The sequence below is a fragment of the Candidatus Competibacteraceae bacterium genome, assembly GCA_016699715.1.
GTDB lineage: Bacteria > Pseudomonadota > Gammaproteobacteria > Competibacterales > Competibacteraceae > Competibacter.
Genome location: CP065007.1, coordinates 115,011 through 172,681, shown reverse-complemented (window position 1 = coordinate 172,681; position 57,671 = coordinate 115,011). Strand labels below are relative to the sequence as shown.

Here is a 57,671-nt window from a genome sequence, read left to right as displayed (position 1 = left end):
ACGGCTTGGGGGGTTCATAGACACCTCGCACTTCGGAAAGCAGTTCCAACCGCTCCTGATCCAGATAGGCGCGTACGCCGACAGCGCGCAATTCGCCACCCGGCGTCACCGCCCGCGCCGGCGCGGCGGTTTCGGCGTAACGGCTGTCGGGCCGCACCAGCACGTCGCGGGTGGTCATGGTGACCGGTGGCTGGCCGCTCTCGGCGGTACGGATCATCACCACCTCGCCCTCCAGCCGAATCTGTTCCTGGTTGGGAGCGATCCAGCCTTGTTCGGAGCGCAGCCGCCATTCGCGGGTCTGGCCATCTGGCTGATACCAGTCCATTCGCGGTTGTTCGACCTGAGTACCGAGCTGACCCGGCAGTTGCTGCAATAGAGGCGCTTCGAGCAGGTATTCCCGCAGACCGGCAACCGTCATCCGCACGGCCCGAAACCGCTCGATCACCAACACCGGCTCCTGGCTTTCGACCGCAACCGGCTCGCGCAGCGAGGACTCCACCCAGCGCAACAAGCTGTAGCTCAAACCAGCCAACAATGTTAGACCGGCCAGGTACAGGCTGCCGCGTACCGTGAAACCACCGTGCGCCGCGCCGCCTCTTCCCACCAGGTCATCGCTCCCTACAGATAGCGGTCACGCAGGGCCGCCAGTTGGCCGCGCGCTTCCAGCAGCAGCTCGCAGACATCGCGCGCCGCGCCGCGCCCGCCGCGGCTGGGTGTCTGCCAGTGGGCGTGCTGTTTGACGAACGGGTCGGCGTCCTGCACCGCGATGGCCAAACCGACCCGGGTCATCACCGGCAGATCAATCAGATCGTCACCCACGTAGGCCACCTGTTCCGCGTCCACACCCAGTCGCGCCCGCAGGCTATTGAAAACCGCCAGCTTATCCTGCACGCCCAAATAGGCATGGCGGATGCCCAGATCGGCCATGCGCCGCTCCACCGAGGCGGCGTGGCGACCGGAAATGATGGCTACCTCCACGCCAGCTTCGAGCAACATCTTGATACCGTGGCCGTCACGGATATGGAAGGCCTTGTATTCGTTGCCGTCGTTACCCAGATAAAGATGGCCGTCGGTCAACACGCCGTCCACGTCGAAGATGACCAACTGAATCTGGGTGGCCTTACTCAGGATATCGCGCATGATCGATCTTCCGCCGGATGGAGATTACAACACACCGGCGCGCAACAGATCGTGCATGTTGAGGATGCCGGCCAGCTTCCCGGTGGAGTTTACCACCGGCAGGGCGTTGATCTTGTACTGTTGCATCATCCGCAGCGCCTCGGCGGCCAGGGTGCCGGGCGCGATGGTCTTGCAGTCGCGGATCATTACTTCGGCGACCCGGGCGGTATGCACGTCCACCTGCCGGTCCAGCGCCCGGCGCAGGTCGCCGTCAGTGAACACCCCCAGCACTCGCTCCTCGCCATCCACCACCACGGTCGTACCCAGACCTTGGCGACTCATTTCCAGCAGGGCGTCTTTTAGCAGATCGTCGGGCGCGCTGCGCGGCATCTGCGCGCCGGTATGCATCACGTCGTCGGTGAGCAGCAGCAGGCGGCGACCCAGCCGGCCACCGGGGTGGGAGCGGGCGAAATCCTCGGCGGTGAAGCCGCGCGCTTCCAGCAGTGCTACCGCCAGGGCGTCGCCCATGGCCAGCGTCGCGGTGGTGCTGGAAGTCGGCGCCAGCCCGAGCGGACAGGCTTCCTGGGAAACGCTGACATCGATGTGCACATCCGCATTGTTGGCCAGTGTCGAAGCGGGATTGCCGGTCAGGGCGATCAGCGGCACGCCCAACCGCTTGAGCAGCGGCAGGAGGGTCAGGATTTCGTCGGTTTCACCGGAATTGGACAGCGCCAGCACCACATCCTGAGCGGTGATCATGCCCATGTCGCCGTGGCTGGCTTCGGCCGGGTGAACAAAAAACGCCGGACTGCCGGTACTGGCCAGTGTCGCCGCGATTTTGCCGCCGATGTGCCCGGATTTACCGATGCCGAGTACCACGATGCGGCCCTGGCAGTGCAGCATGAGATCGCAGGCACCGACAAAGTTGCCATCAATGCGGCTTTTGAGTTGTTCCACCGCTTGGGCTTCAATCGTCAAAACCTGGCTGCCCAGTTGTCTTAATCTATCGGGGTGCATGGTAATTCTAAAAGGCTCCTTTCATCTTCGCGCCGATCAGGTTTGCTCGCGCTTTTTCCTTGGTGTAACCCCGTGCATTAGCACCGGGTATTTCCGGGCAACAAGCAATGAGCCATTTTTCATCGCTGTCGATAATCACCATTAATTGCATTAGCCCATAAAAAGCCTCGGCTTCAGTCGATTATCAAACCCAAAGAAGCCTGGTGGACTCGACACTTGCCTTTACACGAAAAAAGGGCGGCCATCGCCGCCCTTGGCATTTCCGACAGCGGCACCGCCCGAAGCGGTGCCGCCCGTTCTCAGCCTCTTGTCGCTGGCTTGAACTCCTCTTCCAGCAATTTGGCGTGCGCCGCCGCCAACCGGGCAATCGGCACCCGAGGCGACGAGCAAGACACGTAGGTCAGATTAGCATAGTGGCAAAAGCGCATCGAAGCCGGATGACCGCCCTGCTCGCCGCAAATGCCGACCTTGAGACCATCGCGGGTCTTCCGGCCATTTTCGACCGCAAACTGCATGAGCTGGCCGACGCCCGCCGTATCCAATGCCTCAAACGGATTATCCTTGAGAATCCCGGCGGAGTTGTAGAACGGCAGGAATTTGTTCTCGGCATCCTCGCGCGAGAACGAGAAGGTGGCCTGGGTCAAGTCATTGGTGCCGAACGAGAAGAACTCGGCCACATCGGCGATTTCGCCGGCGCGCAGACAGGCCCGTACCACTTCCATCATGGTGCCGAACTCGAAATCCACCTTGACCGCGTACTTGGCCTCGACCTGGGGCAACACCTCGTCGACCAACGCCTTCACCCGCTTCAGCTCTTCCACGGTGCAAACCTGCGGCACCATGATTTCGGGATGAACGTTGACCTTCTCCTGAATACATTCCGCCGCCGCTTCCAGAATGGCGCGGATCTGCATCTTGTAGATCTCGGGATAGGTCAGACCCAGGCGGACGCCGCGATGACCGAGCATCGGGTTGATTTCGTGCAGGGCGCGCGCCTTCTGCAGGATTTCTTCCTTCTTGGCCAGCACGTCGGCCACCAGGTGGCTGTCGTTGAGAATACCGAGTTGCTCGACGGCTTTCGGGTTGACCTGGCCGAGAATCTGGCTGATCGCCTCCAGACCCTGCGCGGTTTGGCGCAGATGACGCAGATGCTCAATGTCGTCGATCAGGGTCTGCTCGGAGGGCAGGAACTCGTGAATCGGCGGGTCCAACAGGCGCACGGTGACCGAACGCGGCGCCATCACCCGGAAAATTTCCTTGAAGTCACTGCGCTGCATCGGCAGCAATTTGGCCAGGGCGGCTTCGCGATCCTCGGTGGTCTCGGCCAGGATCATCTCCAGGACGAGCGGCAACCGCTCCTTGGCATTAAACATGCGCTCGGTACGGCACAGGCCGATACCCATGGCGCCGTAGTTGGAGGCACGCTGAGCAGCTTCCGGGGTGTCCGCGTTCGCCATCACCTTGAGGGTGGCAATTTCGTCAGCCCAGCCCAGCAAGGTGCGCAGTTCCGGAGTGAACTCCGGTTCGACGGTGGGAACGGCGCCCAGATAAACCGCGCCGGTACCGCCGTCAATGGTGACCACATCGCCTTCATGCAGAACCTTGTCGCCGATGATGGCCTGGCGCTGATGCACGTTGACCAGAATATCTTCCGCGCCGACCACGCAGGGCTTGCCCATGCCGCGCGCCACGACCGCCGCGTGGGAAGTCTTGCCGCCGCGGCTGGTCAGAATACCCACGGCGGCGAAGAAGCCATGGATGTCCTCCGGCTTGGTTTCCTCGCGCACCAGAATGATTTTCTCGTTGGCGCCGCGCCCGCGTTTTACCGCGGTATCGGCGTCGAACACGATCTTGCCCGACGAGGCGCCGGGAGACGCGCCCATCCCGACCGCCGCCGGCGCCACTTTTTGCTTGGGATCGAGCTGCGGGAACATCATCTGTTCGAGCGACTCAGGGTCAATCCGCAGCAACGCCTTTTCGCGGGTAATCAAACCCTCATTGGCCATTTCCACCGAGCTGCGCACCATACCCTGGGCGTTCATCTTGCCATTACGGGTTTGCAGGCAATACAGCACACCCTTCTCGATGGTGTACTCGTAGTCCTGCACCTCGTGGTAGTGGCCTTCCAGCTTATTGCGCAGCTCGACCAGTTGCCGGTACAGATCCGGCATCTCGTCCTTCATCTCCGCCACGGGCTTGGGCGTGCGGATGCCGGCCACCACGTCCTCGCCCTGGGCGTTGACCAGGTATTCGCCGTACATGACATTTTCGCCGGTGCCGGGATCGCGGGTGAAACCCACGCCCGTCGAGCAATCGTTGCCCATGTTGCCAAAGACCATGGTCACGACATTGACCGCGGTGCCGCTAGCCTGCTCCGGAGTGATCTTGAACTCGCGGCGGTAATCGACGGCGCGCTGACCCATCCACGAACCGAACACGGCCTTGACCGCCAGTTCCAACTGCTCATAGGGGTCTTGCGGGAACGGCCGCCCAGTCTGCTCCTTGACGACTTGCAGGAATAACTGGCCGATGTCGCGCAGGTCTTCGGCGCTCAGGGCCACATCCACCTTCACCCCGGCGCGGCGCTTGATCGCCTCGAAGTGTTCGTCGAAGTAATGATCGTCCACGCCCAGCGCGATCTTGCCGAACAACTGGATGAAGCGACGATAGGCGTCATGGGCGAAACGCGCGTTGCCGGTCAGTTTGATCAACCCGGCCAGAGTGGTTTCATTCAGGCCCAGGTTCAGAATAGTATCCATCATGCCCGGCATGGACATGGAGGAACCGGAGCGCACCGAGACCAGCAGCGGGTTGCCGGCACCGCCAAACTGCTTGCCGGTTTCCTGCTCCAGCCAAGCCATGTGCTCGCGCATATTGTCCACCAACCCCTCGGGCAGACGGTTGTTGGCGATGTAATCCAGACAGGCTTCGGTGGAAATCACGAAGCCCGGTGGCACCCGCAGGCCGATCTGGGTCATCTCGCAGAGGTTGGCACCCTTGCCGCCCAGCAGCATCTTATTCTTGCCATCGCCTTCGGTGTATTTGTAAATGTACTTCTTCGCCATGATCCTACCTTCACAAGTGGTTGGGAGAGTGTCGGACTTATCCGACTTCGCAACAGCATAGACCATCCCGCGCCGTCCTGAACGGTCCACCGGACTGGTTTCCGTCGTCGGGATTGCGCGTGCGGAAAAATGGTGTAGCTAGTATAAGGAATACGCTGGCCGGTCGATCAACCGACCTGTATCGCTCTCAAAGATAGCCATATACCTCGGAAATTGCCAAGAACATCTGGGGCGGCGACGGCCCGGAGCCGATAGCGGTCATTTGACTTGCCAGCGGCTTGGCCGGAAGATAGTGACCTTTTTATCTAGTTGCCACAACCGTTATTTCCAAGCTTAACAAAAGGATGCTTGCAATCATCGCCCGCTCAGACACCGCGACGACCCGCAACGACCCCCTGGTGACCGTGCACCGCCTGTCGTTTAGCCGCGGCGAGCACCGCATCTTTCGAGAAGTGGATCTGGTCATCCCGCGCGGCAAGGTCACCGCCATCATGGGGCCGAGCGGTACCGGCAAAACCACGCTACTGCGGTTGATCGGTGGCCAGATCCGTCCCGATGCCGGCCGCATTGAGGTTGATGGCATCTGCGTCCATGAACTCGGCCGCAAGGATCTGTACCAACTGCGCAAGCGCATGGGCGTGTTGTTCCAAAGCGGCGCGCTGTTCACCGACCTGAGCGTGTTCGACAACGTCGCCTTCCCGCTGCGCGAGCACACTCGCCTGCCGGAGCCCCTGATCCGAACCCTGGTGCTGATGAAACTGGAAGCGGTCGGTCTGCGCGGCGCCCGCGCGTTGATGCCGGCGCAACTGTCGGGCGGCATGGCCCGCCGGGTGGCGCTGGCCCGCGCCATCGCGCTCGACCCGACGATGATCCTGTACGACGAGCCGTTCGCCGGTCAGGACCCGATCTCGATGAGCGTACTGGTGAAATTGATCCGCACCCTCAACGACGCGCTTGATCTGACCAGCATCATCGTCTCGCACGATGTCAAGGAAACCGCCGCCATCGCCGATTATCTTTATCTGATCTCCGACGGTCAGGTGGTGGAACATGGCACGCCACAGGACCTGAGCCACTCCGCTTCGCCTTGGGTGGATCAATTCATGCATGCCCTGCCCGACGGTCCGATGTCCTTTCATTATCCGGCGCCGCCCTACGAAACCGATTTGCTGGCGGACCCTCCGACATGATGGCGTTGCTGGCGGAATTGGGACGCTTCGTACTGGACAGATTGGCTCGGCTGGGCCGGGCCAATCTGTTCCTGCTGCAACTGCTGCGCGCGCTGTCGTTTCTGTTCGGCCGCCCCGGATTGCTGGTCAAGCAACTGCACGCGGTCGGGGTGCGGTCGCTGCCCATTATCCTGGTCTCGGGCCTGTTCGTCGGCATGGTGCTGGCCCTGCAAGGGTATGCCAACCTGGTGGATTTCGGCGCGACCTCCTCGCTGGGCACGGTGGTGGCGCTGTCCTTGATCCGGGAGCTGGGGCCGGTGCTGACCGCGCTGCTGTACGCCGGCCGGGCCGGTTCGGCGCTGACCGCCGAGATCGGGCTGATGCGGGCGACCGAGCAACTGGCCAGCATGCAAATGATGGCGGTCGATCCCTTTCCCCGGGTGCTGGCCCCGCGGTTCCTGGCCGGCTGCATCGCGGTACCCCTGCTGACCGGCATTTTTACCGCAACGGGCATCCTGGGCGGCTACCTGGTCGCGGTGGTGCAACTGGGTGTGGACGGCGGTTCGTTCTGGGCGCAGATGCAGGCGAAAGTGCAATTGTTCGCCGATGTCGGCAACGGCGTCATCATCAAGAGCGCCGTGTTCGGGCTGGTGGCCAACTGGATCGCTTTGTTCGAAGGCTATCAGGCGGAACCGACCTCGGAAGGCGTCAGCCTCGCCACCACCCGCACCGTGGTGGACACCTCGCTGGCGGTGCTGGGACTGGATTTCCTGCTGACCGCCCTGATGTTCGGAGTGTGGTAATCATGAAGCAAAAGAATCTGGAGCTGGCGGTCGGCCTGTTCGTCGCGCTGGGGCTGGCGGCGTTTTTCATACTGGCGCTCAAGGTCAGTGACCTCACCAGCCTGGGAGACGACAAAGGCTATCGCGTCACGGCCCACTTTGAAAATATCGGCGGGCTCAAGGCTCGCGCCCCAGTCACGCTGGGCGGCGTGCGCATCGGCCGGGTGATCGGCATCAGTCTGGACCCGCAAAGCTACGAAGCCGTGGTCACGATGTCCATCGATCCCAAATACAACCAACTGCCGACCGACTCCAGCGCCAGTATTCTGACCTCGGGATTACTGGGCGAACAATACGTCGGGCTGGAACCTGGTGGCATGGACGACACTCTCAAGGACGGCGGAACCATCAAGCTGACCCAGTCGGCGCTGGTGTTGGAAAAGCTGATCGGCCGGGTGTTTACCAATATGGCGTCGGGCGACTCCACGCCGCCCAAAACGCCCTGACGGCGCCGCCCCCGATCCAGGCGCTCCGGCACGGATATGCGCTGAATTTCCCGTAACGACGCGGTCAGCCGCATCTCCGCGAACGCTGCCCCCTAATTTTCAGATGAGGAGTAAGTGAATCCGATGAAACGAGTGATCGCTCTCGGCCTGTTGCTGCTGACGTTGGGTGGTGGCGCCATCGAGGCCGCCGTTAGACCCCCGCAGGACGTGATCCAGGACACCTCGGGGCGGATGATCCATGCCTTGCGCCAGAACCGCGCGATGCTCGACCGGGACCCAGGACGGATTTACGGGCTGGTCGATCAAATCGTGTTGCCCAATTTCGATTTCGAACTGATGTCGCGCTGGGTGTTGGGCCGGTCCTGGCAGCAGGCGACTCCCGACCAGCGCCGTCGCTTCACCGAGGAATTCCGCACCCTGCTGGTCCGCACCTACGCCAAGGCTTTGCTGGAGTATTCCAACGAAGAGATCCGGGTGCTGCCGCAACCGGCCGTGGGGAACGGCAGCGAGGTGACGGTCAAAACCGAAGTCCGGCTGAAAACCGGCCGACCGATCCAGATCAACTACAACATGCATCTCAACAACGATGGCTGGAAAGTCTACGACGTTACGGTGGACGGAGTCAGTCTGGTCACCAATTACCGCAGCACCTTCGCCAGCCAGATCCGCGCCAGCGGCATGGACTCGGTCATCGCCGATCTCCAGCAGCGCAACAACGCCCAGGGGCCACGCTGATGGCCTCGGCGCGGGTCAGCCGTGACGGCGACATCCTGCGCGTCCAGGGCGAGCTGAATTTCGACTCCGTCGCGGATCTGTGGGAAACCAGCGAAGCGCTGTTCGTAAGCGACGCCCCGCTCCTCCGCATCGATCTCAGCGGGGTCAGCCGCTCCAACAGCGCGGGAGTGGCTCTGCTGGTGCAATGGCTACACCAAATGCGCCGCCGCCAGCGGGAACTGCTCTTCGTCGGCATCCCAACGCAGATGCGCGCCATCATCCGAGTCGCCGATCTGGAAACGGTGCTACCCGCCGCCTGACGGCGAACTTCCCCGCGCTCCGCTCCTCACGTTCCGACACCACCGCTTCCCCAAACACCCTTTTCATCCAGCCAGGATTGACCACGATGCAAGCGCAAGACCTCGAACGTCTGATCGAAGAACAACTGCCGGACGCACGGGCCAAGGTCCGCGGCGATGACGGTGTCCATTTCGAGGCGGTGGTCGTCAGCGCGGCCTTCGCCGGCAAGTCGCTGTTACAGCAGCACCGGCTGGTGTACGCGGCGCTGGGAGGGCGAATGGAGCGCGAGGAGATCCACGCCCTGTCCCTCAAGACCTACACGCCGGACACTTGGCAAAAACTGCAACCCTAACCCCGGCGGACCCTGCCTTCATGAGCAAACTCATCATCAATGGCGGCGTGCCGCTGTACGGCGAATTGCGCGCCTCCGGCGCCAAGAATGCGGTGCTGCCGATTCTGGCCGCCACCCTGCTGGCCGACGAGCCGGTCACTATTCGCAACGTCCCGCACTTGCAGGACGTTACCACCACCATGGAACTGCTGGGCCGCATGGGCGTGGACCTGGTGGTCGACGAGCGGATGAACATCCAGGTGGACCCACGCACGATTCAGAGCTTCCAGGCCCCTTACGAATTGGTGCGTACCATGCGCGCCTCGATCCTGGTGCTGGGACCGCTGCTGGCCCGCTTCGGTCAGGCTGATGTGTCGCTGCCGGGCGGCTGCGCCATCGGTTCGCGACCGGTCAATCTGCACATCAAGGGATTGGAGGCGATGGGCGCCGACATCAAGGTCGAGAACGGCTACATCCGCGCCCGTTCCGGCCGCTTGCAGGGTGCGCACATCGTACTAGACCTGGTCACGGTGACCGGCACCGAAAACCTGCTGATGGCCGCCACTCTGGCTCGGGGCACCACGGTGATCGAGAACGCCGCACGGGAACCCGAAGTGGTGGATCTGGCCGACTGCCTGAAAGCGATGGGCGCGCGGATCGACGGGGCCGGCACCGATACCCTGGTGATCGAAGGGGTCGAGCGCCTCGGTGGCGCCCACTACCAGGTGCTGCCGGACCGGATCGAAACCGGTACCTACCTGCTGGCGGGGGCGATCACCGGTGGCCGCGTCAAAGTGAAGGACACCCGTCCGGAAATCCTGGAAGCGGTATTGCTCAAACTGGAAGAGGCCGGCGCCCAGGTCAACACCGGCCCGGACTGGATCGAAGTCGATATGAAGGGTAATCGACCTAAGGCCGTACGCATTCGCACGGCGCCCTACCCGGCTTTTCCGACCGACATGCAGGCCCAGTTCGTCGCCCTCAATGCTGTTGCCGAGGGCACCGGCATGATCACCGAGACCGTGTTCGAGAACCGCTTTATGCACGTCAACGAACTGCAACGGATGGGCGCTCAAATCGAGTTGGAGGGCAACACCGCCGTCAGCATCGGGGTGCCGCGACTGACCGGCGCGCCGGTGATGGCCACCGACCTGCGCGCCTCGGCCAGCCTGATCCTGGCGGCGCTGGTCGCCGACGGCGATACCATCCTCGACCGCATTTACCACATCGACCGCGGCTACGACTGCATCGAGGAAAAGCTGTCGCATCTGGGCGCGCGCATCCGCCGGACGCCGGGCTGAACGCCGATGCCCACGACGCTGACCATTGCCCTGTCCAAGGGCCGCATCTTCAAGGAAACCCTGCCGCTGCTGGCGGCGGCGGCCATCGTGCCGACCGACGATCCGGAAACCAGCCGCAAGCTGATTCTCGACACCAACCAGCCCGACGTGAAGCTGGTGATCATCCGCGCCACCGACGTGCCGACCTACGTGCAGTATGGCGCCGCCGATCTGGGCGTGGCTGGCAAGGATGTGCTACTGGAACACGGCGGCGAGGGGCTATACGAACCGCTGGACCTGAAAATCGCCCGCTGCCGGTTGATGGTGGCCGGTGATCCCGACCACCAGCCGCGCTTGAACCGCCCACGCATCGCCACCAAGTATGTGAATACGACCCGGCGCTGGTTTGCCGACCAAGGTCGGCAGGTGGAGGTCATCAAGCTGTACGGCTCAATGGAACTGGCGCCGCTGGTCGGGCTAGCCGATTACATCGTCGATGTGGTGGATACCGGTAAGACCTTGCAAGCGAACGGTCTGGCGCCGCTGGAGCACATCGCCGATATCAGTTCGCGCCTGATCATCAACAAGGCGGCCATGAAGATGAAACACGCCCGGATCAAGGCGATCATGGCCCGCATGGCCGCCACCGTTGGCATTTGAACAATACCCCCTCTCCCGCTGGCGGGCGGGGGGAGCATCCATACCGGAATGCCGCTCATGCCGAATATCCAACGCCTGAACACCGCCGATGCCGATTTCTGGCCACGCCTGGAAGCTCTGACCGCCTGGGAAGGAGTCGCCGATGAAGCCGTGACCACCGTGGTGCGCGAGATCCTCGCGCGGGTGCGCACGGAGGGCGATGCCGCCCTGCTGGATTACACCCAGCGCTTCGACCGGCTGGATGCCGCGCGCGCCGCCGATCTGGAAATTCCCGCCGAGCGACTGCGGCAGGCGCTGACCGCCCTCCCCGTCGAGCGGCGCACGGCGCTGGAAACCGCCGCCGGCCGCATCCGCGCCTACGCCGAACGGCAGAAACTGGAATCCTGGACCTTTACCGAAGCCGACGGCAGCGTGCTCGGCCAACAGGTGACGCCGCTGGACCGGGTCGGGCTGTATGTGCCCGGCGGCAAGGCCGCCTATCCGTCTTCGGTGCTGATGAATGCTATTCCCGCCAAGGTGGCCGGAGTGCCGGAAGTGGTGATGGTGGCACCGGCACCGGGCGGCGAAGTCAACGATCTGGTGCTGGCCGCCGCCGCCGTGGCGGAAGTAGATCGAGTGTTCACGCTCGGTGGGGCGCAGGCGATCGCCGCGCTGGCCTACGGCACCGCCACTGTACCGCGAGTGGACAAGATCGTCGGGCCGGGCAACATCTACGTCGCCGCCGCCAAACGGCAGGTGTTCGGCGCGGTGGGCATCGACATGATCGCCGGACCGTCGGAAATTCTGGTGGTCTGCGATGGCCTGACCGACCCCGACTGGATCGCCATGGACCTGTTCTCGCAGGCCGAACACGATGAGGACGCCCAGCCGATTCTGATCAGTCCGGAAGGGGCATTTCTGGAGCAGGTCACCGCCAGCATCGAGCGCCTGCTGCCGGAGATGGAGCGGCGGGAGATCATCGAGGCTTCGCTCAACCGGCGGGCGGCGCTGATTCAGGTGCGCGACCTGGCCGAAGCGGCGCGCGTAATCAACTTCATCGCTCCAGAGCATTTGGAACTGTCGGTGGAAAAACCGGAGGGACTGCTGCCGCTGATCCGCCACGCCGGCGCGATCTTCATGGGCCGCCATACCGCCGAGGCGCTGGGAGACTACTGCGCCGGCCCCAATCACGTACTGCCGACCTCGCGCACCGCGCGTTTTTCCTCGCCGCTGGGGGTGTACGACTTCCAGAAGCGCAGCAGCATCATTCATTGCTCGCCGGCCGGAGCGGCGGCGCTGGGCCGCACTGCCGCGGTATTGGCGCGCGGCGAGGGCCTGACGGCTCACGCACGGTCGGCGGAGCTGCGGCTGAAAGCGGCACGCTAATCCACGAACACCTTCAGCTGCTTTCCGCGTCCCGCCCCGTCAGCCGGCTGAATATTTCCCGCACCAGTTCGGGGCCGGGTTGCGGGGGCGTTTCATCCGGACGGGCGTCCGCCTGTTCCAAGGCCAGGATGAGGGCTACCCAGCGGGGTGTGGAGGGGCTTTTCTCGGCATCCAGCGCTCTCAGCGTCCTGGCGACCCGGACGGCGAGCTGCACCGGTTTGATCGAGTCCACGGTCGGCCGGGCACAGTTTTCGGCCGGGCTCACGACCAGATACTCGCGACAGGCCAGGGGGCGCTCCTCATAAATCGAGCACGACTCGTCCTCCAGGAACGGACAGGCGATTCCTTGCTGGAAATAGGCCAGTCCAATCGGATCGACTTCATCGTCGCCAACACGGTTCGGCTCGCGCAGCTTCTCCAGCAGCCCGGCTTCTTGCAACCGTTGTCTTGCCGCCTCGAAACGGGCCAGGATGGTGGATTTCCGGGGTTCCGGCATCTGCTCCACCACCGCCCCAAGCCGCCGCGCCTCGATCGCCGAGATCGGCACCAGTTGCCGGCAGCAGGCGCCGCAACCCTTCCGGCACGACACCGTCAACCCCTCCATCCGCGCGTTCTCCACCGAGAAATCGACGAATTGATCGGTTAAATAGCGCAGGAAAGGCAGCAAATGGCTCAAGCGCGTCGGCCCGGCCGGCACCGGCATTTCCAGCCGGATCTTTCTTCCGGCGATGGTCAATTCGGCGGCGGCGTTCAAAAGCTCACCGGAATCTTCAGGATAAGTGGCCATTATCGCTCCCGAAAGCCTGAAATAACCCACATTGGCTGGTCAGACTGCTTCCACTAAAGCCATCCAGGCAGCCGACCCGGACCTGGCGTTCGACAAAACCCAAGCGAAACTACGACGCGGCATTGGCTTCCAGATCCAACAGGCTATGCAAGCGCCGTTTTGAGCGTTCCTGCCGAGCGGCTTCCTGGTCGAGTTCGCGCAAGGTGGATTCGACGAAGGCCAAATGAACGTGGGCCGCCTGCCGAGCGGCTTCCGGGTCGCGTTCCAGCACGGCATTCAGGATGGCCTGATGTTGGGCATGGACCAACGCATAACTGCTCTCACGGGTATAGAGCCGCTCCAGCGAACGACAGATATTACTGAGCAGCAAATCGAACAGACCGCGCATCACATGGATCAACGCCACGTTGTGGGATGCGTCGGCGATGGCGAGATGGAATCCCGCATCCACCACGGCATCGTGTTCGGGCTCGCGCTGGCCCCGTTGTATCTCCTCCAACTCGGCGAAGCGACACCGCAGGATTTCCCGGTCGGCATCGGTGGCGCGAAGCGCGGCAAAATACGCCGCGACTTCCTCCAGAGCATGGCGTAGCTCAAGCACGTCGAACATCGCCTTGGGATGATTTTTCAGTAGTGCGATCAAGGGATCGGTCAAAGCAGGCGCGATGACATCAACCACAAAATTTCCCCCGCCCCGCCGGCTTTGCAACAGCCCTCGGGACTTCAGCGTCGTGATCGCCTCCCGCAGGGAAGGACGGGATACGCTCAATTCCTGAGCCAGTTCCCGCTCTGGTGGCAACCGTTCGCCGGGTTTGAGAACGCCTTCCAGGATCAACTGCTCGATCTGGCTGACGATGGCATCCGAGACTTTCGGAGGGTTAATCGTTTCGAATTGCATGATCTTGCCCAAACGTTGAACTCAATAATCATCGCTATTGTGCCACACGGCGCTCGTTTTCCTGGCGCCCAAACATCACGACAACCGCATTGTTTGTGGCATTAATCCTAGTTTATCAAAATTTTGGTCAGACCACATGACCAAATACTTGCAATCCAAAAAACAAGCTGCTATAAATTTGGTCAGACCACCTTACCAGAAATGCCAGCCCCAGATTGGCCCGGTACGGTGGATAAAATGAGAAGCCACCACACCGCTGGTCAGGACCGGGCAGCGGCACTTAGGCGGCACCAACCACCAAAGTCGAAGAAGGTATAACCATGCCCACCCGCCCCGAGAAGGTGTATTACTTCGGCACCTGTCTGATCGATCTGTGTTATCCCCAAGCCGGCATGGCCGGCATCGAACTCCTTCGGCGAGAAGGTATCCAGGTCATTTATCCCCAGCAACAATCCTGCTGCGGTCAACCGGCTTACAACTCCGGCTTCCCCGAGGAAGCAAAAAAAGTTGCCAGACAGCAGCTTAAAGCCTTCCCCAAGGACTATCCGATCATCGTTCCGTCCGGCTCCTGCGGCGGGATGCTGAAACACCACTATCCCAAACTGTTCGCCGACGCACCCGAAGCCGCCGAGGCGCAACGCTTCTCCGAGCGGGTTTTCGAACTGAGCGAATTTCTGGTTCGGGTACTCGACATCAAGCTGGAGGATCAGGGTCAACCGATCAAGGTTACCTGGCACTCGTCCTGTAGCGCGCTGCGCGAGATGCGGGTGATCGAATACTCGAAATCGCTGGTTCGCCAGTTGAAAAACGTCGAGATGATCGAACTGCAACGGGAACGCGAATGCTGCGGATTCGGTGGTTCCTTCTCCGTCAAGCAAGCCGATTTGTCCTCGGCGATGGTGGCCGACAAGGTGACCGATATCGAGCAAACCGGCGCTTCCCTGTTGCTTTCCGGCGATTGCGGTTGCCTGATGAATATCGGCGGGGCGCTGGAGCACCGCCAGATTCCGATTCCGGTCAAGCACGTCGCCGAATTCATCCTGGAGCGCGCTCATGGCTAATCCCGTTACCGTCGATTTTCCCAGGAATTTCACCAAGGCTCTAAACGACGGGCAATTGCGTCGCAATCTCCGCGCCGCCATGGACACCTTGGGGTTGCGGCGTCGGAATCTGTTCTCCGACCCGGAAGCGTTCGAGCAACTGCGGGCGCGCGGCGACGCCATCCGGCGGCGGGCGCTGAGCAAGCTGCCGCAATTGCTGGAGCAACTGGAGCGGAAATGCACCGAGAACGGCATACAGGTGCATTGGGCCGAGACCCCGGACGAAGCCAACCGGATTTGCCTGGAGATCATGCAGCGCCACAACGCCACCCGCGTCATCAAGGGCAAGTCGATGGTGTCGGAGGAAATGCACCTCAATCATTTCCTGGAGGAACGCGGCATCGAGGCGCTGGAGACGGATCTTGGCGAGTACATCATCCAACTGGATCACGAAACGCCGTCGCACATCATCGTGCCGGCCATCCACAAGAACCGCGATCAGATCGCCCGGCTGTTTCACGAAAAGATACCCAACACGCCGTACACCGAAGTCGTCGAAGAACTCAACGCCATCGCCCGCAAGATTCTGCGCGAAAAATTTTTCGCGGGTGAAGTCGGGGTCAGCGGCGTCAATTTCGCGGTGGCCGAAACCGGCACGCTGTGTCTGGTGGAAAACGAAGGCAACGGCCGCATGTGCACCACCGCGCCGCCGGTGCATATCGCCGTCATGGGTCTGGAAAAAGTGGTGGAGCGTTTGGAGGACGTGCCGCCGCTGTTGCGCCTGCTCACCGGCTCGGCCACCGGCCAGTTGATCACCACCTATTTCAATATGATCAGCTCGCCGCGCAAGCCGGACGAGAAGGATGGCCCCAAGGAAGTGCATCTGGTTCTGCTCGACAACGGCCGCACCCAGATCTGGGCCGACCCGGAACTGCGGCAGACCTTGAAATGCATCCGCTGCGGCACTTGTCTGAATCACTGTCCGGTGTACACCCGCCTCGGCGGTCACGCCTATGGTTACGTCTATCCCGGTCCCATCGGCTCGATTCTGACCCCGCAACTGGAAGGTTTGGAGAACGCCGGCGCGATGGCGACCGCTTCCACGTTTTGCGGGGCCTGCGAGGAAGTGTGCCCGGTCAAGATTCCCATCGTCGATATCCTGCGCCGCCTGCGCATCGAAGCCTACAACAAGGTGGATTCTCCCCATGCGGTCAAAGGTCACGGCTATAAAGTCAACGCGATGGAGAGCCTGACCTGGAAAGGCTGGGCGTTGAGCAACGCCACGCCCTGGGTCAACGCCCTGAACGCCAAGCTGTTGGGCCTGCTGGGGCCTCAATTACCCAGGCTGCCAGCGCCGGACATCGTGAAAAAGTGGACTCAGTCCAGAACCCTGCCCAAGTTCGCCAGCAAGAGCCTGCATGTGCTCGCCAAGGAAAAGGGGTTGAGCGATGAGTAACGCCCGCGCCAACATTCTCGCCAGACTGCGGGAGGTGGCGCCACAAGCCGACACCGCCGTTCCCGAACCCGCCGCGCCGCCCATCGAGGCACTCAGCCACGCCGACCAGGTGGACCGGCTCAAGCGGCTGATGGAAGCCATGCACGCCGAGGTGTACCTCACCGATAGCGGGAATTGGACGGCCGTTCTCAAGGACGTGCTGCGCCAGCGCTCGCTGAACGGTCTGTTGTATGCCCCGGCTACTCCCATCGGAACCACGCTCTCGGAAAGCTGGGAAAGCGATCTGCCGCCGCTGGTCGGTTACGACCAGGTGGTGGAGCAGAGCAAGGAACGCCTGTTCGGCATCGACGCCGGCATCACCTCGACCAAGGGCGGTCTCGCCGACGTGGGCGCCTTGATCCTTTGGCCCACCCCGCACGAACCGCGGTTGATGTCGCTGGCGCCAGCGGTACACATCGCGGTTTTGGAAGCCGCCAACATCCACGATTCCCTGGCCGATGCCATCGCCCGTGAACATTGGCAAGACAAGATGCCAACCAATGCCTTGTTGATTTCCGGTCCATCCAAGACCGCCGATATCGAATTGGTCCTGACCTTTGGCGTTCATGGCCCCAAGGAGTTAATCGTGCTGATTCTGGACGATTAATCCGCTTCTCTCTTCTTAAATTTCAAGCATGATCCTCACTCCTCTCCCGCTTGCTGGAGAGGGGAGTGAACAGTTACACAAAAAATAGCGTGCTGCTTCGTTCAGCGCGCCCACCACCAAAACGAGGCTGAATAAAAATGTTATCAACGGCCCATGAACACCTTCACCGCGACCTTCAACAATTCATCCCGGCAACACGCCTGATCAGCGACCCACTGCGCACGCTCGCCTACGGCACCGACGCCAGCCTGTACCGCCTGATTCCCCAACTGGTGGTGCGGGTAGACAGCGAAGACGAGATGCGGCGCATTCTGGCGCTGGCTCATCAGCACGGTACCCCGGTCACCTTTCGCGCCGCCGGCACCAGTTTATCCGGTCAGGCAGTCACCGACTCCGTGCTGCTGCAACTGGGCGATGGCTGGCGGAACTGGCGCATTGGCGAGGGTGCGGCGACCATCAGCTTGCAACCCGGCATCATCGGTGGTCACGCCAACCGCTATCTGGCGCCTTATCAGCGCAAGATCGGCCCCGACCCCGCGTCGATCAATGCCTGCCAAATCGGTGGCATCGCGGCCAACAACGCCAGCGGCATGTGCTGCGGCACGGCTCAAAACAGCTACAAAACCCTGAAAAGCATGCGGGTCATGCTGGCTGACGGCACACTGCTGGACACCGGCGACCCGGCCAGCCGCGAAGCCTTCAGCGCCAGCCACAATGCTCTACTGACGCAGCTGACCGAATTGGGCCAGCGTACCCGCGCCGATGCCACGCTGGCCGAGCGTATCCATACCAAATTCAAAATCAAGAACACCTGCGGTTACAGCCTCAACGCCCTGGTGGACTACGAAAATCCCTTCGAAATCTTCCAACATCTGATGATCGGTTCCGAAGGCACGCTGGGCTTCATCGCCGAGATCACCTATCACACGGTCGAGGAACACACGCATAAAGCCACGGCGCTGATGATTTTTCCCGACATCAAGATCGCTTGCGAAGCGGTGGCGGCGTTGAAAAGTCAGCCGGTGGCCGCGGTGGAATTGATGGATCGCGCTTCGCTGCGTTCGGTGGAAAACAAGGCGGGTATGCCGCCGTACTTCAAGGAACTGCCGGAAACCGCCGCCGCTCTGTTGGTGGAAACCCGGGCGCTGGACGCGACGACCCTAAATGCTCAGGTCGAAATCATTACCGCCACCATCGCCGATACGCCAACCCTGCTTCCCTTCCAGTTCACCGACCGGCCGGAAGAATTCACCCAGTTGTGGGCGATCCGCCAGGGACTGTTCCCCTCGGTCGGTTCGGCGCGGGCCACCGGCACCACCGTCATCATCGAAGATGTCGCCGTCCCCGTACCTCAACTGGCGGCGATGACTCTGGATTTGCAGCGCTTGTTCGACCAGCACGGCTATGCTGGCTCCATCATCTTCGGTCACGCGCTTGAAGGGAATTTGCACTTCGTCATCACCCCTGATTTTGCCAAACCTGCCGAAACCGAACGCTACAAAAAATTCATGGACGATGTGTGCCACATGATCGTGGATCAGTACGATGGCTCGCTAAAAGCCGAGCATGGCACGGGCCGCAACATCGCGCCGTTCGTCGAACTGGAATGGGGACAACAGGCGTATCAGTTGATGCGGGAAATCAAGGCACTGTTCGATCCGCGCAATTTGCTTAACCCCGGCGTCATTCTCAACGACGATCCGGAAGCCCATCTGAAAAACATCAAACCGATGGCCGCCGTCGATCCGTTGGTGGATAAGTGCATCGAGTGCGGCTTTTGCGAACCGAATTGTCCGTCCCGCGCCCTGACGCTGTCGCCACGCCAGCGCATCGTCGGTTTGCGTGAAATCGCGCGGCTGCAAGCCACTGGCGAAGAGGCCCAGCAACTGCAAATCATCAATGCATCGTATCAATACCAGGGGCTGGAAACCTGCGCCGCCGACAGCCTGTGTTCGCTGACCTGTCCGGTCGGGATCAACACCGGCACGATGATGCTGAAGGTTCGCGGTCAACAGCGTGGTCAAACCGCGCAACGTGTCGGCCACTGGGTCGCCAATCACTTCTCCGGCGTGACCACGGCGACGCGTTTCAATCTGGCTGCCGCCAACCTCTCTCACACGGTCTTTGGCTCCACGCTGCAAGGTGGTGTGACCGGGGCCATGCGCAAACTGTCCGGGAATCGGCTGCCGCTGTGGAACCGTTATATGCCTTCTGCCGGCGCGATGCCCAGGCCAGAAACAAATGCCGCGCCGGATCGTCCGCGTGTGGTCTATTTCCCCAGTTGCGCCAGTCGCACCATGGGTCCGGCCAAGGGCGATCCCGAATCGGACGCCTTGCCGGTCAAAACCGCTGCGCTGCTGCGCAAGGCCGGCTTCGAGGTGATCTTGCCCGAGAACAGCAGTTCGCTGTGTTGCGGCCAGCCCTTTGAGAGCAAAGGCTTGCCGGAACAGGCTGACGCCAAGCGGCGGGAAGTCGAGCAGGCTCTGCTCAAGGCCAGCCGCAACGGACAAGACCCGATTGTGTTCGATACCACGCCCTGTGTGTTTCGGGTCAAGAAAAATCAGGCGCAAACCCCGCTCAAGTTATACGACATCACGGAATTTCTGCACGATGTCGTGCTGGAACGATTGACGATCCACAAACAGCCGGAAACCGTCGCCATTCATCCCACTTGCAGCAATATCAACATGGGCTTGCAGGCCAAACTGAAGGCCATCGCCGAAGCTTGCGTCGAAAAAGTCATCATCCCCGACCGGATTTCCTGCTGCGGCTGGGCCGGAGACAAGGGGTTCACCCACCCGGAATTGAACGCCAGCGCCTTGCGAGACTTGCCGGCGGCGCTGCCGGAGGACTGCACGTCCGGGTATTCCACCAGCCGCACCTGCGAAATCGGCCTATCCCTGCACAGCGGGCGTTATTACCGCTCCATCGTCTATCTGGTCGATCGCTGCTCACAGCCGAATACCGGCTGATTCCCTAGCACTCTCAGGTCGTTCAAGGACACCCACGCGGGTGGGTTAGGGGCTTTTTGCGCCCGTAATTCCCCCAACTGGGCTTTCAGGAAGAAAAAAGCACGGGAACCGGCCAATCATCACTCACAAAAAGCTTAGTCGAAACCGCAAGTTGCCCCGGTTCGTCTTCGCTCATACCCGGCTTCCGCCTGTTGTTCCATGGGCAGCGCGTGCATCTCTCCCGGTAACACGCCGGAGTTGGATGCTGTTCATTCATCCCAAACTCTTCACCAAAGGAGTTTCCCATGTCGTTAGGTTTATTGGCGCTTATCGCCTTCCTGCCTATCGCAGTCGCGCTGGTTTTAATGGCGGGAATGCGTTGGCCGGCCACCAGAGCGATGCCTCTGGCCTGGCTGGTGTGCGTCCTCGGCGCGCTATTCGCCTGGAATTTGCCCATCGGCTATATCGCTGCCCTGTCCATTCAGGGCGTGATCACGGCGGTCGGTATTCTGATCATCGTCTTCGGCGCGATCATTATTCTGTACACGCTCAAATATTCGGGTGGCATGGAAACCATCCAGCACGGGATGCAGAATATTTCCGGTGACCGCCGCATTCAGGCCATCATCATCGGCTACATGTTCGCGGCCTTCATTGAGGGCGCCGCCGGTTTCGGCACACCCGCCGCGCTGGCCGCGCCGTTGCTCTTGAGCCTTGGATTTCCACCTCTGGCCGCCGCGGTTATCTGTCTGGTGTTCAACTCCTTCCCGGTGACTTTCGGCGCGGTGGGTACTCCGGTCATCCTCGGCATGAAGTATCTTCAGCCCCTGACCAAGACGGCGATTGCCTCAGGCGCACCCGGTCTGAACTTCGCCACTCCCGAGGGCTTTAACATGCTCATCGGTCAATGGGCGTCCGTGCTGCACTTCCCGATGATCTTCATCCTGCCGGTGTTCATGCTGGGGTTCATTACCCGCTTTTTCGGCCCGAACCGCGCTTGGACCGATGGTTTCAAGGCATGGAAATTCTGCATCTTCGCCGCCGTGTCCTTCTCGGTGCCGTATATGTTCTTCGCCTGGTTCGTCGGCCCCGAGTTCCCGTCGCTGATCGGTGGTTTGGTGGGACTCGGCATCATCGTCGCTGGCGCTAAAAAAGGCTTCTGCGTTCCCAAGGAAACCTGGGATTTCGGCCACGATGATCAATGGGACCCCGACTGGACCGGTGACATCAAGGGTTCCAACACCAACGAGTTCACCAGCCACATGAGCCAGTTCAAAGCCTGGCTGCCCTACATCCTGATCGGCCTGATTTTGGTGTTAACCCGGATTCCCGATTTGGGCCTCAAGGGCTGGCTCGCCGCGCAAAAGATCAGCTTCGCCAATATCCTGGGCTATCAGAGTGTCAGCGGTTCCATCGACTATCTGTATTTGCCTGGCACCATTCCGTTCATGCTGGTGGCACTCCTGACCATCCTGATCCACGGCATGCGTGGCGAAGCGGTCAAGAAAGCCTGGAGCGAGTCCATCGTCAAAATGAAGAACCCGTCCATCGCCCTGTTCTTTGCCGTGGCGCTGGTGGCGATCTTTCGCGGTTCCGGCATCGCTGACCCACTCTTGAATCCCCACACTTATCCATCCATGCCACTGGCCATGGCTCAGGCGGTGGCGGGTATCGCGGGCAACGCCTGGCCGATGGTGGCGTCCTACGTGGGTGGTCTGGGGGCATTCATCACCGGCTCCAACACCGTGTCCGACCTGCTGTTCGCCGAGTTCCAGTGGGGTGTCGCGACCCAGCTTGAGCTGCCCCGCCAGATTATCGTGGCGGCTCAGGCGGCGGGCGGCGCCATGGGTAACATGGTCTGCATCCACAACATCGTGGCGGTGTGCGCGGTGGTCGGTCTCTCGGGTCGGGAAGGGATTATCCTGCGGCGCACCGTGTGGCCGTTCCTGCTGTATGGCATCGTGGTTGGTATCGTGGCCAGCCTGATGTCCTTCGTGTTCTTCCCCAACTTGTTCTAGGGCGGGCAAGACGATCAGTCGCCAGGGATTGGCGGCTGATCCTTGATTACAATCCAATACATGGATTTGCGGGATTAAGTCGGCTGGTGCCTCTCGGGCGCGCCATTTCCAGTCGCGCACCCGATTCGTCGGCTCGAAGTCAACGATGGTGATACCGGCCCAGTCGCCGCTCCAGCCACCCGAACAGCCGCGCCAATCCGAAACACAGCAGAAAATACAGCGCCGCCACCGTCAGCCAGACTTCGAACACTCGCCCCGAAGACACAGCCAGTTCCGTACCGGTGAAAGTCAATTCCTGAATGGAAATCAGCGAAATCAGCGAGGAATCCTTGATCAGCGCAATGAACTGCCCGGCCAGCGCCGGGACCATCTTCTGCACCGCCTGCGGCAACACCACCTCGCCCATCACTTGACCGGAATGCAGCCCCAGCGCCCGCGCCGCTTCCCACTGTCCTTTGGGAACCGCCTCGATGCCGGCACGGACGATTTCGGTCACGTAGGCACCTTCGAACAGCGCCAGGCAGATCAGCCCGGACAGGAAATTCGGCAGCAGCTCCGGCGGACCGAACAGCCAAGCCAGCACCCGCAAGGTTTCCGGTGCGACCCCGGCGATCCAGTTCTCGATATCCAGCAAGGGCATTAACTGACCGCTGATGAAAAAATAGAAGATAAAGATGAATACCAGCGGCGGGATATTGCGAATCAGTCCGACATAGGTCCAGCCGAGCAGCCGAAAAAACAGAACGTGGGTCACTCGACACACGCCCATCATGCCGCCGATCAGCGCCGCCAGCACCCCACCCCACAACGCCAGTCGCACCGTCGCCAGAAAGCCCTGGCCCAGCAGATTCAGCACCCAATCGCCCTGCTCGGTATCGTAGCGGATGAAGTAGCCGGGAATCAGCCGCCAGTCCCAGTTGTAATGAAAATGGCTTTGCGCCCGGTACAGCACGTAGCCGATCAGGCCGAACACCACAGTCAGCACCAGCGCATCCAGCCAGCCGAAACGAAGTTTGGGTGGAGACATGATTCAACCGCGCCCGGCGCCATGCACCGGCAGGCGGCGTTCCAGCCAACTGACCAGCAGCGACAAACTGACGGTCAGCACCAGACACAGCGCCGCCACGGTGAACCACGGCTCGAAGTTCATTGTCATGATTTAATTCAATTTAATTTCATAGTGCTTGAAAGTCCCCTCAACTCTCCTTTGACAAGGGGAGTGGCGAAGCCGAGGGGATTTCTCACTCACATTCAACCACGCCCGGCACCGTGCATCGGCCAGCGGTGTGCCAGCCAACCGGCCAGCGGCGATAAGCCATGGATCAAGCCATGGATCAAGGCCGGTTTCCGTTTTTCCGCTAGAGCCCACCCTTGCGGGCGGTGGAAAACGACCGGTAGCGCGGTCAGGAATCCATGGTTGGAGGAACGGTCGCGGAGCGAATGCCGTACCGGCGTCCGTCCGCCCTGATGGCGCCGATGTCATTGAAGATAGCCACATGGTTGATGGTCTGGCCCTTGGCATCGCGCAGCAGGGTCAATCCCAGCCATTCAGGATAAATCTCGCCGTTCTTGCGTCGGTTCCAGATTTCTCCCTGCCAATGACCCACTCGTTCCAACTCCACCCACATCGAAGTGTAGAACTCCCGGTCGTGCCGGCCAGAAGACAGAATATTGGGATTCCGTCCACGTACATCTTCCAATGAATAACCCGTCACCCGGGTGAAGGCCCGATTGACCGAAATAATGCGGTTCTTGGCATCGCTGATCAAAATCCCCTCGGTGCTTTGTTCGTAAACCGCGGCGGCCAGCAGCAGCTCCCGCTCGGTCCTTAACTGAGTGGTGATATCGTGGGCCATGATCATTTTGGCGCGGCGTCCGCCCCAATCGAGGGTGTGGGAAACGATTTCGACATCGATCCGCATGCCGTCTTTCTTGCGATGCTTGCGCGCTTCGGACCGCACCAATCCCTCTTTAACCTGGGCGATGCTTTCCAGCAGGCCCGGAACATCCTCGGGCGGGCGGATATCGGCGATGGTCATCGCCAGGAATTCGGCGCGGCTGTAACCATAATGATCGATGGCGGCATCATTGACGGCCAGGAACCGCAAGGTCTCCAGATCGTACACCCACATCGGTACCGGATTTGCCTCGAACAACAAGCGGTAACGGCTTTCGCTATCCCGCAACGCCGCCTCGGCCTGCTGGCGCTGGCGTTCGCGTTCGAAACTATCCAGCGCGAAGGAAACTTCGGCGACCATCTCGTCCAGTAGCGCGGTCAACTCCAGATCGAAGAAGTCAGGCTCGGAGGCAAACAGATTAAGCGCGCCCACCACCACGCCCGCCCGCTTCAACGGGAAAACCGCGCAAGACCGCACTCCGGCGGTCGCCATCAGGATCTGCCAGTCGGGCGCTTCCTCGCCGCTATCGTAGAACAAATCGTTGCCGACCCAGTGCGAGCCGCTGGCCAACACCACTTGCGCCGGCCGGTACGGCAGGGCGGCGCCGTCCGACTCGATCATCGGGTCCAGCGACGCCAGTCGCCCGCGCAGCTCGCCGTAAGCCGCCACCACGCGCAACTGCTGGGTATGCGGGTCCCGCAAACCGATCCAGGCCCCCTTGAGGTCGCCACACTTGACCGCGATGCGACATACTTCCTCGAATAATCCGTCGGTCCCCTCGTTGTGCAGGATGGTCTGACTGGTCAAGTTCAGCGCCGCGTAAAATCGGGTGATCCGCGCTAGGCGCTGCTCGGCCAATTTGCGGCTGGTGATGTCGTCGATCACGCTGATGAGGTACTCCGGCTGCCCGCCGGCGTCCCGCACCAACGACACCGTGAGATCGATCCACACGACCGTGCCGTTCTTATGCAGATAGCGCTTTTCCATCGAATAGGTCTGAATCTGACCCGACAGAATCTGGTTCACCAAATGCTGATCCTTGTCCAGATCGTCGGGATGAGTAATGTCCTGAAAGTTTTTTTGCAGCAGTTCCAGACGCGGATAACCGATGATCGCGCACAGTCGGTCGTTGACCCGCAACCAGCGGCCGTCGGGCGCGACATGGGCAATGCCGACCGCCGCCTGCTCAAACGTGCCGCGGAAACGCCGCTCCCGCTCGGCCAAGGCGGCTTCCGCCTGCTTGCGCTCGGAAATATCGCGGACCACGGACTGATAGTAGCGGTGTTCCCGACTGGTCAGGGGGCGCGCGCTGACTTCGACCGGGAACGTGGCACCACCAACCCGTCGCTGGTGCAAAACCTCGAACAACGCTCCGCCGGCGGCGGCCACCCGACGATAATCGTGCTCCACCGCATCCCGATGGGAGGGCGCCCGCAGCACACTGACGTGCTGTCCCTTCAACTCCTCCGGACGGAGGCCGTAATAATTCCACACCTGGTCGTTGGCTTCGATGATGGTGCCGTCCTCGCCCAACAACAGCACGACATCCAGCGATTGCTGGGCGAGTTGCTCGTAGCGATGCTGGAGATTGGCGCGTTCGAGTTCGTCACGCAGGTGCTCCAGTTCGAAGCGTGACTTGGCGTTCTGCCACCACAGCAGAATACCGGCGGCACCGGCGCTCAGCGCGAACAACAGCACGAAACCAATCCACAGCGCCAGCCAGCGGATACGAGCCAATTCGTCGTAACTCAGGTTCTGGATCGCTTCACGGTAGGCCATGGCACCCAGTATCGCAACGATCATGATCAGGGCCACCGGCACCACGACCAGCGTCAAAGCGGTTCGAAGAGTGGAAATGGCCCGGCCAATCCGGTCGCCCGCCACATCGCGTTCGACTTCGAAGCGGTGCAAGGTCAAGTACAGCAGCAGAGCGGTCACCGCCACGAAAAACCAATCCTTGGCGGTTTGTATGCGAGTCAGCGCCACCGGATCGACGCTCAACCACAGAACGAGCTGATCGGACCCGAAGATCCAGAACGCCGCGACCAGCGCGTAAGTAAATGCCAAAAACAACGATTGCGACATACCTATCCACATGCAGAGACAATGCTCGATCCATCACGGATCATGCCGCCCGGCGGCGGGCGGAATCCTGTGACTATAGACAATCGTGGAAAGGGTTGCCGCCCACCCCTTGCCAATCCGACGCGGCAAGGATTCGCGTCACCGCCTCTTCGGACCCGCCCGGCACGGCCGAACCCACCCGATCGATCTTATGGCGACTCCCGATATCCGCTCAACGCTTGCCGGAAATAGACCCGGAACCCATAATTCTTACCGACGAAACTGTCGGACGCTGGCCGGATGCTCGCCACCATCGTCCAGCCTTGCCGGCTCATCGGGAAAACACCGCGCCATGCGGCAACGGGTTCATCGCTTCAAACCGCTGGTAAAATGGAACCGACACGCACGGTAGCGGTATCCCGCATGCAGCGCGGATTGCCCGGCGGCGACCGTAATATCGTTTCCCGATAGGTTTTGTTCTTTTCGGAGGCCAATAACCACCCTGTTCGTCATACCCGCGAAAGCGGGTATCCCGTTTTTCAGCGGCGGCCTGGATTCCCGCATTCGCGGGAATGACGAAAACCTATTCAGAATTGGTATAACACCCCCTCACGGCGGCATGCCTCCAACGGAGCTTCCCCATGCAACGCAGCGACATCCTGGCTTTTCTGGTTTCCATCGGCATCACCGGCTCGCTGCTCTGGGGATTGGTGTACTTCATCGACGCATGGTGGACACGACTGCCCAAGGTCGTCGCCCTGAGCATTTGCATCCTGCTGGCGGTGGTGACGATCGGCTACCCCATCTACGCGCTGGCGCGCTGGTCGGATCGCTATCTGGCGCGGACGCGGGAAACCAAGGCACAAGGGGAGCGGAAGGATTAGGCGGGAACCTCGCCACACCTCGACAACGCCGAGCGACCTGATGTTTGCCCTGTTGCGGAGCTGGCTGCGCCGCCGCCGGCTGGAGCGAAGCCGCATTCCGGCAACCACATGGCGGGCGGCCGTGGCGACACTGCCGCTGGTGGAGCGTTTGAATCCGCCGGAACGGGAACGGCTGCGCGATTTGGCGACACTGTTCCTGCACGAGAAGGCGCTGGACCCGGCCGGCGATTTGGAACTGACACCCGAGATGGGGCCGCGCATCGCCGCCCAAGCCTGTTTGCCGATCCTGAATCTCGGACTGGACTACTACCGGGGTTGGAGTTCGGTGATCCTCTACCCCGAAGGGTTCCTGGCCCGGCATGAATACACCGATCCGAACGGTCTGGTCCACAGCGTCCACCGGCCGCTGATCGGCGAGGCCTGGGAGCGTGGACCGGTGATCCTGTCCTGGGCTGACATCGCGGCCAGCGCCACGGAGCTGGGCCACAACGTCGTGATCCACGAAATGGCCCACAAGCTGGACATGCTGACCGGCGAGGTCAACGGCCTGCCGCCGCTGCACCGCGACATGAAAGTGTGGGACTGGAGCCACGCCTTCAACGAGGCGTACCAGCGGTTGTGCCAGGAGGTGGAGCAGGGCCAGCCGACAGCGTTGGACCCCTACGCCGCCGACAGCCCCGGCGAATTCTTCGCGGTGATCAGCGAAACCTTTTTTACCGCGCCCGAGCGGGTGATCGAAACCTACCCGGAGATTTACCGGCAGCTTCAGGCGTTCTACCGGCAGGACCCACTGGCCCGACCCGACGGCTAGCGGGTACTTTCCAGCCGTACCCGGCCTTCCGGGTCCAGCACCGCGATCCGCGCGAACGGCACGGCCGGAACCTTGAGCGCAAGGCAGGGGCTGGTCACGACCTGCGCTTGCCGATAGCCCGGCGGCGGCTCGCGCCAGTCCACCCGCACCGACAGCACGCCATCCCGCACGGTCGCCGATTCGCCCGCCAGGCTCAGGCCGTAACCGGCCGACGGCCGCGTGCCCATCGCAACCAGCAACACCCCCTCCCGGCTGAAATCCACCGGTGGCGGGGACGACTGGTTCATTTGCGGGCTGGTGATCCGCCCATGCCAGGACCGCCACTCCGCCGCGCTGACGATCCAGATCACGGCGGGGCGTTCCAGGCCGCCGCACTGGCCGCTGCCGTATAACGAGGCCACCGACAACGCCACATCTTCCCCGGCGCCGGTTTGGGCACAACCCGAAATCAGCGCCAACGCCGCCAGCATCCAGCCCGACCGACTCATCGCGAGCCACCGACTCGCTTGCCCGCACCGCGCCGCATCCCGGTTTCGCGCCCGGCGGTCTGGGTGCCCGGCAGCTGCACGGTGAACCCGCTGACAAAATCCAGGCCGCTCAGATCCCGATCGACCTCGATGATTACCGGCGCGTCGAGAGTGAGATAGGCGCCGCAGGACTCGCCCGCATCGCAAATCAACAGATCGTTGTTGACGTCGGAACCGGTGAAGAGCTGGTAGGCGCCGGCCGGGATGTCCGACAGGCTGAAGGTGTAACCACCGTCCGGCTGCAACTGCCCGGCCACATCCTTCACGGTCTCGCCGCTCTCGGGCTTGACCAATAGCACATATTGCTGCCCGACCGAACCGGCGCTCAGATGGTGGGCCACCTGCATGATGACGTTCACCGGAATCGTATTGACATTGGAGCGAAAGGTCATGGTCGCGCTGTACACGCCATCCGCCAGATTTTCGCGCTGTACCGCAACCGTGTAGCTGCCGGTGCCGTCGGCGTTCACCTGAATCGGCGTCACGCTCAGCCAGCCGCCGGAATCTTCGCTGGGCGGGTTCACGCTCAAATTGCCGCCGCCGCCGTTGAGCACCGTCAAGGTCTGACTATCGAGGCTAATGCCAAAATTCAGCGCCGCCGGACTGATCGTGAGAATTGGCATCGGGTCCACGGGTCGCCCCGCGCTGTCGGCGGCGGCAATCACCGCCTTGTAGGCATTAACCAAGCCGTAACCGAACTGGTCGTCCCGGCCCGGCGCACCCAAATCCTCGGTCAGCGCGCCGCTGGCCAACAGCGTGTCGATGTCCTGGGGCCTCAGATTCGGCGCGGCGGATTTCATCAGCGCCAGCACCCCGGCCACATGCGGCGTCGCCATCGAGGTTCCCTGCCAGATGACGTAATCGTTGACCAAGGTGCCGCTGCTGTCGCTGGCGACCGTGCTAAGCACGCCGTCCGGCTTGCCGTCGCCGTTCACGTCGCGGGCGGTATTGCCGCCGGGCGCGACCACACTAACGGCGGTTCCAAAATTGGAGTATGGCGCCCGCTCCTTGTTGATATCCACGGCACCGACCCCCAACACACTGGGAAAGGCCGCCGGATAGAACGGCGTGCTGCTGCCATCGTTGCCAGCGGCGGCGACGATGACCACACCGGCGGCGCGTGCCTGATCGTAAACCGCTTGGGTGGCCGTGGAGAAACCGGGACCACCGACGCTAAGGTTGATCACATCGGCGCGGCGCGGCGGCACGGTGCCGGAGTCGTTGGGCAAACCGGCGGCGTAGCGCACGGCCTGTTCGATATCGTAATCGGTGCCACCGAAGCGCCCCAGGGCGCGCAAGGGCATGACCTTGGCCCCAAAGGCGACACCCGCGCCACCAACGCTGTTATTAGTGGCGGCCGCCACCGTGCCGGCAATGTGAGTACCGTGGAAGGAACTGCCGCCGCCGGGATTGGAGCGATCGCCCGGATCGTCCGGATTGGAATCGATACCGTCGCCGTCGCCGGCGTTGCTGGGATTGCTGATGAAGTCGTAGCCTTCCACTAACTGCCCTTGCAGGTCGGGATGGCTGAGCACAACGCCGGTATCGATCACCGCCACGATCGCATCGGTACCCGTGGTCAGATCCCAGGCTTGCGGCAAGTTGATCCGCGGATAGTGCCACTGGAATCGGTATAGCGGATCGTTGGGGACGAACTGCGCGCGGCGGATGTAGTTGGGTCCCACGTCCGCGACCTCTGGATCGCGCTTCATTGCCTTGATCGCATACAGGGTTTCCAATTTCTCCCGCGGAAGCGGATCGGCGATCTGGAAACCGCCGGGGAAACGGGTCTGAGTGACGCTGGCCCGCTTTTGATAGGCCACGATCCGCTTCAGTCCCGCCAAATCGACCAGGGCATTGCGCGGTTTGGATTCCGCCGGCCGATCCCCCATCGAGCCCAGCGCCCGCAGCTGAGCCCGCAAACCATCGCCTCGCACCGCCGCCGGCCGAAAGCGGGTAATGGCCTCGCCCGCGATGAAGGGATCGCTCAACCGCATCCCTGTCGCGGTCGATGCCAGCGCCTGACCGACGGTCAACACATAATTCGACGCGCCGCGATCCGCGGTCACGACCAGCAGATAATCGCCGCTCGTAGCCACCGTCAGCGATTCCACCCGGTTCTGGCTGATCGCCGCGTCGAGGATGTTGCCGTCGAGATCGGCCAAGCTCAAATCCAGATCGTTCTGGATGCCGTCGCCGGCGATTTGCAGGCTGATCTGCTGACCGGCCAACAGCTTAATCTTGTACACATCGCTCGCATCGCCGCCGCCGCGCGATCGTCCCGCCGGTCCAGCGCCGGGCTGGTTGGCGTAGCCACCGAGGGTGACCGGGTTGGGAATCGGCTGGGGATCGGCGACCGAATCGTTGGAATGGTAGGGCGCCAGCGGATCGTTGACATCGCTGTCCGTGGCGACGCCGGAAGCCGGCCGCACCGTACCGCTCAAGGTGAACCGGGCGGCCGGCGGCGTAGGCGTAGTAGGCGTAGGCGTAGGTGAATCGTCACCCCCATCGCCCCCGCCACACGCGTGCAGCAAAACCGCCAATCCCACGACCCGGAACGCCCGTTTTAAACGTTCAGGTTTCATGCTTGCTCTCTCTGATAACGAGCGACGCTACCAAAAATCGTCCAGCTTCGCCCGCTCCCAAGTGGCGTGCAGAACCTGCCAATCATCCCGGCCTCGACGGATCAGCGCGAAGTCGAAGCGGTAAAGATCGGCATTCAGATCGATCAGTTGGTCGGCGCTGGCCACCGGCCGACCGGCTAGCGCCGCCGCCACACTGACCGTGGCATGATCCGGGTCCGTGAGCACGATGTCGCGAATCCGGGTGAACAAATGGATGGACTGATGGCGCAGGACGTGCAGGCGGATCAGGCTTTCCACCGCCTTGCGGTCGAGACCCTGGGCATCGCTGTAATCATCCGCGATCAGCGCGCGCAGATCGCGCATGTTGCGCTCCTCAGCCGCGACCTGAGCCCGGGCGATGAATTGGCGGATTTCGGTCTCGGGGGAATCGGCCGGGCGCGAGCAGGCCGTCATCGCCAGCACCAAGACCACCCAGACCCATGACCGGCCACCGTATCGAGTTATCATTGCCATTCGGACCTCTCCGTTACTCTTGGCCGGCTGACCGCCGGCGACAAGCTGGGCCATTCTTTCCATCCGCGCGGGACCTGCCATGAATCACCAATTTACCATCCTCGACAAGATCCTTTGCTATCGCGGTTTTTTCCGCATGGAGCAATACCGGCTGAAACACGAACTGTTCGCCGGCGGCTGGAGCCCGGAAATTACCCGCGAGTGTCTGGAACGCGGTCATGCGGTTGCGGTCCTGTTGTTCGACCCGGATCGAGATCAAGTGGTTTTGCTGGAGCAATTCCGGGTCGGCGCGATGGAGTTTCCCGGCGGTCCCTGGTTGCTGGAGATCGTCGCCGGCATCATGGACGATCCCGCCGAAACCACCGAGGAAGTGGCGCGGCGCGAAACCGAGGAGGAAGCCGGCTGCGAGTTACTGGAATTGATGCCCATCTGCCACTATCTGGTCAGCCCCGGCGGCACCTCCGAAAGCATCACCCTGTTCTGTGGCCGGGTGGACACTTCGACCCTCGATCCCGGCATTCGCGGGCTCGCTTCCGAGCATGAAGACATCCGCTTACACCTGGTCTCCCGTGCCGAGGCGCTGGAGTTGCTGCATACCGGCCGCATCAACTCGGCCGCGCCGATCATCGCCCTGCAATGGCTGGAATTGAACCGGCCGAAACTGCTGGCACGTTGGGGACTGGCGCCGGCCTAGATCCCCAACCGGCCCAGGTCGGGATCGGGCCGTGATCGCTCCCAGATCAGGCGAAACAGCTCCAGCAATTCCTTCATGCGCTCGCGGGGCTCTGGCTCATAGCCGCCGAGCAGGCGACGCGGATCGCTGAAACGCAGCAGCGCCCGTTCGTCGGCGATGACGAACGCCTGGCTCAGTTCCGGCCGGTCCGGGATTTCGGGCCGGTTCGGGGTACGCAGCAACAGCGCGCTGCTCAGTCGCTCGCTCAGTCGCACCAGCCGGGGACAATCGCCGCGCCATTCCCTGGCGGGCGGCAACACCAGATGCAGGCGTGTCTTGGGCTGGCTCACCACCCGATCGCGGATGGCGTCGAGCACGTCGGGATCGTCGTACAACTCGGGACGCACCAGAGGCGTGTACCACACCAGCGCCCGCCGCAGGCCGCCAAGCAGGTCCAGCAGGGCGCGCCGGCTGTCGTCCAGTCCGTTCAGCATCGTCGGGGCAAATCGTTCGTCATTCGCCATCGCCGTTACCTCGCTGTTTGGGATCGTGAAACACCACCTATCCGAACACTATCGATCAATACCGGGTATCGCTCGAACTGCCTGAGCTGTCGCGGGTTACCCCGCGCCATATCATTCCGACATCGACCGCGATCCGGTAAACGAGACAATCACAAAGTTCTGATGGGGCTCGGCCCAGCTCAAGACGACGCTGCCGCCGGCTTGCGGGAAATCAAGCAGGCGATACAGACCGCTGGCCCCTTGCAGGAACTCCACGCCCAGGGTGGTCACGGTGAAGTTCACATTGGCGAACTCCACGCCGTCGGCGAAGGCCCGCAGATTGTGGTTGCCGTTGCCCAGCCGGTTCCAGTTGAAGGTGTAGCCAAAGCCGTTGTTATCGTCACCGCAGGCCGCCACCGTGTCGGGTCGGGTGGTACCGTAGGCCACCCGTTGCGACGCACCGCCGTCGATCTGGATTTCCACGGTGCTGGCCTGGCAGATCCAGCCCCGGATCAGGCCAATGCCGCTTTCGAAGGAACCCTGTTGCGGGCTTTCCAGATGAGCGGATGACCCGGCCCGTGTGGTGACCGTCGTCGTTGATACCGTGGCTGCTTTGCTGGCCCCGGAAATAACGAAGTTCTGATGCGGTTCGGCCCAGCGCACGGTGACAGTACTGCCGGCTTGCGGGAAGTTGGGCAGGGTGTATTCGCCGCTGGCTCCTTCCAGATACTCCACGCCCAGGGTAGTCACGGTGAAGTTGACGTTGGCGAACTCGGCGTCGTCGGCAAAGGCTCGCAGATTGTGGCCACCGCTACCCAGGGTGTTCCAGTTGAAGGTGTAACCAAAGCCGTTGTTGTCGTCGCCGCAGGTTGCGACCGTGTCAGGCCGGGTGGTGCCGTAGGCCACCCGTTGCCGCGCGCCGCCGTCGATCTGGATTTCCACCTTGTTGGCTTGACAGGCCCAGCCCCGGATCAAACCGATGCCGCTCTCGAAGGAATCCTGTTGCGGGCTTTCCAGATAGGCGCCGTTACCGGACGAATCCAACCATTGACTGACTGAAGGGTAAGTCAAATCGAAACGGCCATACCAATCGGGCGCTGTCGAGTCCGAGCACGATGAAGCGCCGCCATGCAGATTTCCGACAAAAAGTTGCTGGTCGTTTTGCTCACCAGTTATAGCGAAGATGCCGGACCCGCTACTCCCCTGTTCGGTGACACCCTGCGACCAAGTCACCTGAATGTGGCTACCAGTGCCATTGACTGGAAAACCAAGGGGCGCATATCCGTCGGCGCTGCCTTGACTCCATTTTTTCAAGTCACCGCTGGGATGGTGGATGCCCGTGACCGTCAGCCCGGTCGGATTGGTCGTGCTCCAACCGGCAAATTGTATGCCCGGCAAGTTGCTGATTTGAGTATCCCGCAAGCGCAGGAAGGTGAAATCGCTGTTGGCGCCGGTGGCGAGCAGGTCGGCGCCACCGGTAAAATGAGTGACGGAAGTGGGGTCCGGTCCTCCGCAGACCGCGCGTTCGAAAAACCAGTAGCTATCGATAGTATTGGCGATGGATTGCGTCGACAGGCAGTGGTTCGCCGTCATGAAATAAGGAATCCAGCCACTGGAATCGTTATCGTTGAGCAAGGTTCCCGTACATAAATAGCTGCCTTCGGTATCGCTGAACAGGATTTTGGCCACTGCGGCGCTTAAATTGTCGGGCACCGTGTCGCGGCATTTGATGTCGATGTTGCAAGAGCCGGAGCTTCCAATTTGAGAAAGAATCTTGGTCTCTGGATATTGGAGCGAATAAGTGAGATGTTGTATCTTCGGCGCCCGAATCGGAAACCCGCCTTCAACCGAAGCTGGCAGGTAAATCTCCACCCCGGCGGTTTCCCCCTCGATGACCGGTGACCAGAACAGAGCCGGCGCCGATTCGGTATCCGCTGAATTTCCCACTGCCTGCTGAGCACGGATGGATCGAGTCGTAAAGGGTCCGAAGGTCTCGGAATCTTCGCTCCCGAAAAAGCGCAGTTCCGCGTTCTCGGGCAGCCCATTCAGCTCGATCCCCACCCGAATCGCCCGCGCGCCCGGCGAGGTGACCGAAAACGCCGCGACCTGCCCACCGCCCGGCAGAGATGCCCACGAGAGCGACGGAGACAAATCCTCCTGGTAAGGCTGCGGCATCGCGCGCGCAAACCCAATCTTCAAGGGCTGATCCTTGCGCTGTGTCGCGAGCGCGGCTTTCTCCTCCGTCACCGTGACGGCATCCAGCACAATTTGCAGTGGAATCGTGGTCACGCTGTAATCCTGCTTGAGTTGCTTATCGAGAACACTCATGGATGCCTTGCCCGCTATCGGCGGCGAACCTCCGCCCACCGAGGCGGCGTAACCTTCGGACACGATCAGCGCCAACAACACGAACGCGGCTATCGCATGCAATAACCGCGGGGGGCATTCGAAGGGACTGTGCTTTTCTGCCGTACTCACGACCATCTCCTGTCCGCTGCACGCGCGGAATCGCGCGAAGATTGGGAACTTTAACAGACTCACCTTAACAGCAGCTTATGGCCGCTGGCACAGCCAACCGGGATCAATCCGCGCGGGACTCTCGCCTGCTCGCTGCTTGATTCAAGCGAAAGTCCCGGTTGCGAAGCTCGCCCTATTTTTCCAGCCGCACACCGCCCTTGCCGAACGTCAATCCCTCCTGACCGGCGTCCACCGCCACCGTATCGTCCGGCCCAAACTCGCCGGCCAAGATCCGCCGCGCCAGCGGATTTTCCAGCTCCTGCTGGATCGCCCGCTTCAGCGGCCGAGCGCCGTAGACCGGATCGAAGCCGGCCTCGCCCAAGCGGTCCAAGGCGGCCTCGGACACCTCCAGCCCCATTTGCCGGTCGGCCAGCCGCCGGCGCAGATAGCCGACCTGGATACCGGCGATGGCCCGAATCTGTTCGCGATCCAGCGGATGGAACACCACCACCTCATCAATGCGGTTGATGAACTCCGGCCGAAAATGATCGGCCACCTGCGCCATCACCATGCTCTTCATCAACGGGTAGTTGTCCTGCGCCGCCATCTCCTGAATCATTTGCGAACCGAGATTGGAGGTCATCACGATCACGGTGTTGCGAAAGTCCACCGTGCGGCCCTGCCCGTCGGTCAGGCGCCCGTCGTCCAGCACCTGCAACAGCACGTTGAACACATCCTGGTGGGCCTTTTCGATCTCGTCCAACAGGATCACGCTGTAGGGCCGCCGCCGCACCGCCTCGGTTAAATAGCCGCCCTCCTCGTAACCGACATAGCCCGGCGGCGCGCCGATCATCCGGGCCACGGAATGCTTCTCCATGAACTCCGACATGTCGATCCGCACCATCGCTTCCTCGGTGTCGAACAGGAATTCGGCCAGTGCCTTGCACAGCTCGGTCTTGCCCACCCCGGTGGGGCCGAGAAACAGGAACGAACCGTTGGGCCGGTTGGGATCGGACAGGCCGGCGCGGGAGCGGCGAATGGCGTCGCACACCGACTTGACCGCCTCGCCCTGACCCACCACCCGCCGTTGGATGGCCTGCTCCATCCGCAACAGCTTGTCGCGCTCGCCTTCCAGCATCTTGGAGACCGGAATGCCGGTCCACTTGGACACCACCTCGGCAATTTCCTCTTCCGTGACCTTGTTGCGCAGCAGCTTGAAGGTGCCGTGCTCGGCGGCGCTGACTTGGGTGAGCTTCCGCTCCAGTTCCGGAATGCGGCCGTAGCTCAGTTCCGACATCCGCGTCAGATCACCGGCGCGGCGGGCGGTCTCCAGGTCCAGTTTTGCCCGCTCCAACTCCTCCTTGACCTGGGCCGCGCCGTGCAGCGCCAGTTTTTCCGCCTTCCAAACCTCCTCCAGGTCGTTGTACTCGCGCTCCAACCGGGCGATTTCCTGCTCCAGCAGGTCCAGGCGTTTTTTCGACGCCTCGTCGTCTTCCTTCTTTAGCGCCTCGCGTTCGATCTTGAGCTGGATCAGGCGCCGGTCGAGCCGGTCCATTTCCTCCGGTTTGGAATCGATCTCCATGCGGATGCGGCTGGCCGCCTCATCCACCAAGTCAATCGCCTTATCGGGCAAATTGCGGTCGGTGATGTAGCGATGCGACAGCGTGGCGGCGGCGACGATGGCCGGGTCGGTGATGTCCACGCCGTGATGGACTTCGTAGCGTTCCTTCAAGCCGCGCAGAATCGCAATGCTGTCCTCGACGCTCGGTTCGTTGACCAGTACCTTCTGAAAACGCCGCTCCAGCGCCGCGTCCTTTTCGACATACTTGCGGTACTCATCCAGGGTGGTGGCACCGATGCAGTGCAGCTCGCCGCGCGCCAGCGCCGGCTTGAGCATGTTGCCGGCGTCCATCGAACCCTCGGCCTTGCCGGCGCCGACCATGGTATGCAACTCGTCCATGAACAGAATGATCCGCCCCTCCTGCTTGGCGAGATCCTTGAGCACCGCCTTCAGCCGCTCCTCGAACTCGCCGCGAAACTTGGTTCCGGCGATCAGCGCGCCCATATCCAGCGCCAGCACCCGTCGATTCTTCAGACCTTCCGGCACCTCGCCGTTGACGATACGCTGGGCCAGACCTTCGACGATGGCGGTCTTGCCCACGCCGGCCTCGCCGATCAGCACCGGATTGTTCTTGGTGCGGCGGGCCAGTACCTGGATGGTGCGGCGGATTTCGTCGTCGCGACCGATCACCGGATCGAGTTTGCCCTGCTCGGCCCGCTCGGTCAGGTCGATGGTGTATCGTTCCAACGCCTGACGCTGCTCCTCGGCGTTTTGCTCATCGACCTTCTGGCCGCCGCGCATGGCTTCGATGCCGCGCTCGATCAGACTCTTGGTCGCACCGGCCTTACGCAGCAGCGCACCCAGCTCGCCCTTGTCCTCCAGCGCCGCCAGCACGAACAGTTCGGACGAGATATAAGCGTCCTTGCGCTGCTGGGCCAGCTTGTCGGTCAAATTCAACAAGCGTGACAGGGCGTTGGAAATCTGCACGTCGCCGCCAGCGCCTTCCACCCGTGGCAGGCGGTCCAGCGCCTCGCCGAGCTGGGAACGCAGCAGGTTGACGTTGACATCGGCCTGGGCGAGCAGCGGCCGCACCGTGCCGCCATCCTGGTCGAGCAGGGCCACCATCACATGCGCCGGCTCGATGAATTGGTGATCGCGGCCCACCGCCAGACTCTGGGCGTCGCTCAGGGCTACCTGGAATTTACTGGTCAGCTTGTCCATACGCATGGATGCTTTACTCCCGTGACAATACAATTTGCCTATGAATTTGGCGGTGGTTTGGGGGAATTCAAGGGCGACCGGCATCGCCGGCACGCTTCTTTTCCAGCACGCTCGCGCGAAAATCCACGGACTGATGCCCTCCACGCCACCGGCCGCCAACAGCCATCAGCGCCGACCATCACCGGAGGTCCTTATCCCATGCATCAACAGCTCCATTTCAGCACCCGCCAAGCCCAGGAACTGCTCGATATCACCGAACAAGTGCGCGCCGCCGCGCGCGACAGCGGGGTCGCCAACGGTCTGATCAATGTCTACGCCCAGGGGGCGACCGCCGCCATCATGATCCAGGAAAACTGGGACGCGAGCGTACCGACCGACGTGCTCAACCTGCTGCGCAAGCTGATTCCGCCGGGCGTCTGGCTGCACGACCAGCAAGACGGCAACGGCGACGCTCACCTCAAGGCGGGTTTGGTCGGCCCGTCCGAGACCATCCCGATCATCGACGGCAAGCTGGGGCTATCCACCTGGCAGGGGATTTTCTTTTGCGAGTTCGACGGTCCCCGTTCGACCCGGACCGTGGTCTGTACCGTGCTGGCGGCGGATTGAACCCGCTCGGCGGGGTCAGCCCAGCGCCTGCTCCAGATCGGCGACCAGATCCTCGACCGCCTCGACCCCCACCGATAGCCGTACCAGCCCGTCGTCAATGCCCAACTCCAGGCGCACCTCCGGCGGCACCGAGGCGTGGGTCATGATCGCCGGATGCTCGATCAGGCTTTCCACCCCGCCCAGGCTTTCAGCCAGCACGAAGATTCGGCAGCGTTCCAGAAATCCGGTGACTTCCGCCAGATCGCCGCGCACCACCGCGCCGATCATCCCGCCGAAACCGCGCATCTGCCGCCGCGCCAGCTCGTGCTGGGGATGGCTGAGCAGGCCGGGGTAGATCACCCGTTCGATCTTCGGATGCTGTTCCAACCAAGCGGCGATATGCAGGGCGTTGGCGCTATGCCGTTCCATCCGCAGCGCCAGGGTTTTCAGGCCGCGCAAGACCAGGAAGCTGTCAAAGGGGCTGGCGACCGCGCCGATGGCGTTTTGCAGATAGCCCAGCCGCTCGGCCAATTCCGCGCCCCGGCAGACCGCTATTCCGCCGATAACGTCGGAATGGCCGTTCAGATACTTGGTCGCCGAATGGACGACGATATCGAAGCCGTATTCCAGCGGTCGTTGCGCCCAAGGCGTGGCGAAGGTGTTATCGGCCACCGCCAGAATGCCGTGCTGGCGGGCCACGGCGGCGATCATCTCCAGATCCACCAGTTTCAGCAGCGGATTGCTGGGCGTCTCCACCCAGATCATCCGGGTGTCGGGCGTCAGCGCCGCTTCCAGCGCCGCCCGGTCGCGCAGGTCGGAGTAGGTGAAGCTCAGCCCGGCGCTACGCCGTCGCACCTGCTCGAACAACCGCCGGGTGCCACCGTAAATGTCGTCCAGCGCCACCACATGCGCGCCGCTGTCGAGCAATTCCAGCACCGTCGAGGTCGCGGCCAGCCCCGAGGCGAAGGCGAAACCGGCGTGGCCGCCCTCCAGGTCGGCCACGCAGCGCTCGTAGGCGAAACGGGTGGGATTCTGGCTGCGGGAATATTCGAAGCCCTGGTGGACACCGGGGCTGGATTGCACGTAGGTCGAGGTGGCGTAAATCGGCGTCACCACCGCGCCAGTGGTCGGGTCGGGCGACTGGCCAGCGTGTATGGCGCGGGTGGCAAAACCCAACGGATGGAAGTTGTCGGTCATGGTTGAAACCTTGGAGCACTGGGCTACCATCATTATTAGGTACAAGTTACTGATTATAACGTAAGTCCATTTTTCGCCGTTAAAGGGTGCGGAATGTCGGTAATAAGTTCGTTGAACGTCATTAAGCAATGAGGGAACGTGGATGACTATTCGAATCGCGGCCGCATTCACGGTAGCGGCCTTACTCGCCGGCTCAGCCTTGGCGCGCGCCGAAACCACGGTCACCATCGCCACCGTGAACAACGGCGACATGATCCGGATGCAGAGGCTCTCGGAGACGTTCGAGAAAGCCAATCCCGACATCAAGCTCGACTGGGTGGTGCTGGAAGAGAATGTGCTGCGCCAGCGCGTCACCACCGACATCGCGACCAAAGGCGGACGGTTCGACGTCCTGACCATCGGTATCTACGAAGCCCCCATCTGGGCCCAGCGCGGATGGCTCGTGCCACTCGACGATTTGCCGGAGGACTACGACGCCGATGATCTCCTGCCGCCGATTCGCGAGGGCCTGTCGTTCAACGGCACGATGTACGCCGCGCCGTTTTACGGCGAGTCTTCATTCACCATGTACCGCACCGATCTGTTTAAGCAAGCCGGGCTCGAGATGCCCGAAAAGCCCACATGGGCATTCATCAAGGACGCCGCCCGCAAGCTGGCCGATAAGAGCAACGAGGTCTATGGCATTTGCCTGCGTGGCAAGCCGGGCTGGGGGGAGAACATGGCGTTCCTGACGGCCATGGCCAACTCCTACGGTGCTCGCTGGTTCGACATGAACTGGAAACCCCAGTTCGACGGTGAAGCCTGGAAGGCGACGATCACCGACTATGTCGAACTGATGAAGGAAGTCGGCCCGCCAGACGCGGCGGCCAATGGCTACAAGGAAAACCTGGCCCTGTTCCGGTCGGGCAAATGCGCCATCTGGATCGACGCGACCGCGGCCGGTCAGTTCGTGACCAACGCGGACTCCGATGTGGCCGACCGTGTCGGCTTCGCGCTCGCGCCGAACAAGGGTCTGGGCAAGAGCGCCAACTGGCTCTGGGCCTGGGCGCTGGCGGTTCCCAAGGGTTCCGACAACCAGGATGGGGCGAAAAGATTCGTCGCTTGGGCCACCTCGAAGCACTACCTGGAACTGGTCGCCTCGAAGGAAGGCTGGTCCAACGTGCCGCCGGGCACTCGCACCTCGCTGTACGAGAATCCCGAGTACCAGAAAGTGCCGTTCGCGAAAATGACGCTCGACAGCATCGACGCGGCCGATCCCAACAAGCCAACGGTGGATGAAGTGCCCTATACCGGAATTCAGTTCGTCGCGATCCCGGAGTTCCAGAGCATCGGCACCGCGGTCGGCCAGCGGTTCGCGTTGGCGCTGTCGGGAACGATCCCGATTGATGAGGCGCTTGAAAACGCCCAATGGGTGACGGGGAAGGTCATCGAGCGCGCCCGCTTTCTCCAATAGGGGCGGGTCGAACAACAGCAATTTGGGAGGGAAACATGGCCAACACAGCCATCGATCAACGACAGTCCATTGCGGATATGGACGACGAACTACTACCGGTGCCGCAACACAGACTGCATGGACCCGGTCACTTCCTCGGCCTCTATGGCGCCGAACACGTTGCTGCAACCGAATTCGTCATTGGCGCCGCATTCGTGGCCATGGGCGCCACGATCCACGACATCCTGATCGGGCTGCTCATCGGCAATATGCTTGCCGTGCTGAGCTTCTGGCTCATCACCGCGCCGATCGCGATCAAAACGCGGCTAAGCCTGTACACCTATCTCGATCACAACATGGGCGAGCTGTTCTCGCGGCTCTATAACGGTGCGAATGTGCTCATCTTCGTGGCCATCTCGGCCGCCATGATCACCGTGTCGGCGACAGCGGTTCGGGCGCTTTTCGATATCCCGCCCCAGATCTATCCGTATCCCACCAATGTCTACTTTGTACTCATCGCCGCCTCGGCAAGCGTGATCGCGGTGCTGGTGGCCTATTATGGTTTCAATGTGGTGGCCGAGTTTGCCACTATTTGCACACCCTGGCTGATGGTGATGTTCACGGCCGGTGGCATGGTGCTGATCCCTTCGTTGAACGAAACGCTGACTGGTTACACGACGCTTTCGAGTTTCTCGGATTTCGTGAATTTGGCGGGAACCACCGTGTTTACCGGCACCAATGCCGCGGGGGAACCCGGTATCGGATTGTGGGAAGTGATCGGCTTCGCATGGGCGGCGAACACCTTCGCGCATTTTGGCCTCGTCGACATGGCGCTCCTGCGCTACGCGAACAAACCGATCTGCGGCCTTTGCACCGCAACCGGCATGATGTTCGGCCACTACATTGCCTGGATTTCCGCGGCTCTCATGGGAGCGGCGACGGCCTATATCATGAAATTAAGTATCGCTGTGGTTTCACCGGGTGATGTTGCCTACTACGCGCTGGGCGTCACCGGTTTTGTGATCGTCATCATCGCGGGATGGACAACGGCCAACCCCAACCTCTATCGCGCCGGTCTTGCGGCCCAGGCCGTATTCCCGAGCATCGCACGCCAAAAGGTCACGCTTGCCGTCGGGGCCGTGGTCGTGGTCGGCAGCTGTTTCCCGTTCATCTACCGCAGCATCCTGCCAATTCTGGCCTACGCGGGACTTGTTCTTGTACCCATCGGCGGCATCGTATTCGCCGAGCAGCACATCTTCCCCCGACTCGGCTACAAGAGCAATTGGCGCCGCCTGAAAGGCGTTAAGGACAACATGCCGGCGCTGATCACCTGGGCGATCTGTCTGGTGTTCGGCTTCGGATTGAATTTTATCAACATCATACCGTTCGTATATCTGTTCCTGCCAACCTGGGCTCTCTCGATTATCCTCTACACCATCTTGGCGAAGAAGGCCGGCGCTGATAAGAGCTATCCTGAGGCCGAGAAACGAGAGCAGGAATTCGATAAAGCGGTTGCGGAGTATCATGCTGAACTGGCGGCGAAGGAACAACACGAGCCCGCCTGCGGCACGACCGTATCGATCAAGATCATCCGAGCGGTCTGGATCGTGGTTGGCCTGATCGTGCCGGCCGTGCTCGCTTGGCGTGTTCTGTTCAACAGCCCCGATCTTTACGCCTACTACGTGAACCGTGAGTTGTTCTACAACCTGACCATCTGGTGCACCGTGATCTATTTCGCGTTTGCGTGGTGGGATTTGCAGCTCTCCAAGAGGATGCAACGCTCCGGACGGTCATCCGGTGCCGAGGTGCCCGCAGTTTAGCAACGTGCAACCACGGCGAGCGAGACGGGGTGAAGCCATGCCGGTGCGGCCGTCTTCCTGGTCTCTACCGATCGTGACTTGTCGTCGCCCCAACTCTCCATGTCAACGGCGGCGCCGGGGTGAGTTGAGGACGGATGGTTTAAGGAGAGGGTTATGAATGAACGATTTACAGTCGCCGGGATCGGGGAGTTGCTTTGGGATGTGTTTCCGAGCCACAAGCGTCCCGGTGGCGCACCGGCCAATTTTGCGTTCCATTGCCACCAGCTCGGCGCCGAGGCCTATCCGGTGAGCTGTGTGGGGACAGATGAGCTGGGACGACGTATTCGCGACGAATTACGGGAAATCGGCGTGGATACCCGCCATGTGCTGGAAAGCGACGCGTTCCCGACCGGAACGGTGCAGGTGACCCTGAATGACGAGGGCAAGCCCTCCTATCAGATTTTCGAAAATGTGGCCTGGGATCATATTCCGCTCACCAGCGGGCTCGAGGGGCTGGCGGCGAAGCTGGATGCGGTGTGCTTTGGATCGCTTTCGCAGCGCTCGGCGGTTTCGCGCGAAACGATTCACTCGTTCGTGCGGCACATGCCACGGGATGCCTTAAAGATCTTCGACGTGAATCTGCGGCAGTCGTTCTTTTCAAAGGAACAGGTTGAGGGATCGCTGCGGCTCGCCTCCATTCTGAAGCTCAGTGACGAGGAACTGCCGGTACTGGCCGGCTACTTCGGCCTGCGGGGCGATGTGATGGCTCAGCTCAACGGGCTGCGTGAATGTTTTGACCTGAAACTGGTGGCCTACACACGCGGCTCGGACGGTAGCGTGCTGGTACGGAGCGACGAGGTGGATGATGCTCCTGGAGAGAAAGGGCTTGTGGTGGTGGACTCGGTGGGCGCCGGGGATTCATTCACGGCGGCGCTCTGCATGGGCGCTCTTAAGGGCTGGCCGCTGAACAAGATGAATGTATTCGCTAACCGGGTAGCCGCATTTGTCTGTTCACAAAAGGGAGCAACCCCGACTCTGCCCGAACATTTGATCGCATTTTGAGCTAAAGGCAAAACGATGCATCGGACCAAGGCGCTCAACAAATAGCCCGAGAAAATAGCAATAAGGCTCATAGGGAGAGTTCGTCATGACAGAACCCGTTCAACTCACGCAGGACAACCTTCACCGCCTCGCCGACGAAATCGTGCGTCCATCCTATGATCGGGGCAAAATCAAAGCCGGCATCGTCCATATCGGGGTCGGCGGATTCCATCGATCGCACGAAGCGTATTACACCGATGCGCTGATGAACGACTCCGATGCCTCCGACTGGGGCATCTGCGGCGTGGGCCTGCGCGAGGCCGACCGCAAGATCGGCGATACTCTGAAAGCGCAGGATTATCTCTACACGTTGATCGTGAAGCATCCCCAGGGAAAGATCGAAACCTGCGTCATCGGCTCCCTGATCGATTTCATGCTGGGTTGCGACGATCCCGGCGCCGTCATCGACAAGATGGCCAGCGCGGACACCAAGATCGTTTCGTTGACCATCACCGAAGGGGGCTATAACTTCAACCCCGCCACCGGCGAGTTCGACTTCGGCAACGCCGATGTGCGGCACGATCTGGAACAGCCCGACAGCCCGAAGACGGTGTTCGGCTATCTGACCGCCGCGCTCAAGAAACGCCGTGCCCAGGGACTCCCGGCCGTCACCATTCAGTCGTGCGACAACATCCAGCACAATGGAGACATGACGCGCAAGATGGTGCTGGCCTTCGCGAACAAGCAGGATGCCGAGCTTGCACGGTGGATCGAGAGCGACGTGTGCTTCCCCAATGCCATGGTGGACCGGATCACTCCCGTGACAACGCCGGAGGATATGGCCTACCTCGCCACCGAAATGGGATTGAAGGACCAATGGCCGGTCACCTGCGAACCGTTCACCCAATGGGTCATCGAAGACCATTTCTCCAATGGCCGGCCCGCGTGGGAAAAGGTCGGGGCGCAGTTTGTCGCCGATGTCACGCCGTATGAGAAAATGAAAATACGGCTGCTCAACGCCGGGCATTCCGTCCTCGGTCTGCTCGGGTCGATCCATGGACACAAGACCATCGATGGCTGCGTGGCCGATCCGCTGTTCGCGACCTACCTCCGCCGATTCATGGATGTGGAGGCCACCCCGGTGCTCGATCCGGTGGAAGGGATCGATCTGGAAACCTACAAGGACAGCCTCATCGAGCGGTTCGGAAACCCGAACATCAAGGACAGCCTGGCCCGAATCTGCCTGGAAAGTTCAGCCAAACTGCCGAAGTTTCTGATCTCAACGATCACCGAAAACCTGGCACGCGGTGGCAGTATCCAATATGCCACGCTGGTCATCGCCGCATGGTGTTTCTATAGCGACAAGGGCGTCGACCAGCATGGCGCACGGCTCGATATTGTCGATGCCATGAAAGACGAACTGCATCAAGCCGCGAAGGGGACCCCGGATGACACGCTGTCCTTCCTTAAACTCGAACCCATTTTTGGCGATCTCATCCACAACGAAAAATTCACCGCGTTGTATACGGATATGATCCAAGCCCTCTATGAAAACCCTGACATCTCGTCGCGGATGAGAAAGCTCCTGCAAGGCACGCAATGACAGTGGGCAGGATTACCCATCCATATCTGGGCGCCGGTAGACCTTGATCGCGTTCTTGCGTAGCGCGAAAGCATGGCCTTCGACGATGGGAAAACGAATTTCGTAATGCCGGCGCGCATCGTCCGCGCGGACGTGATGCTTCCACCAGCACGAAACCGGACACCAGCCAGGGAAAAGGCGAACCTTCGATATGGCTGCTGCTGGCGAGATAAAACGGGTGGCGGACAGATCCGGTCACCAAGCGGACAGCCACACGCCTGATGGATGAGCTTGACCGCCACCCGTCGGTTCTTAGCGGCGGCGAAGGGCAGCGATACGGTGCCGGATGCTCTGTCTTCCTCTTCCACACATGCCGCCGTCAAAATAGCGGACGCCTCCGCCTTCATGCTAAGCCCGTAACACACCGCGCGCTTGTGCAGGCGAGCCCGCACTTCATCGGGCAAGTTGTGGATCACTGAGTACAGCCATTTGTCCTCCTCCTCGTCATTGCCTATTGACAAGAAATTTACTCAAGCCAAATCAAACTCGCCATCCGTCCGGTGCGCTGTTCCCGGCGATAGGAAAAAAACCGTTTCGACTCGCTGAACGTGCAGCAACCGCCGCCATAAACCGCCGAAATCTCCAGACCACGCAACTGTCGCCGCGCCAATTCATAAATATCCGCCAACCAACGCCCCGCTGGAGACGGCTGAAAACACGCGGCATTGTCCGCGTCCAGCGCCAGGAAAACCGCGCGCACTTCCTCCCCCACCTCGAAGGCATCGGGACCAATCGCCGGCCCCAGCCAAGCCAGCAGTTCCACCGGCGGTACCTCCAAGCGCGCCACCGTGGCGGCGATCACCCCGCCCGCCAAGCCGCGCCAGCCGGCGTGGGCCGCCGCAACCACCGTACCGGCCCGGTCGCACAGCAGCACCGGCAAGCAATCGGCGGTCATCACCACGCAGGGCCGGCCCGGTGCGCGGGTCCAGGCGGCATCGGCGGCGACCGGCGCGCTCACCGTTTCCGCCGCGACTATATGAATCCCGTGGACCTGTTCCAGCCAGGCCGGTTCGGCGGGCAATCCGGCCACCGCCGCCAGCCGTCGCCGATTTTCGGCAACGCAGGCTGGATCGTCGCCAACGTGCCCGGCCAGATTCAGGCGGGCATACGGCGGCGGGCTGACACCGCCGTGCCGGGTGGTGCTGACCGCGCGCACTCGGGCGGGCGCGGGCCACTCGGGGATCAGCAGATGTTCGGGGAGGAGTTCATTCATTTTTGTGGCCCGCATCTTCGCCGAGTGCCCCCAGCAAATCCGCCAGATCGGCGGGGATTTCCGCCCGCCACTCCAGCCGCTCGCCGCTCACTGGATGGCTCAACGCCAGCCGCTCCGCGTGCAGGGCTTGCCGCCGGAAGTTCTGGATCGCCGCGATGCAGGCCGGCGAGGCGCCCGGCGGAACTCGCGGCCGACCGCCGTACACCAGATCGCCCAGCAACGGAAAACGGATGTGGGCCATGTGGACCCGGATCTGATGGGTACGACCGGTTTCCAGTTTGACCCGCAACAGCGCGTGGGCGCGGAAGCGGCGCCACACCCGGTAATGCGTCACCGCCGGCCGGCCGCCCGGTGTCACCGCCATGCGCTGGCGGTCCACCGGATGGCGGCCGACCGGGGCATTCACCGTTCCACCCGCCACCGGCACCCCGTTGATCACCGCCAGATATTCCCGTTCAATGGCCCGTGCCTGCATCTGTGCGACCAGCGCGGTGTGCGCCCGCGGGCTGCGCGCCACCACCAGCAGGCCGCTGGTGTCCTTATCCAGCCGATGCACCAGACCGGCGCGCGGCAGTGCCGCCAGTTCCGGCGCGCGATGCAGCAGGGCATTGACCAGCGTGCCATCGCGGTTGCCGGCGGCCGGATGCGCCACCAACCCGACCGGTTTGTCGATCACCAGCAGATCGCTGTCCTCGTACAGGACAACCAGCGGAATCGCCTGGGGCAGAGCGGTGGTTTCAATCTCGAACTCCAGATCGCCACTCACGGTTTCGCCGCCGGCGACCGGGTCGCGTGGTCGGCGAACGGCGCCATCCACTCGCAAGCGGCCGGCTTTGAGCCACTGTTGCAGGCGATTGCGCGAATAGCTCGGCAGTAGCTCCGCCAGCGCCTGATCCAGGCGCATCCCGGCGCAGGTGGGGGGAATCTGACAGTCGATCCGTTCGGTCGGGGGCATGATGGCTTTTGGCGGCTCGGGGGTTATACTCACTTTGATCATGCATTCTACTCCCGACAACCGCCGCTCCATGCCATTATCCATGCACCGCATATCAAAACTGCTGCTCGCCGGTCCGCTCATGGCCGTGCTGTTGATCGGCTGCTCGCTGCTGCCGGAAAAGATCGACGAAACCCAGGGCTGGTCGGTCCAACAGCTCTATAGCGAAGCCAAGGACTCCATGAGTTCGGGCAACTACAAGATCGCCATCGAGTATCTGGACAAGATCCAGGCCCGCTATCCGTTCGGCCGCTACGCCCAGCAAGCCCAGCTCGACACCATTTATTGCCAGTACAAAGACAACGAGCCGGACGCCACCATCGCCGCCGCCGACCGCTTTATCAAGGCCAACCCGCGGCATCCCTACGTGGATTATGCCTATTACATGAAGGGTCTGGCGAACTTCAATCGCAGCAACAGCCTGCTGGAAAGACTCGCGCCCACCGACCGCGACAAGACCGACACCAACACCGCCCGTCAGGCCTACAGCGATTTTGCCGAACTGACCCGCAAGTTTCCCAACAGCAAGTATGCCGAGGACGCCCGGCAGCGCATGCTGTTCCTGCACAACAGCCTGGCGGCTTACGAAGTCAACGTGGCCGATTTTTACATGCGGCGGGGCGCCTATGTCGCCGCCCTCAACCGCGCCACCTACGTATTGGAAACCTACGCGCGCACTCCGGCCGCCGAGGATGCGCTCAGCATCATGACCCAGGCTTACATCAAGATGGGCATGCCACAGTTGGCCAACGACAGTCTGCGAGTGCTGGAGCGCAACTATCCGCAATCTCCAGAATTACCGAAGTTGAACGCACTGCTTAAGGGCACCGGCTAACGATCCGTTTTTCCCTCATCCCTTCACCAATTCCGCGGGGGCAGGAGTATTTTCAACGCCTCCGAACGATGTCTGCTCGATTGCCGCGAGGGTCGCACCATGTGGGATTTCTTCGAAACCGTCCGCCACCGCCATTCCGTGCGCAAGTACCAACCGGATATGCCGGTCGAAACCGAAAAACTGCATGCCATTCTGGAAATGGCCTGCGCCGCCCCATCGGCCGGCGATTTGCAGTCTTACCGCATCGTGGTGGTGAGCGACCCGGCCGAGCGGGAAGCGCTGGCCCAAGCCTCTCGTGGGCAATCCTACATCGCCGAGGCCCCGGTCTGCCTGGTGTTCTGCGCCGATCCGACCCGCTCGGCCACCACCTTTGCCGAGCGCGGCGCCAAACTGTATGCCCTGCAGGACGCCACCATCGCCGCCGCCTACGCGCAACTGGCCATCGTCGCCGCCGGCATGGGTTCCATCTGGATTGGCGATTTCGAGGAAGGGCGCGTCCGCGAGATCCTGCAACTGGAAGCGGGGCTGACACCGCTTGCCCTGCTGAGCCTGGGCTATCCGGCGGAATTGCCGGAACCCAGTCCGCGTCGGTGGCTGGATGAAGTCGTGGCGTGGCGGTAGCCCTGTCCGTCGTTAGGGCGGCCACCGCGAGGCGCAAATAGCCTATTTCGCTTGATCCCGCGCGGCGATCACCCGTAAGCCGGTGAAAATCAAATCCGGTTCCCACCGGTACTCGCCTTGCAGGTAGGGCAGCACGATTTCCGCATCGCCGCCGGTCAGCAGGCACAAGCCGGAACCGTGATCGGCCATCATCCGCCCGGTGATACCGTCTATCGCCGAGGCAACCGCATACACCGCTCCGCCCCAAACGCAATCGCGGGTACTCTGGCCGAACAACCTCGCCTCTCCCGCCTCCGGGGGAATCTGCCGGGTTTCCCGATACAGCGCCTCGCGCATCAAGCGCATCCCTGGAATGATCACCCCGCCCAGATGCCGGCCATCCGCCGCCAGGGCATCGATGGTGACCGCCGTACCGCAATCCACCACGTAACAGCTCCGATCGGTCAACACCCGCGCGGCGATCATCGCCACCCAGCGATCCGCGCCCATCCGTTCCGGTTCGGCGTAGGAATTGCGAATACCGCAAGCCGCCGCCGTCGAGGCCACGAACTCCGCTTCGATCCCCCAACGCTGCCTGATCCATTCCGTCAGACCGGCATAAGCCTCGGGTCCAGCCACGCTGACGATCACTACCCGCGCCGGTCGCGGCAAACCACGCCATTGGCTTTCCGCCAAGGCAACCCAACTTTCCTCATTGTGGCTGGCCTGACCGCGCCTCGAAAACTCGCCTCTCTCACAGCTCACCCACTTGATCCGGCTGTTGCCGACATCCGCCAGCAGAATCACGCTTCGAGCCTCAAGCTGATCTCTCCACCCAGATAGGTATTCACCCGGCCATCGGCGCTTTCCAGCAACAGCGCGCCGCTGGCATCCACCCCACGCACGACACCGGTCACGGCGGCATTCGGCAAGTGCAGCCGCACTCGACGACCGACGGTCAGATCGAGGCACGCCCACTCTTCGGCCAAACCGGCAAAGCCGCCCTGCTCGAATCGACCAAAGATCTCCATCAACTCATTGATCAACAGCGCGGCCAAACGATTGCGGGACACTCCTTCCGTGCCCAAAATTTCCCGCAAATCGACCCAGGGCTGATCGATGGCCAGTGCCGCCTGTCGCGGCAGCGCCACATTCAGGCCGATGCCGGCCACGACATGCAGGGTTCCCGCGCTAGCGCCGGATTCCAGCAGGATTCCGCCCAGCTTGCGCTCCCGCCACAGTAGATCGTTCGGCCACTTCAGCCCGACCTCCGCCACGCCCAGCGCCCGCAGGGTCCGAGCCACGGCGATGCCGGTCGCCAGACTCAAGCCGCTCAGCGCCGCCGCCGGCCCGTCGAACCGCCACAGCAGTGAAGCGAACAGCCCGGCGCCGAACGGCGACACCCAGGAACGCCCCTGACGACCTCGCCCCGCTTGCTGCCGCTCAGCCAGGCAAACCGCGCCGCCCGGCCATTCCTCACCAGCTCTGGCCAGCAAATAAGCGTTGGTGGAATCCAGCAGCGGATACACCTCCAGCCGACTCAAGCGGGTCCGGGCCTCTTCGCTCAACCCGGCGGCGATCCGCTGGCGGTCGAGCAGCTCCAGCGGTTCCGCCAAGCGGTAACTATCGCCTGGCAAGGTGCGTGGCTCCAGCCCCAGATCCCGCAAGGCCCGCACCGCTTGCGCCAGCGTTGCCGGCTCCGCCGACAAACGCTCGACCAGTTCCCGTTCGGCGTGCGCCGCGCCATCCGCCAGAACCGCCAGCAGCGCCTGTTCGAGTTCCGTATCCGTCATGGTTCGCTACCTGTTGCCTCGTTACCACCCTCGATGCCGCAACGAAAAACCGCCTTGCCCGGCGAGGAGAAAGGCGGCGGTTTTGCGGCGGATTATCCGAACGGCTCGCGCGGCGCGCCGTCCAGTGAAAAATTGTGGAAGGCTTAGAACAAGGTGCTCCAGGGCACGACCGATAGAAAGCTCAGCCAGGCGGCGATCAACAACGCAATGATGATGACGAGCGGGAAGTTCTGAAAGCTAAACATTGTTGTTCTCCTTGCGGTTTCTATCGAAATATTAAATCAATTTTCTCTATCATCCAATGACTTATTATCATCTTGTCGCCGACCGCACTGGGGAATGCGCGGGTCGTCGTCGTCCATCAGGATGCGGTGGGCCGGCCCTTCCAGATCGTCGAACTGCCCGGTCCGGACCGCCCACAAAAAGGCCCACAACGCCACGCCGATCACCCCCAGCGCCATCGGGATCAACAGATACAGGATTCGCATGACGCCATTCTCCTCTCAGGATTGCCGGAGCCGCAGCGCGTTCACCACCACCAGCAGCGAACTGAACGACATGCCCAGCGCCGACATCCAGGGCGTCAGCCAGCCGCCGGCCGCCAGCGGCAGTGCAATCAGATTGTACCCGATCGCCCAGGCGAAATTCTCCCGCATGATTATCAGGGTTCGCCGCGCCGTATCCACGCCGCGCACCAGATGTTCGAGTCGTTCCGACAGCAGAATCATATCCGCCGTGGCATGAGCCAGTTGCGTGCCGCTGCCCATCGCCAGCGACACCTGGGCCGCCGCCAACACCGGGGCATCGTTGACACCGTCGCCCACCATCGCCACCACCGCGCCCTGGCGTTGCAACTCTCGCAGTCGCTCCAATTTGTCCTGTGGGGAAAGCCCGCCCGCCGCCTCGGCGATGCCAACCTCGCGGGCGACATGGGCCACCGCTTCCGACCGGTCGCCGCTCAGCAGCAACACTCGCAACCCGCGCGCCTGCAAGCCCGCCACCGCCGCCGCCGCGCCAGGCCGCAAGGTATCGGTCAATTGGAACCAGGCCAGCAGCCCCGTATCGTCGCCCAGCGCCACCCAGGTGCTGGCGGCGTCGAGATCGGCGCGCCCGACGACCGCCGCGCCGCTCGATCCAGCGGCAAACTCGACACGGCCAACCCGATAGCATCGGCCCTCGATCCAGCCCTCGACCCCGTCGCCCGGACTGTTGCGCAGATCCGTGGCGATCAGAACCGCGACGCCGGCGGCTTCCGCCAGGGCACGACCGACCGGATGTTCGGAACCGCGCTCCAACGCCGCCGCCAGCGCCAGACAGCGCCGCGCCTCCAGGCCGCTTTCCGGCTCCACCGCCGCGACCCGCGGCCGACCGTAAGTCAGGGTGCCGGTCTTGTCGAAAATCACCAGCGTGGCCCGCGCCAGCGTTTCCAGCGCATGCCCGCGAGTCGTCAGCACGCCCAAGCGGGTTAATGCACCGGTCGCGGCCACAATGGCGGTCGGCGTGGCCAGCGACAGGGCGCAGGGACAAGTGACCACCAGCACCGCCAGGGTAATGCGAAAGGCGGTATCGAAATCGCTCAACGACCACCAGACCAGCCACACCACCGCCGCCACCGCCAGCAGCGCGGCGACGAACCAGGCGGCGATGCGGTCGGCCAGCAGCGCCAGTCGCGGTTTTTCGCTCTGCGCGCGATCCAACAAGCGGACGATAGCCGACAGCACGGTCTCGGCGCCGACCTTTTCGATGCGCATCACCAGCGGGCTTTCCACATTGAGCGCGCCGCCGATCAGCGCGTCGTCGCGCCGGCGGGACAGCGGCAGACTCTCGCCGGTCAACAGCGATTCGTCCACGCTGCTGGCTCCCTCCTCCACGCGCCCGTCGGCGGGGATGGTCTCCCCCGGCCGCACCAGTACCCGATCACCGGGCGCCAGCTCCGCGACTGGCACCACCTGCTCGACGCCATCGCTATCCAGCCGGGTGGCGCTGGCCGGCAGCATCCGCACCAGTGCTTCGGAAATCTGTCCGGCCCGATGACGGGCGGTCATTTCCAGAAAGCGGCCGCTCAACAGAAAGAACACGAACATCGTGACCGAGTCGTAGTAGACCTCGCCATCTCCTTGCCAGGTGTGCCAGATGCTGGCGACGAAGGCAGCGAGCACCGCCAGCGATACCGGCACGTCCATACCGAGTTGCCGGCGGCGCACATCGCGCCAGGCGGCACCGAAAAACGGCTGGGCGGAATAGGCCACCACCGGCACCGCCAGCACCAGACAAATCCAGCGCAGAAAGTCGCGCATCCCGATTTCCATTCCCTGGTATTCACCGGCGTACAGGCCCACCGCCAGCATCATTACCTGCATCGAACCCAGCCCGGCCACGGCCAGTCGCCGCAGGGCCACGGCGCGCTCGCGCTTCTGCAGGGCCTCTTGCCGACTGGGATCGAAAGGATGCGCGATGTAGCCGATGGCGGCGATGGCTTCCAGGATTTGACTCAGTTTGATCTGGCGCTCGTCCCAGCACAGCCGGGCGCGGTGGGTGGAGTAATTGACCCGAAATTCCAGTACGCCGGGCAAGGCGTTGACGTGGCGTTCGTTGAGCCAGACGCAGGCGGCGCAAACGATGCCTTCCAGAATCAGCGCGGCCTCGCGGGTATGTTCGCCGTCGGCACGGACGAAACTCTTCTGTAGATCCGGCCGGTCGTACAACTCCAAACCGCGCAACGACTCGGGAATGAGATCTTCCGGGCGGCGCGAGGAGGTGGTGCGATGGCGGTAGAAGTCGGTCAAACCGGCGGCCACGATGGCCTCCGCCACCGCCTCGCAGCCGTGGCAGCACATCGGCTGACGTTGACCATCGATCACCACGGCGTAAGGCGCGCCCGGCGGCACCGGCAAACCGCAGTGGAAACAGGCGGTTTCGCTTGAGCCACTTGGCGCCTGCGACTCGGCGGTTACGGACATCGGGGCGGTCATTCGGGTCGTTATGCGAGACAGGACGACGAGCGACGAAGCATCGGCGCGACTGGGCTAGCGATCCCGCACCTGAGTGTTGGCCTGGATTTCGTGCAACTCCTCTCCCTTGCGGATTTGTAACACCAAATCCCAATGACCCGGAACCGGTAAGTTCACTTGGACTTCATAGCGACCCGGCGTGGTTTCGGTCAGGCTAAAATCCACATCCAGCGTGCTGGTGGAGGGTCGCAGAAACCGCCCGCCCAGGGTCGCGCCGCTGACCGGATCGCCGTCGCGGGTTTGCACCGTGACCCGAAACAACGCGGGTTGGCCGACGATCGGCTCGTTCAACCAACCCTTGTGAACTTGCCAGCCGCGTTGCCGCTGGCGCTCGACCTGCTGCAAGTATTGGTTGTACAGCGATTCCTTCTTATGAAAATCGCGCGCGATCACACCGGGAAACATTGAGGTGACCGTGTGTCGGTCGCCAGGCTCGGGAAACAACCAGCTCCACAGCGTGGAATTGAGTCCACGCTCGGCGACCGAAACGAACACCGCGCCCGACACCGCCACGAAAATGAAGAAACCAATGATCGCCGTCGGCCCCCAATGCAGCCCCCGACCAGCGGCGCGGGTACCGAGCAGCATTCCGCAAGCCAGGGAAGCAAGCAGATAAATCCCCAGATGGATCGCGAATACATCGCCGCCCGGCCAGCGGATGATGCTGTATGGCACGTACAGACCCACGGTCACCAACGCCACCACGGCGGCGGCCTGCTTTGCTTTCCAGCGCGCGAAACGAACCAGTCCGAGGTTGGCGCATACGATCAGCCCCGCGCCGACCCCGAGGCTGAGCAACAGATGGCTCATCGACCGCCTTCCGGAGTATAAAACGGCACTTGCCGCCGGATGGGTTCGGCCCGCACGCCCGCCAACGGTTCGATAATGAAGGTCACCTGGTCACCGGGCGAGTCGTTTCTTCCGACCGGCGGAATTTGGACTCGGGCCAATAATTTGATGCGCTCCTGCGGCTCCAATTCGAGCCGCTCCATGCCGTCCATGTTCAGAGTCGCGCCGGTCAGCCCTTCGATACGAATGCCGACGGTCATCGGCGCCGTGAGTTTGTTGTTCAGCTTGATTTCATAGCTATTGCGAATGCTGCCATCCGACAACTGGGTGTACAGTGGCTGGCGAATTTGTTCCACCGTGCCGGAATAGGGCGCGCGGGTCAGCACGCTCCAGATCAGAACGGTGGTCGCCGCCGTCAGGATCACACCATAACCGATGGTCTTGGGCTTGAGCAGGCGCGTCTTCTTGCCGTTCAGCGCGTTCTCGGAGGTATAGAGCACCAAGCCGCGCGGCCATTTTAGATTGTCCATGATGGTGTCGCAGGCATCGACACACAACGCACAGGAAATACATTGGTATTGCAATCCCTTGCGAATATCGATACCCACGGGACAGACCTGAACGCAGTAACCGCAATCGATGCAGTCGCCCACGCCCCGCGCCTGCCGCTCCTCACGGGTTTTCAAGCCCTTGCCCAGCTTACTCCGACCCTGGGTGCCCTCGCCCCGCCGTTCGTCGTAGGAGACGATCAAGGTGTCGTGGTCGAACATGGCGCTCTGAAACCGCGCATAGGGGCACATGTAGGTACAAACCTGCTCGCGTGCTAGGCCGGCCATGACAAAGGTGGTCGTCGCCAGGAAGAAGGTGGTGAAATAGGCCGCGTAGGGTGCGCTCCCCAGCAACATCTCGGTCACCAGCGTCGGTGCATCGACCCAGTACATGACAAAGGTCAAACCGGTCCAAAGCGAGATCAGTAGCCACAGGGCATATGTTCCCCCTCTCTTCAGCAGCTTTTCACGATTCCACGGTCCCTTGTCCAACCGCATCCGCGCCGGGCGTTCCCCCTGCACCCATTGCTCGACCATCATGAACAGGTCGGTCCACAAGGTCTGAAAGCAGAAATAGCCGCACCAAACCCGACCGGCGATGCCGGTCACGAAAAACAGCAGGATCGCGAAGATGATCAGCACCCCGGCCAACCAGAAAATATCCTGTACCTGGATGACCAGATCGAAAATATAGAAATGCCGCCCCGGCAAATCGTACAAGATCGCCTGATTCGGCGCGTTCGGCCGCTCCCAACGCAACCAGGGCAACAGATAATAAACGACGTACGCCAGAGCCAGAATCCCAGTCTTGAGATTACGGAAGCGCCCCTTGACGGAGCGCGGATAGATTTGAATACGCTTCTGATAAAGCGGGTTGCTTTCTTCGGACATGGTCCACCCAACTGACGGTTGAAACGGCGCAAACAATGATGTTGGCCGCTTCCAAAGTCCAGCGTCATTGCGATCCATCAACCATGGCGGTTCGCAACGGTGCGAGAAAAAATCGGGATGCCGGTAAAAACCGGGGCCATAAACGCTTCACCCCCCAGCGCGGGGGGTGAACTTCGACCGATCACTGCGTATCCGCCGCGATGCCTTACTGGGCACCGCCCAACTGATGCACGTAAACCGCAAGCAACTTGATATCGGTCGGAGACAGGCGATCCTTCCACGCTGGCATGATACGGGTATTGTTTACACCCTTGGCGACGAAGTTCTTGATCGCCGCCTTTTTGTCCTGCACGGACTTTTGCGCCGGGACATCGGCGATGGCCCAGATCCTGTCGGTCAGGTTGGCCGCGCCCTGCGACTGGAGACCCTTGGCGTCAGCACCATGGCAGTAGTAGCAACCGCCGACCTGACCCTGAAAGATCGCTTGGCCACGCTCGGACGCTTCGCTCGGCTGCGTTTCACCCGACAGAGTCAGCACGTACTCGGCCACATCGTCCAGTTGATCGGGTTTGAGCACGGCTCCGAACGCAGGCATGAAACCCTTGCGGCCCTGCACCAGGGTCTGGTGGACCTGGTCCATGCCGCCACCCCACAGCCAGTCGTCGTCAGTCAGATTCGGATACATGCCGACCACACCCTGGCCGCCGCGACCGTGACAAGCCGCGCAGTTATCGCCGAACAGGCCCTTGCCGACCGAACGGACGAACTCCATCATTTTGGGGTCCTTGACGATCTGGTCGTAACTGGCCGCCCGCACGTTCGCCAACATGTCCTTGCGGCGCGGATCATTGGTGGCGGCACCCAGATCTTCCAGTAACAGGGCACGGGTGTTCCAGCGATACTCGCGCTCTTCTTCCTTGCCAGTCACCTTATCGGTCACGGCGTAACTTACCGTGCCAAAGCCCTTGATCCAGGTATCCCCCACCGGCCAGGACGGATAGATGAACCAATACAGAACCGAAAACACCGCGGTGGCGTAAAAAGACCACAACCACCAACGAGGCAGCGGGTTGTTATACTCTTGCAGGTCGCCGTCCCAGGCATGGCCCGTCGTCTGAACCGCGCTGGATTGTTGTTGTACATTGGGGGGGGTGTTGTCACTCATTGTCCATCACCTTACGGGATTGGGAATGGTGCTCGGCCTGTGATGTGCTGGGCTGCAACGGGCCATCATCGTCAAGCGGAATGTATTTGTAGGATTCCAACCGATTGGCGCGGCGCTTGCTGGCAAAGACATAAATCAAGACGCCGCAGAAGGCTCCGAAAAACAGCACCAGCGCCAGTGGCTTGGAATTCTCCATGTGAGTGAACCACATCAGCCAGTCAAACATCAGGCAGAGACTCCATCCGGCCCCTTGAGAGGGGGCACGGTTCAGATCGTTAGCGGAACGTAGTGAAGTAGCCTTCGTCGTACTTGGTGAAATCCACCATGGTACCCAA

Annotated in this window: 52 protein-coding genes (3 of these 52 running past the window's edge); 24 read left to right on the top strand and 28 right to left on the bottom strand. The window is 61.9% G+C overall.

The annotated features are described in order from the left end of the window. Positions 1 to 18 carry the beginning of a lipopolysaccharide transport periplasmic protein LptA gene (gene lptA / locus IPM89_00815; GenBank protein ID QQS54450.1) on the bottom strand. 507 nt of this gene lie to the left of the window's left edge, so the window shows 18 of its 525 coding nt (coding positions 1-18); its start codon is at positions 16 to 18; its stop codon lies off the left edge, out of view. After that, positions 1 to 604: the 5' portion of an LPS export ABC transporter periplasmic protein LptC gene (lptC, locus tag IPM89_00810; protein ID QQS54449.1), read on the bottom strand. Its footprint begins 2 nt before the window's first position; 604 of the gene's 606 nt are visible here — the first part of the coding sequence; the start codon lies at positions 602 to 604; its stop codon straddles the left edge of the window (only 1 of its three bases is visible, at position 1). Before lptC ends, lptA begins: the two co-directional genes overlap by 20 nt. 14 nt (positions 605 to 618) lie before the next feature. Next, on the bottom strand, positions 619 to 1,140 hold the full coding sequence (gene kdsC, locus IPM89_00805; protein QQS54448.1) for a 3-deoxy-manno-octulosonate-8-phosphatase KdsC: 522 nt from the start codon (positions 1,138 to 1,140) through the stop codon (positions 619 to 621). 24 nt (positions 1,141 to 1,164) lie between these two features. Further along, positions 1,165 to 2,136, bottom strand: coding sequence for a KpsF/GutQ family sugar-phosphate isomerase (locus tag IPM89_00800; protein QQS54447.1), 972 nt, complete (start codon positions 2,134 to 2,136; stop codon positions 1,165 to 1,167). Positions 2,137 to 2,143: 7 nt separating this feature from the next. After that, positions 2,144 to 2,287, bottom strand: coding sequence for a hypothetical protein (locus tag IPM89_00795; GenBank protein ID QQS54446.1), 144 nt, complete (start codon positions 2,285 to 2,287; stop codon positions 2,144 to 2,146). A 148-nt stretch (positions 2,288 to 2,435) separates the two neighbouring features. Further along, positions 2,436 to 5,201 carry a pyruvate, phosphate dikinase gene (locus IPM89_00790; GenBank protein ID QQS54445.1) on the bottom strand — a complete coding sequence of 922 codons (2,766 nt, stop codon included), beginning with the start codon at positions 5,199 to 5,201 and terminating at the stop codon, positions 2,436 to 2,438. 344 nt (positions 5,202 to 5,545) lie between these two features. Here IPM89_00790 and IPM89_00785 point away from each other — a divergent pair, with 344 nt between their 5' ends. The 9 genes from IPM89_00785 to hisD all read left to right on the top strand — a co-directional run bounded on the left by IPM89_00785 (position 5,546) and on the right by hisD (position 12,308). Beyond that, positions 5,546 to 6,391, top strand: coding sequence for an ATP-binding cassette domain-containing protein (locus IPM89_00785; GenBank protein ID QQS54444.1), 846 nt, complete (start codon positions 5,546 to 5,548; stop codon positions 6,389 to 6,391). Then, a complete protein-coding gene (gene mlaE, locus IPM89_00780; protein QQS54443.1) occupies positions 6,388 to 7,173 on the top strand; it encodes a lipid asymmetry maintenance ABC transporter permease subunit MlaE in 786 nt (261 codons plus the stop codon). The genes IPM89_00785 and mlaE overlap by 4 nt, the downstream gene beginning before the upstream one ends. A gap of 2 nt (positions 7,174 to 7,175) precedes the next feature. Next, positions 7,176 to 7,658 carry an outer membrane lipid asymmetry maintenance protein MlaD gene (gene mlaD, locus IPM89_00775; GenBank protein QQS54442.1) on the top strand — a complete coding sequence of 161 codons (483 nt, stop codon included), beginning with the start codon at positions 7,176 to 7,178 and terminating at the stop codon, positions 7,656 to 7,658. Between the two features lie 123 nt (positions 7,659 to 7,781). Next, positions 7,782 to 8,393, top strand: a complete 612-nt coding sequence (locus IPM89_00770; GenBank protein QQS54441.1) for an ABC transporter substrate-binding protein — start codon at positions 7,782 to 7,784, stop codon at positions 8,391 to 8,393. After that, positions 8,393 to 8,692, top strand: coding sequence for an STAS domain-containing protein (locus IPM89_00765; GenBank protein QQS54440.1), 300 nt, complete (start codon positions 8,393 to 8,395; stop codon positions 8,690 to 8,692). The genes IPM89_00770 and IPM89_00765 overlap by 1 nt, the downstream gene beginning before the upstream one ends. An 86-nt stretch (positions 8,693 to 8,778) precedes the next feature. After that, positions 8,779 to 9,024 carry a BolA/IbaG family iron-sulfur metabolism protein gene (locus IPM89_00760; GenBank protein QQS54439.1) on the top strand — a complete coding sequence of 82 codons (246 nt, stop codon included), beginning with the start codon at positions 8,779 to 8,781 and terminating at the stop codon, positions 9,022 to 9,024. 20 nt (positions 9,025 to 9,044) lie between these two features. Continuing rightward, positions 9,045 to 10,304, top strand: coding sequence for a UDP-N-acetylglucosamine 1-carboxyvinyltransferase (gene murA / locus IPM89_00755; GenBank protein QQS54438.1), 1,260 nt, complete (start codon positions 9,045 to 9,047; stop codon positions 10,302 to 10,304). Positions 10,305 to 10,310: 6 nt separating this feature from the next. Beyond that, a complete protein-coding gene (locus IPM89_00750) occupies positions 10,311 to 10,943 on the top strand; it encodes an ATP phosphoribosyltransferase (protein QQS54437.1) in 633 nt (210 codons plus the stop codon). 57 nt (positions 10,944 to 11,000) lie between these two features. After that, positions 11,001 to 12,308 carry a histidinol dehydrogenase gene (gene hisD / locus IPM89_00745; GenBank protein ID QQS54436.1) on the top strand — a complete coding sequence of 436 codons (1,308 nt, stop codon included), beginning with the start codon at positions 11,001 to 11,003 and terminating at the stop codon, positions 12,306 to 12,308. A 13-nt stretch (positions 12,309 to 12,321) separates the two neighbouring features. Here the strand turns inward: hisD and IPM89_00740 are convergent, their stop codons facing one another. After that, complete coding sequence (locus IPM89_00740) at positions 12,322 to 13,095, bottom strand: YkgJ family cysteine cluster protein (protein ID QQS54435.1); 774 nt, start codon at positions 13,093 to 13,095, stop codon at positions 12,322 to 12,324. 109 nt (positions 13,096 to 13,204) lie between these two features. After that, on the bottom strand, positions 13,205 to 13,993 hold the full coding sequence (locus IPM89_00735; GenBank protein QQS54434.1) for a GntR family transcriptional regulator: 789 nt from the start codon (positions 13,991 to 13,993) through the stop codon (positions 13,205 to 13,207). 320 nt (positions 13,994 to 14,313) lie between these two features. Here IPM89_00735 and IPM89_00730 point away from each other — a divergent pair, with 320 nt between their 5' ends. From IPM89_00730 to IPM89_00710, 5 genes are all read left to right on the top strand, one after another. Then, positions 14,314 to 15,054 carry a (Fe-S)-binding protein gene (locus IPM89_00730; GenBank protein ID QQS54433.1) on the top strand — a complete coding sequence of 247 codons (741 nt, stop codon included), beginning with the start codon at positions 14,314 to 14,316 and terminating at the stop codon, positions 15,052 to 15,054. Continuing rightward, positions 15,047 to 16,489 carry an iron-sulfur cluster-binding protein gene (locus IPM89_00725; protein QQS54432.1) on the top strand — a complete coding sequence of 481 codons (1,443 nt, stop codon included), beginning with the start codon at positions 15,047 to 15,049 and terminating at the stop codon, positions 16,487 to 16,489. Before IPM89_00730 ends, IPM89_00725 begins: the two co-directional genes overlap by 8 nt. Continuing rightward, positions 16,482 to 17,135, top strand: a complete 654-nt coding sequence (locus tag IPM89_00720; protein ID QQS54431.1) for a lactate utilization protein — start codon at positions 16,482 to 16,484, stop codon at positions 17,133 to 17,135. Before IPM89_00725 ends, IPM89_00720 begins: the two co-directional genes overlap by 8 nt. Before the next feature lie 137 nt (positions 17,136 to 17,272). Continuing rightward, the gene (locus IPM89_00715) at positions 17,273 to 20,107 is read left to right on the top strand and encodes an FAD-binding oxidoreductase (protein ID QQS54430.1); all 2,835 of its coding nucleotides are present in this window, start codon (positions 17,273 to 17,275) and stop codon (positions 20,105 to 20,107) included. Between the two features lie 284 nt (positions 20,108 to 20,391). After that, the gene (locus tag IPM89_00710) at positions 20,392 to 22,104 is read left to right on the top strand and encodes an L-lactate permease (protein QQS54429.1); all 1,713 of its coding nucleotides are present in this window, start codon (positions 20,392 to 20,394) and stop codon (positions 22,102 to 22,104) included. A 139-nt stretch (positions 22,105 to 22,243) separates the two neighbouring features. Here IPM89_00710 and IPM89_00705 read toward each other — a convergent pair whose 3' ends face one another. Together IPM89_00705 and IPM89_00700 are read right to left on the bottom strand one after the other, a co-directional pair. Beyond that, positions 22,244 to 23,131, bottom strand: coding sequence for an amino acid ABC transporter permease (locus IPM89_00705; GenBank protein QQS54428.1), 888 nt, complete (start codon positions 23,129 to 23,131; stop codon positions 22,244 to 22,246). A gap of 376 nt (positions 23,132 to 23,507) precedes the next feature. Beyond that, positions 23,508 to 26,087: a PAS domain S-box protein gene (locus IPM89_00700; GenBank protein ID QQS54427.1), complete on the bottom strand. Its 2,580-nt coding sequence runs from the start codon at positions 26,085 to 26,087 to the stop codon at positions 23,508 to 23,510. A gap of 620 nt (positions 26,088 to 26,707) precedes the next feature. Here IPM89_00700 and IPM89_00695 point away from each other — a divergent pair. Together IPM89_00695 and IPM89_00690 are read left to right on the top strand one after the other, a co-directional pair. Continuing rightward, positions 26,708 to 26,950: a hypothetical protein gene (locus IPM89_00695; GenBank protein ID QQS54426.1), complete on the top strand. Its 243-nt coding sequence runs from the start codon at positions 26,708 to 26,710 to the stop codon at positions 26,948 to 26,950. Between the two features lie 40 nt (positions 26,951 to 26,990). Then, complete coding sequence (locus tag IPM89_00690; GenBank protein ID QQS54425.1) at positions 26,991 to 27,761, top strand: zinc-dependent peptidase; 771 nt, start codon at positions 26,991 to 26,993, stop codon at positions 27,759 to 27,761. Here the strand turns inward: IPM89_00690 and IPM89_00685 are convergent. Genes IPM89_00685 through IPM89_00675 form a run of 3 tightly spaced genes read right to left on the bottom strand, consistent with a single transcriptional unit; the run spans position 27,758 to position 31,386 of the window. After that, positions 27,758 to 28,249 (bottom strand): protease complex subunit PrcB family protein, encoded by a 492-nt coding sequence (locus tag IPM89_00685; protein ID QQS54424.1) that lies wholly within the window; start codon positions 28,247 to 28,249, stop codon positions 27,758 to 27,760. The two genes, IPM89_00690 and IPM89_00685, sit on opposite strands and share 4 nt — an antisense overlap. Continuing rightward, on the bottom strand, positions 28,246 to 30,873 hold the full coding sequence (locus IPM89_00680; protein ID QQS54423.1) for a S8 family serine peptidase: 2,628 nt from the start codon (positions 30,871 to 30,873) through the stop codon (positions 28,246 to 28,248). Before IPM89_00680 ends, IPM89_00685 begins: the two co-directional genes overlap by 4 nt. Positions 30,874 to 30,900: 27 nt before the next feature. After that, the gene (locus IPM89_00675) at positions 30,901 to 31,386 is read right to left on the bottom strand and encodes a hypothetical protein (protein QQS54422.1); all 486 of its coding nucleotides are present in this window, start codon (positions 31,384 to 31,386) and stop codon (positions 30,901 to 30,903) included. 79 nt (positions 31,387 to 31,465) lie between these two features. On the opposite strand from IPM89_00675, the gene IPM89_00670 reads away from it, so the two are divergent. Continuing rightward, positions 31,466 to 32,080, top strand: a complete 615-nt coding sequence (locus IPM89_00670; protein ID QQS54421.1) for an NUDIX domain-containing protein — start codon at positions 31,466 to 31,468, stop codon at positions 32,078 to 32,080. On the opposite strand, the gene IPM89_00665 is transcribed toward IPM89_00670, so the two are convergent. The 3 genes from IPM89_00665 to clpB all read right to left on the bottom strand — a co-directional run bounded on the left by IPM89_00665 (position 32,077) and on the right by clpB (position 37,807). Then, positions 32,077 to 32,583 (bottom strand): hypothetical protein, encoded by a 507-nt coding sequence (locus tag IPM89_00665; protein QQS54420.1) that lies wholly within the window; start codon positions 32,581 to 32,583, stop codon positions 32,077 to 32,079. The genes IPM89_00670 and IPM89_00665 overlap by 4 nt on opposite strands. 111 nt (positions 32,584 to 32,694) lie before the next feature. Then, positions 32,695 to 35,040 (bottom strand): trypsin-like peptidase domain-containing protein, encoded by a 2,346-nt coding sequence (locus IPM89_00660; protein QQS54419.1) that lies wholly within the window; start codon positions 35,038 to 35,040, stop codon positions 32,695 to 32,697. 172 nt (positions 35,041 to 35,212) lie between these two features. Beyond that, complete coding sequence (gene clpB, locus IPM89_00655) at positions 35,213 to 37,807, bottom strand: ATP-dependent chaperone ClpB (protein QQS54418.1); 2,595 nt, start codon at positions 37,805 to 37,807, stop codon at positions 35,213 to 35,215. A gap of 192 nt (positions 37,808 to 37,999) precedes the next feature. Between clpB and IPM89_00650 the strand changes: the two genes are divergently transcribed. Then, positions 38,000 to 38,407 (top strand): YjbQ family protein, encoded by a 408-nt coding sequence (locus IPM89_00650; protein QQS54417.1) that lies wholly within the window; start codon positions 38,000 to 38,002, stop codon positions 38,405 to 38,407. Positions 38,408 to 38,422: 15 nt separating this feature from the next. Here the strand turns inward: IPM89_00650 and IPM89_00645 are convergent, their stop codons facing one another. Beyond that, positions 38,423 to 39,583, bottom strand: a complete 1,161-nt coding sequence (locus IPM89_00645; protein ID QQS54416.1) for a PLP-dependent transferase — start codon at positions 39,581 to 39,583, stop codon at positions 38,423 to 38,425. A 142-nt stretch (positions 39,584 to 39,725) separates the two neighbouring features. Here IPM89_00645 and IPM89_00640 point away from each other — a divergent pair, with 142 nt between their 5' ends. The 4 genes from IPM89_00640 (at position 39,726) to IPM89_00625 (ending at position 45,458) form a co-directional block, all read left to right on the top strand. After that, the gene (locus IPM89_00640; GenBank protein QQS54415.1) at positions 39,726 to 41,036 is read left to right on the top strand and encodes a sugar ABC transporter substrate-binding protein; all 1,311 of its coding nucleotides are present in this window, start codon (positions 39,726 to 39,728) and stop codon (positions 41,034 to 41,036) included. 35 nt (positions 41,037 to 41,071) lie between these two features. Next, the gene (locus IPM89_00635) at positions 41,072 to 42,835 is read left to right on the top strand and encodes a hypothetical protein (protein ID QQS54414.1); all 1,764 of its coding nucleotides are present in this window, start codon (positions 41,072 to 41,074) and stop codon (positions 42,833 to 42,835) included. 153 nt (positions 42,836 to 42,988) lie between these two features. Further along, entirely contained in the window at positions 42,989 to 43,876 is an 888-nt protein-coding gene (locus tag IPM89_00630) for a carbohydrate kinase (protein QQS54413.1), read from the top strand. Positions 43,877 to 43,961: 85 nt separating this feature from the next. Continuing rightward, positions 43,962 to 45,458, top strand: coding sequence for a mannitol dehydrogenase family protein (locus tag IPM89_00625; GenBank protein QQS54412.1), 1,497 nt, complete (start codon positions 43,962 to 43,964; stop codon positions 45,456 to 45,458). 505 nt (positions 45,459 to 45,963) lie between these two features. Here the strand turns inward: IPM89_00625 and pgeF are convergent. Next, positions 45,964 to 46,710, bottom strand: a complete 747-nt coding sequence (pgeF, locus tag IPM89_00620) for a peptidoglycan editing factor PgeF (GenBank protein QQS54411.1) — start codon at positions 46,708 to 46,710, stop codon at positions 45,964 to 45,966. Continuing rightward, on the bottom strand, positions 46,703 to 47,665 hold the full coding sequence (rluD, locus tag IPM89_00615; protein ID QQS55722.1) for a 23S rRNA pseudouridine(1911/1915/1917) synthase RluD: 963 nt from the start codon (positions 47,663 to 47,665) through the stop codon (positions 46,703 to 46,705). Before rluD ends, pgeF begins: the two co-directional genes overlap by 8 nt. An 82-nt stretch (positions 47,666 to 47,747) precedes the next feature. On the opposite strand from rluD, the gene IPM89_00610 reads away from it, so the two are divergent. After that, a complete protein-coding gene (locus IPM89_00610) occupies positions 47,748 to 48,539 on the top strand; it encodes an outer membrane protein assembly factor BamD (GenBank protein ID QQS54410.1) in 792 nt (263 codons plus the stop codon). A gap of 99 nt (positions 48,540 to 48,638) precedes the next feature. Beyond that, positions 48,639 to 49,160, top strand: a complete 522-nt coding sequence (locus tag IPM89_00605; GenBank protein QQS54409.1) for a nitroreductase family protein — start codon at positions 48,639 to 48,641, stop codon at positions 49,158 to 49,160. A 42-nt stretch (positions 49,161 to 49,202) separates the two neighbouring features. On the opposite strand, the gene IPM89_00600 is transcribed toward IPM89_00605, so the two are convergent. From IPM89_00600 to ccoO, 9 genes are all read right to left on the bottom strand, one after another. Further along, positions 49,203 to 49,946, bottom strand: a complete 744-nt coding sequence (locus IPM89_00600) for a type III pantothenate kinase (GenBank protein QQS54408.1) — start codon at positions 49,944 to 49,946, stop codon at positions 49,203 to 49,205. After that, complete coding sequence (gene birA, locus IPM89_00595) at positions 49,943 to 50,932, bottom strand: bifunctional biotin--[acetyl-CoA-carboxylase] ligase/biotin operon repressor BirA (GenBank protein QQS54407.1); 990 nt, start codon at positions 50,930 to 50,932, stop codon at positions 49,943 to 49,945. Before birA ends, IPM89_00600 begins: the two co-directional genes overlap by 4 nt. A gap of 281 nt (positions 50,933 to 51,213) precedes the next feature. Continuing rightward, the gene (gene ccoS / locus IPM89_00590) at positions 51,214 to 51,420 is read right to left on the bottom strand and encodes a cbb3-type cytochrome oxidase assembly protein CcoS (protein QQS54406.1); all 207 of its coding nucleotides are present in this window, start codon (positions 51,418 to 51,420) and stop codon (positions 51,214 to 51,216) included. Between the two features lie 15 nt (positions 51,421 to 51,435). Further along, positions 51,436 to 53,904 (bottom strand): cadmium-translocating P-type ATPase, encoded by a 2,469-nt coding sequence (gene cadA, locus IPM89_00585; protein QQS54405.1) that lies wholly within the window; start codon positions 53,902 to 53,904, stop codon positions 51,436 to 51,438. A 54-nt stretch (positions 53,905 to 53,958) separates the two neighbouring features. Continuing rightward, complete coding sequence (locus IPM89_00580; protein ID QQS54404.1) at positions 53,959 to 54,753, bottom strand: FixH family protein; 795 nt, start codon at positions 54,751 to 54,753, stop codon at positions 53,959 to 53,961. Beyond that, entirely contained in the window at positions 54,750 to 56,171 is a 1,422-nt protein-coding gene (gene ccoG, locus IPM89_00575) for a cytochrome c oxidase accessory protein CcoG (protein ID QQS54403.1), read from the bottom strand. The genes IPM89_00580 and ccoG overlap by 4 nt, the downstream gene beginning before the upstream one ends. A 205-nt stretch (positions 56,172 to 56,376) precedes the next feature. After that, a complete protein-coding gene (ccoP, locus tag IPM89_00570; protein QQS54402.1) occupies positions 56,377 to 57,336 on the bottom strand; it encodes a cytochrome-c oxidase, cbb3-type subunit III in 960 nt (319 codons plus the stop codon). Next, entirely contained in the window at positions 57,329 to 57,562 is a 234-nt protein-coding gene (locus IPM89_00565) for a cbb3-type cytochrome c oxidase subunit 3 (protein ID QQS54401.1), read from the bottom strand. The genes ccoP and IPM89_00565 overlap by 8 nt, the downstream gene beginning before the upstream one ends. Before the next feature lie 49 nt (positions 57,563 to 57,611). Continuing rightward, on the bottom strand, positions 57,612 to 57,671 hold the 3' portion of the coding sequence (gene ccoO / locus IPM89_00560; protein QQS54400.1) for a cytochrome-c oxidase, cbb3-type subunit II. The gene runs 675 nt beyond the window's last position; the window shows 60 of its 735 coding nt (coding positions 676-735); the start codon falls outside the window, past its right edge; its stop codon occupies positions 57,612 to 57,614.

Bases quoted from the DNA above. Each gene is read 5' to 3' on its own strand.
- IPM89_00705 (QQS54428.1), bottom strand. From the start codon at position 23,131: ATGTCTCCACCCAAACTTCGTTTCGGCTGGCTGGATGCGCTGGTGCTG.
- IPM89_00670 (QQS54421.1), top strand. From the start codon at position 31,466: ATGAATCACCAATTTACCATCCTCGACAAGATCCTTTGCTATCGCGGT.
- hisD (QQS54436.1), top strand. From the start codon at position 11,001: ATGCCGAATATCCAACGCCTGAACACCGCCGATGCCGATTTCTGGCCA.
- IPM89_00700 (QQS54427.1), bottom strand. From the start codon at position 26,087: ATGTCGCAATCGTTGTTTTTGGCATTTACTTACGCGCTGGTCGCGGCG.
- clpB (QQS54418.1), bottom strand. From the start codon at position 37,807: ATGCGTATGGACAAGCTGACCAGTAAATTCCAGGTAGCCCTGAGCGAC.
- IPM89_00735 (QQS54434.1), bottom strand. From the start codon at position 13,993: ATGCAATTCGAAACGATTAACCCTCCGAAAGTCTCGGATGCCATCGTC.
- cadA (QQS54405.1), bottom strand. From the start codon at position 53,904: ATGACCGCCCCGATGTCCGTAACCGCCGAGTCGCAGGCGCCAAGTGGC.
- ccoP (QQS54402.1), bottom strand. From the start codon at position 57,336: ATGAGTGACAACACCCCCCCCAATGTACAACAACAATCCAGCGCGGTT.
- murA (QQS54438.1), top strand. From the start codon at position 9,045: ATGAGCAAACTCATCATCAATGGCGGCGTGCCGCTGTACGGCGAATTG.
- IPM89_00750 (QQS54437.1), top strand. From the start codon at position 10,311: ATGCCCACGACGCTGACCATTGCCCTGTCCAAGGGCCGCATCTTCAAG.
- IPM89_00695 (QQS54426.1), top strand. From the start codon at position 26,708: ATGCAACGCAGCGACATCCTGGCTTTTCTGGTTTCCATCGGCATCACC.
- IPM89_00640 (QQS54415.1), top strand. From the start codon at position 39,726: ATGACTATTCGAATCGCGGCCGCATTCACGGTAGCGGCCTTACTCGCC.
- ccoG (QQS54403.1), bottom strand. From the start codon at position 56,171: ATGTCCGAAGAAAGCAACCCGCTTTATCAGAAGCGTATTCAAATCTAT.
- IPM89_00645 (QQS54416.1), bottom strand. From the start codon at position 39,583: ATGACCGACAACTTCCATCCGTTGGGTTTTGCCACCCGCGCCATACAC.
- IPM89_00635 (QQS54414.1), top strand. From the start codon at position 41,072: ATGGCCAACACAGCCATCGATCAACGACAGTCCATTGCGGATATGGAC.
- IPM89_00785 (QQS54444.1), top strand. From the start codon at position 5,546: ATGCTTGCAATCATCGCCCGCTCAGACACCGCGACGACCCGCAACGAC.
- IPM89_00710 (QQS54429.1), top strand. From the start codon at position 20,392: ATGTCGTTAGGTTTATTGGCGCTTATCGCCTTCCTGCCTATCGCAGTC.
- birA (QQS54407.1), bottom strand. From the start codon at position 50,932: ATGACGGATACGGAACTCGAACAGGCGCTGCTGGCGGTTCTGGCGGAT.
- IPM89_00740 (QQS54435.1), bottom strand. From the start codon at position 13,095: ATGGCCACTTATCCTGAAGATTCCGGTGAGCTTTTGAACGCCGCCGCC.
- IPM89_00690 (QQS54425.1), top strand. From the start codon at position 26,991: ATGTTTGCCCTGTTGCGGAGCTGGCTGCGCCGCCGCCGGCTGGAGCGA.
- mlaE (QQS54443.1), top strand. From the start codon at position 6,388: ATGATGGCGTTGCTGGCGGAATTGGGACGCTTCGTACTGGACAGATTG.
- IPM89_00765 (QQS54440.1), top strand. From the start codon at position 8,393: ATGGCCTCGGCGCGGGTCAGCCGTGACGGCGACATCCTGCGCGTCCAG.
- rluD (QQS55722.1), bottom strand. From the start codon at position 47,665: ATGCCCCCGACCGAACGGATCGACTGTCAGATTCCCCCCACCTGCGCC.
- IPM89_00665 (QQS54420.1), bottom strand. From the start codon at position 32,583: ATGGCGAATGACGAACGATTTGCCCCGACGATGCTGAACGGACTGGAC.
- IPM89_00760 (QQS54439.1), top strand. From the start codon at position 8,779: ATGCAAGCGCAAGACCTCGAACGTCTGATCGAAGAACAACTGCCGGAC.
- IPM89_00610 (QQS54410.1), top strand. From the start codon at position 47,748: ATGCACCGCATATCAAAACTGCTGCTCGCCGGTCCGCTCATGGCCGTG.
- mlaD (QQS54442.1), top strand. From the start codon at position 7,176: ATGAAGCAAAAGAATCTGGAGCTGGCGGTCGGCCTGTTCGTCGCGCTG.
- IPM89_00565 (QQS54401.1), bottom strand. From the start codon at position 57,562: ATGTTTGACTGGCTGATGTGGTTCACTCACATGGAGAATTCCAAGCCA.
- IPM89_00675 (QQS54422.1), bottom strand. From the start codon at position 31,386: ATGGCAATGATAACTCGATACGGTGGCCGGTCATGGGTCTGGGTGGTC.
- IPM89_00725 (QQS54432.1), top strand. From the start codon at position 15,047: ATGGCTAATCCCGTTACCGTCGATTTTCCCAGGAATTTCACCAAGGCT.
- IPM89_00800 (QQS54447.1), bottom strand. From the start codon at position 2,136: ATGCACCCCGATAGATTAAGACAACTGGGCAGCCAGGTTTTGACGATT.
- IPM89_00625 (QQS54412.1), top strand. From the start codon at position 43,962: ATGACAGAACCCGTTCAACTCACGCAGGACAACCTTCACCGCCTCGCC.
- IPM89_00715 (QQS54430.1), top strand. From the start codon at position 17,273: ATGTTATCAACGGCCCATGAACACCTTCACCGCGACCTTCAACAATTC.
- IPM89_00605 (QQS54409.1), top strand. From the start codon at position 48,639: ATGTGGGATTTCTTCGAAACCGTCCGCCACCGCCATTCCGTGCGCAAG.
- IPM89_00680 (QQS54423.1), bottom strand. From the start codon at position 30,873: ATGAAACCTGAACGTTTAAAACGGGCGTTCCGGGTCGTGGGATTGGCG.
- IPM89_00650 (QQS54417.1), top strand. From the start codon at position 38,000: ATGCATCAACAGCTCCATTTCAGCACCCGCCAAGCCCAGGAACTGCTC.
- IPM89_00795 (QQS54446.1), bottom strand. From the start codon at position 2,287: ATGCAATTAATGGTGATTATCGACAGCGATGAAAAATGGCTCATTGCT.
- IPM89_00630 (QQS54413.1), top strand. From the start codon at position 42,989: ATGAATGAACGATTTACAGTCGCCGGGATCGGGGAGTTGCTTTGGGAT.
- kdsC (QQS54448.1), bottom strand. From the start codon at position 1,140: ATGCGCGATATCCTGAGTAAGGCCACCCAGATTCAGTTGGTCATCTTC.
- IPM89_00685 (QQS54424.1), bottom strand. From the start codon at position 28,249: ATGAGTCGGTCGGGCTGGATGCTGGCGGCGTTGGCGCTGATTTCGGGT.
- pgeF (QQS54411.1), bottom strand. From the start codon at position 46,710: ATGAATGAACTCCTCCCCGAACATCTGCTGATCCCCGAGTGGCCCGCG.
- IPM89_00770 (QQS54441.1), top strand. From the start codon at position 7,782: ATGAAACGAGTGATCGCTCTCGGCCTGTTGCTGCTGACGTTGGGTGGT.
- IPM89_00720 (QQS54431.1), top strand. From the start codon at position 16,482: ATGAGTAACGCCCGCGCCAACATTCTCGCCAGACTGCGGGAGGTGGCG.
- IPM89_00790 (QQS54445.1), bottom strand. From the start codon at position 5,201: ATGGCGAAGAAGTACATTTACAAATACACCGAAGGCGATGGCAAGAAT.
- ccoS (QQS54406.1), bottom strand. From the start codon at position 51,420: ATGCGAATCCTGTATCTGTTGATCCCGATGGCGCTGGGGGTGATCGGC.
- IPM89_00730 (QQS54433.1), top strand. From the start codon at position 14,314: ATGCCCACCCGCCCCGAGAAGGTGTATTACTTCGGCACCTGTCTGATC.
- IPM89_00580 (QQS54404.1), bottom strand. From the start codon at position 54,753: ATGAGCCATCTGTTGCTCAGCCTCGGGGTCGGCGCGGGGCTGATCGTA.